The organism is Bradyrhizobium sp. 142, from assembly GCF_023074015.1.
Lineage (GTDB): Bacteria > Pseudomonadota > Alphaproteobacteria > Rhizobiales > Xanthobacteraceae > Bradyrhizobium.
The window spans coordinates 1-55,335 of record NZ_JADPKQ010000414.1; the positions used below are offsets into that span (position 1 = coordinate 1).

56 protein-coding genes and 1 pseudogene (1 of these 57 only partly in view) are annotated in these 55,335 nt (G+C 64.7%); 29 read left to right on the forward strand and 28 right to left on the reverse strand.

Going from position 1 to position 55,335, the window contains the following annotated elements; genetic code table 11:
• Positions 1–219: 219 nt before the first annotated feature.
• Together rho and hemJ are read right to left on the reverse strand one after the other, a co-directional pair.
• The gene (gene rho, locus IVA82_RS38075; RefSeq protein WP_148744193.1) at positions 220–1,485 is read right to left on the reverse strand and encodes a transcription termination factor Rho; all 1,266 of its coding nucleotides are present in this window, start codon (positions 1,483–1,485) and stop codon (positions 220–222) included.
• Between the two features lie 246 nt (positions 1,486–1,731).
• Positions 1,732–2,154, reverse strand: coding sequence for a protoporphyrinogen oxidase HemJ (hemJ, locus tag IVA82_RS38080; RefSeq protein WP_247388605.1), 423 nt, complete (start codon positions 2,152–2,154; stop codon positions 1,732–1,734).
• 522 nt (positions 2,155–2,676) lie between these two features.
• Between hemJ and IVA82_RS38085 the strand changes: the two genes are divergently transcribed.
• From IVA82_RS38085 to dnaQ, 4 genes are read left to right on the forward strand one after another with little or no spacing between them, the layout of a single operon-like run.
• Positions 2,677–3,516 carry a pyruvate, water dikinase regulatory protein gene (locus IVA82_RS38085; protein WP_148744196.1) on the forward strand — a complete coding sequence of 280 codons (840 nt, stop codon included), beginning with the start codon at positions 2,677–2,679 and terminating at the stop codon, positions 3,514–3,516.
• Between the two features lie 9 nt (positions 3,517–3,525).
• Positions 3,526–4,134, forward strand: a complete 609-nt coding sequence (locus IVA82_RS38090) for a Maf family nucleotide pyrophosphatase (protein WP_247388606.1) — start codon at positions 3,526–3,528, stop codon at positions 4,132–4,134.
• 23 nt (positions 4,135–4,157) lie between these two features.
• Entirely contained in the window at positions 4,158–4,757 is a 600-nt protein-coding gene (coaE, locus tag IVA82_RS38095) for a dephospho-CoA kinase (protein WP_247388607.1), read from the forward strand.
• Positions 4,758–4,785: 28 nt separating this feature from the next.
• A complete protein-coding gene (gene dnaQ / locus IVA82_RS38100) occupies positions 4,786–5,502 on the forward strand; it encodes a DNA polymerase III subunit epsilon (protein WP_247388608.1) in 717 nt (238 codons plus the stop codon).
• Here the strand turns inward: dnaQ and secB are convergent.
• A complete protein-coding gene (gene secB / locus IVA82_RS38105; RefSeq protein ID WP_148744199.1) occupies positions 5,499–5,981 on the reverse strand; it encodes a protein-export chaperone SecB in 483 nt (160 codons plus the stop codon). The two genes, dnaQ and secB, sit on opposite strands and share 4 nt — an antisense overlap.
• Before the next feature lie 401 nt (positions 5,982–6,382).
• Here secB and IVA82_RS38110 point away from each other — a divergent pair, with 401 nt between their 5' ends.
• From IVA82_RS38110 to IVA82_RS38120, 3 genes are read left to right on the forward strand one after another with little or no spacing between them, the layout of a single operon-like run.
• A complete protein-coding gene (locus IVA82_RS38110) occupies positions 6,383–7,084 on the forward strand; it encodes a Tim44/TimA family putative adaptor protein (protein WP_247388609.1) in 702 nt (233 codons plus the stop codon).
• Positions 7,062–8,621 carry an MltA domain-containing protein gene (locus tag IVA82_RS38115; RefSeq protein WP_247388610.1) on the forward strand — a complete coding sequence of 520 codons (1,560 nt, stop codon included), beginning with the start codon at positions 7,062–7,064 and terminating at the stop codon, positions 8,619–8,621. The genes IVA82_RS38110 and IVA82_RS38115 overlap by 23 nt, the downstream gene beginning before the upstream one ends.
• Entirely contained in the window at positions 8,618–9,208 is a 591-nt protein-coding gene (locus IVA82_RS38120) for a Smr/MutS family protein (RefSeq protein ID WP_247388611.1), read from the forward strand. The genes IVA82_RS38115 and IVA82_RS38120 overlap by 4 nt, the downstream gene beginning before the upstream one ends.
• A 188-nt stretch (positions 9,209–9,396) precedes the next feature.
• Here IVA82_RS38120 and IVA82_RS38125 read toward each other — a convergent pair whose 3' ends face one another.
• From IVA82_RS38125 to hslV, 5 genes are all read right to left on the reverse strand, one after another.
• Positions 9,397–10,521: a hypothetical protein gene (locus tag IVA82_RS38125; protein ID WP_247388612.1), complete on the reverse strand. Its 1,125-nt coding sequence runs from the start codon at positions 10,519–10,521 to the stop codon at positions 9,397–9,399.
• A 239-nt stretch (positions 10,522–10,760) separates the two neighbouring features.
• Entirely contained in the window at positions 10,761–12,065 is a 1,305-nt protein-coding gene (gene hslU / locus IVA82_RS38130; RefSeq protein WP_247388613.1) for an ATP-dependent protease ATPase subunit HslU, read from the reverse strand.
• Positions 12,066–12,117: 52 nt separating this feature from the next.
• Complete coding sequence (locus IVA82_RS38135) at positions 12,118–12,735, reverse strand: DUF2585 domain-containing protein (RefSeq protein WP_247388614.1); 618 nt, start codon at positions 12,733–12,735, stop codon at positions 12,118–12,120.
• The gene (locus tag IVA82_RS38140; protein ID WP_247388615.1) at positions 12,732–13,217 is read right to left on the reverse strand and encodes a GNAT family N-acetyltransferase; all 486 of its coding nucleotides are present in this window, start codon (positions 13,215–13,217) and stop codon (positions 12,732–12,734) included. The genes IVA82_RS38135 and IVA82_RS38140 overlap by 4 nt, the downstream gene beginning before the upstream one ends.
• Before the next feature lie 186 nt (positions 13,218–13,403).
• Complete coding sequence (gene hslV / locus IVA82_RS38145; protein ID WP_247388616.1) at positions 13,404–13,964, reverse strand: ATP-dependent protease subunit HslV; 561 nt, start codon at positions 13,962–13,964, stop codon at positions 13,404–13,406.
• 204 nt (positions 13,965–14,168) lie between these two features.
• On the opposite strand from hslV, the gene hisB reads away from it, so the two are divergent.
• The 7 genes from hisB (at position 14,169) to coaA (ending at position 19,100) form a co-directional block, all read left to right on the forward strand.
• Entirely contained in the window at positions 14,169–14,762 is a 594-nt protein-coding gene (gene hisB / locus IVA82_RS38150) for an imidazoleglycerol-phosphate dehydratase HisB (RefSeq protein WP_247388617.1), read from the forward strand.
• A gap of 64 nt (positions 14,763–14,826) precedes the next feature.
• Positions 14,827–15,357, forward strand: coding sequence for a DUF2628 domain-containing protein (locus IVA82_RS38155; protein WP_247388618.1), 531 nt, complete (start codon positions 14,827–14,829; stop codon positions 15,355–15,357).
• Positions 15,354–16,004 (forward strand): imidazole glycerol phosphate synthase subunit HisH, encoded by a 651-nt coding sequence (gene hisH, locus IVA82_RS38160; protein WP_247388619.1) that lies wholly within the window; start codon positions 15,354–15,356, stop codon positions 16,002–16,004. The genes IVA82_RS38155 and hisH overlap by 4 nt, the downstream gene beginning before the upstream one ends.
• Positions 16,005–16,194: 190 nt before the next feature.
• Entirely contained in the window at positions 16,195–16,926 is a 732-nt protein-coding gene (hisA, locus tag IVA82_RS38165; protein ID WP_247388620.1) for a 1-(5-phosphoribosyl)-5-[(5-phosphoribosylamino)methylideneamino]imidazole-4-carboxamide isomerase, read from the forward strand.
• A gap of 10 nt (positions 16,927–16,936) precedes the next feature.
• On the forward strand, positions 16,937–17,713 hold the full coding sequence (gene hisF, locus IVA82_RS38170) for an imidazole glycerol phosphate synthase subunit HisF (protein ID WP_148744211.1): 777 nt from the start codon (positions 16,937–16,939) through the stop codon (positions 17,711–17,713).
• 76 nt (positions 17,714–17,789) lie between these two features.
• On the forward strand, positions 17,790–18,116 hold the full coding sequence (locus IVA82_RS38175; RefSeq protein WP_247388621.1) for a phosphoribosyl-ATP diphosphatase: 327 nt from the start codon (positions 17,790–17,792) through the stop codon (positions 18,114–18,116).
• Between the two features lie 27 nt (positions 18,117–18,143).
• Entirely contained in the window at positions 18,144–19,100 is a 957-nt protein-coding gene (gene coaA / locus IVA82_RS38180) for a type I pantothenate kinase (protein WP_148744213.1), read from the forward strand.
• 155 nt (positions 19,101–19,255) lie between these two features.
• Here the strand turns inward: coaA and IVA82_RS38185 are convergent, their stop codons facing one another.
• The 3 genes and pseudogenes from IVA82_RS38185 to IVA82_RS38195 form a co-directional block, all read right to left on the reverse strand.
• On the reverse strand, positions 19,256–21,484 hold the full coding sequence (locus IVA82_RS38185) for a PAS domain-containing hybrid sensor histidine kinase/response regulator (RefSeq protein ID WP_247388622.1): 2,229 nt from the start codon (positions 21,482–21,484) through the stop codon (positions 19,256–19,258).
• 125 nt (positions 21,485–21,609) lie between these two features.
• A complete protein-coding gene (locus IVA82_RS38190) occupies positions 21,610–22,077 on the reverse strand; it encodes a hypothetical protein (protein WP_247388623.1) in 468 nt (155 codons plus the stop codon).
• A gap of 108 nt (positions 22,078–22,185) precedes the next feature.
• Positions 22,186–23,724, reverse strand: a pseudogene (locus IVA82_RS38195) (YifB family Mg chelatase-like AAA ATPase).
• A gap of 228 nt (positions 23,725–23,952) precedes the next feature.
• On the opposite strand from IVA82_RS38195, the gene IVA82_RS38200 reads away from it, so the two are divergent.
• Positions 23,953–24,198 carry a PilZ domain-containing protein gene (locus IVA82_RS38200; RefSeq protein ID WP_148738150.1) on the forward strand — a complete coding sequence of 82 codons (246 nt, stop codon included), beginning with the start codon at positions 23,953–23,955 and terminating at the stop codon, positions 24,196–24,198.
• A 155-nt stretch (positions 24,199–24,353) separates the two neighbouring features.
• Entirely contained in the window at positions 24,354–25,130 is a 777-nt protein-coding gene (locus IVA82_RS38205; protein ID WP_247388624.1) for a tetratricopeptide repeat protein, read from the forward strand.
• Between the two features lie 18 nt (positions 25,131–25,148).
• Here the strand turns inward: IVA82_RS38205 and IVA82_RS38210 are convergent, their stop codons facing one another.
• The 7 genes from IVA82_RS38210 to rsmI all read right to left on the reverse strand — a co-directional run bounded on the left by IVA82_RS38210 (position 25,149) and on the right by rsmI (position 32,301).
• The gene (locus IVA82_RS38210; protein WP_247388625.1) at positions 25,149–26,438 is read right to left on the reverse strand and encodes an AAA family ATPase; all 1,290 of its coding nucleotides are present in this window, start codon (positions 26,436–26,438) and stop codon (positions 25,149–25,151) included.
• Complete coding sequence (locus IVA82_RS38215; RefSeq protein ID WP_148738147.1) at positions 26,435–27,169, reverse strand: CpaD family pilus assembly protein; 735 nt, start codon at positions 27,167–27,169, stop codon at positions 26,435–26,437. The genes IVA82_RS38210 and IVA82_RS38215 overlap by 4 nt, the downstream gene beginning before the upstream one ends.
• Positions 27,170–27,225: 56 nt before the next feature.
• Positions 27,226–28,743, reverse strand: a complete 1,518-nt coding sequence (locus tag IVA82_RS38220) for a type II and III secretion system protein family protein (RefSeq protein WP_247388626.1) — start codon at positions 28,741–28,743, stop codon at positions 27,226–27,228.
• 14 nt (positions 28,744–28,757) lie between these two features.
• Entirely contained in the window at positions 28,758–29,573 is an 816-nt protein-coding gene (gene cpaB / locus IVA82_RS38225; RefSeq protein WP_247388627.1) for a Flp pilus assembly protein CpaB, read from the reverse strand.
• Between the two features lie 446 nt (positions 29,574–30,019).
• A complete protein-coding gene (gene gshB / locus IVA82_RS38230) occupies positions 30,020–30,964 on the reverse strand; it encodes a glutathione synthase (protein ID WP_247388628.1) in 945 nt (314 codons plus the stop codon).
• Between the two features lie 10 nt (positions 30,965–30,974).
• Entirely contained in the window at positions 30,975–31,364 is a 390-nt protein-coding gene (locus IVA82_RS38235; RefSeq protein ID WP_247388629.1) for a YraN family protein, read from the reverse strand.
• Positions 31,351–32,301 carry a 16S rRNA (cytidine(1402)-2'-O)-methyltransferase gene (gene rsmI / locus IVA82_RS38240; protein WP_247388630.1) on the reverse strand — a complete coding sequence of 317 codons (951 nt, stop codon included), beginning with the start codon at positions 32,299–32,301 and terminating at the stop codon, positions 31,351–31,353. The genes IVA82_RS38235 and rsmI overlap by 14 nt, the downstream gene beginning before the upstream one ends.
• Before the next feature lie 375 nt (positions 32,302–32,676).
• Between rsmI and IVA82_RS38245 the strand changes: the two genes are divergently transcribed.
• On the forward strand, positions 32,677–33,927 hold the full coding sequence (locus tag IVA82_RS38245; protein ID WP_247388631.1) for a penicillin-binding protein activator: 1,251 nt from the start codon (positions 32,677–32,679) through the stop codon (positions 33,925–33,927).
• Between the two features lie 156 nt (positions 33,928–34,083).
• Here IVA82_RS38245 and hemW read toward each other — a convergent pair whose 3' ends face one another.
• From hemW to rph, 3 genes are read right to left on the reverse strand one after another with little or no spacing between them, the layout of a single operon-like run.
• Positions 34,084–35,238, reverse strand: a complete 1,155-nt coding sequence (hemW, locus tag IVA82_RS38250; RefSeq protein ID WP_247388632.1) for a radical SAM family heme chaperone HemW — start codon at positions 35,236–35,238, stop codon at positions 34,084–34,086.
• Positions 35,225–35,860, reverse strand: a complete 636-nt coding sequence (gene rdgB / locus IVA82_RS38255; protein WP_247388633.1) for an RdgB/HAM1 family non-canonical purine NTP pyrophosphatase — start codon at positions 35,858–35,860, stop codon at positions 35,225–35,227. Before rdgB ends, hemW begins: the two co-directional genes overlap by 14 nt.
• Positions 35,861–35,870: 10 nt before the next feature.
• Positions 35,871–36,584, reverse strand: a complete 714-nt coding sequence (gene rph, locus IVA82_RS38260) for a ribonuclease PH (RefSeq protein WP_247388634.1) — start codon at positions 36,582–36,584, stop codon at positions 35,871–35,873.
• Between the two features lie 174 nt (positions 36,585–36,758).
• On the opposite strand from rph, the gene hrcA reads away from it, so the two are divergent.
• Together hrcA and grpE are read left to right on the forward strand one after the other, a co-directional pair.
• On the forward strand, positions 36,759–37,847 hold the full coding sequence (gene hrcA, locus IVA82_RS38265) for a heat-inducible transcriptional repressor HrcA (protein ID WP_247388635.1): 1,089 nt from the start codon (positions 36,759–36,761) through the stop codon (positions 37,845–37,847).
• A 96-nt stretch (positions 37,848–37,943) separates the two neighbouring features.
• Positions 37,944–38,558 (forward strand): nucleotide exchange factor GrpE, encoded by a 615-nt coding sequence (gene grpE, locus IVA82_RS38270; protein ID WP_247388636.1) that lies wholly within the window; start codon positions 37,944–37,946, stop codon positions 38,556–38,558.
• Between the two features lie 149 nt (positions 38,559–38,707).
• Here grpE and pncA read toward each other — a convergent pair whose 3' ends face one another.
• Both pncA and IVA82_RS38280 read right to left on the reverse strand, forming a co-directional pair.
• On the reverse strand, positions 38,708–39,430 hold the full coding sequence (gene pncA, locus IVA82_RS38275) for a bifunctional nicotinamidase/pyrazinamidase (protein ID WP_247388637.1): 723 nt from the start codon (positions 39,428–39,430) through the stop codon (positions 38,708–38,710).
• 294 nt (positions 39,431–39,724) lie between these two features.
• On the reverse strand, positions 39,725–40,666 hold the full coding sequence (locus IVA82_RS38280; RefSeq protein ID WP_247388638.1) for a hypothetical protein: 942 nt from the start codon (positions 40,664–40,666) through the stop codon (positions 39,725–39,727).
• Between the two features lie 394 nt (positions 40,667–41,060).
• On the opposite strand from IVA82_RS38280, the gene dnaK reads away from it, so the two are divergent.
• The 8 genes from dnaK to IVA82_RS38320 all read left to right on the forward strand — a co-directional run bounded on the left by dnaK (position 41,061) and on the right by IVA82_RS38320 (position 48,491).
• Positions 41,061–42,962, forward strand: coding sequence for a molecular chaperone DnaK (gene dnaK / locus IVA82_RS38285; RefSeq protein ID WP_247388639.1), 1,902 nt, complete (start codon positions 41,061–41,063; stop codon positions 42,960–42,962).
• A 248-nt stretch (positions 42,963–43,210) separates the two neighbouring features.
• The gene (gene dnaJ, locus IVA82_RS38290; protein WP_247388640.1) at positions 43,211–44,344 is read left to right on the forward strand and encodes a molecular chaperone DnaJ; all 1,134 of its coding nucleotides are present in this window, start codon (positions 43,211–43,213) and stop codon (positions 44,342–44,344) included.
• A gap of 95 nt (positions 44,345–44,439) precedes the next feature.
• Positions 44,440–45,039, forward strand: a complete 600-nt coding sequence (locus IVA82_RS38295; RefSeq protein ID WP_148743606.1) for an rRNA adenine N-6-methyltransferase family protein — start codon at positions 44,440–44,442, stop codon at positions 45,037–45,039.
• A 58-nt stretch (positions 45,040–45,097) separates the two neighbouring features.
• Positions 45,098–45,676, forward strand: a complete 579-nt coding sequence (locus IVA82_RS38300) for an NAD(P)H-dependent oxidoreductase (RefSeq protein WP_247388641.1) — start codon at positions 45,098–45,100, stop codon at positions 45,674–45,676.
• A gap of 6 nt (positions 45,677–45,682) precedes the next feature.
• Positions 45,683–46,396, forward strand: coding sequence for an orotidine-5'-phosphate decarboxylase (gene pyrF / locus IVA82_RS38305; RefSeq protein WP_247388642.1), 714 nt, complete (start codon positions 45,683–45,685; stop codon positions 46,394–46,396).
• Positions 46,397–46,469: 73 nt separating this feature from the next.
• A complete protein-coding gene (locus IVA82_RS38310; protein ID WP_247388643.1) occupies positions 46,470–46,781 on the forward strand; it encodes a DUF1330 domain-containing protein in 312 nt (103 codons plus the stop codon).
• A gap of 247 nt (positions 46,782–47,028) precedes the next feature.
• Complete coding sequence (dapB, locus tag IVA82_RS38315; RefSeq protein WP_148743610.1) at positions 47,029–47,844, forward strand: 4-hydroxy-tetrahydrodipicolinate reductase; 816 nt, start codon at positions 47,029–47,031, stop codon at positions 47,842–47,844.
• 23 nt (positions 47,845–47,867) lie between these two features.
• Positions 47,868–48,491 carry a 2,3-bisphosphoglycerate-dependent phosphoglycerate mutase gene (locus tag IVA82_RS38320; protein ID WP_247388644.1) on the forward strand — a complete coding sequence of 208 codons (624 nt, stop codon included), beginning with the start codon at positions 47,868–47,870 and terminating at the stop codon, positions 48,489–48,491.
• Between the two features lie 123 nt (positions 48,492–48,614).
• Here IVA82_RS38320 and IVA82_RS38325 read toward each other — a convergent pair whose 3' ends face one another.
• Together IVA82_RS38325 and IVA82_RS38330 are read right to left on the reverse strand one after the other, a co-directional pair.
• Entirely contained in the window at positions 48,615–49,511 is an 897-nt protein-coding gene (locus IVA82_RS38325; protein WP_247388645.1) for a bifunctional helix-turn-helix domain-containing protein/methylated-DNA--[protein]-cysteine S-methyltransferase, read from the reverse strand.
• A gap of 55 nt (positions 49,512–49,566) precedes the next feature.
• Positions 49,567–50,100 (reverse strand): DUF2244 domain-containing protein, encoded by a 534-nt coding sequence (locus IVA82_RS38330; protein WP_247388646.1) that lies wholly within the window; start codon positions 50,098–50,100, stop codon positions 49,567–49,569.
• 22 nt (positions 50,101–50,122) lie between these two features.
• Here IVA82_RS38330 and nth point away from each other — a divergent pair, with 22 nt between their 5' ends.
• Positions 50,123–50,875: an endonuclease III gene (gene nth, locus IVA82_RS38335; RefSeq protein WP_247388647.1), complete on the forward strand. Its 753-nt coding sequence runs from the start codon at positions 50,123–50,125 to the stop codon at positions 50,873–50,875.
• Between the two features lie 22 nt (positions 50,876–50,897).
• On the opposite strand, the gene IVA82_RS38340 is transcribed toward nth, so the two are convergent.
• Both IVA82_RS38340 and IVA82_RS38345 read right to left on the reverse strand, forming a co-directional pair.
• The gene (locus IVA82_RS38340; protein WP_247388648.1) at positions 50,898–51,638 is read right to left on the reverse strand and encodes a sulfate transporter family protein; all 741 of its coding nucleotides are present in this window, start codon (positions 51,636–51,638) and stop codon (positions 50,898–50,900) included.
• Positions 51,639–51,806: 168 nt separating this feature from the next.
• On the reverse strand, positions 51,807–54,260 hold the full coding sequence (locus tag IVA82_RS38345; protein ID WP_247388649.1) for a heavy metal translocating P-type ATPase: 2,454 nt from the start codon (positions 54,258–54,260) through the stop codon (positions 51,807–51,809).
• A 51-nt stretch (positions 54,261–54,311) separates the two neighbouring features.
• Here IVA82_RS38345 and IVA82_RS38350 point away from each other — a divergent pair, with 51 nt between their 5' ends.
• Entirely contained in the window at positions 54,312–54,587 is a 276-nt protein-coding gene (locus tag IVA82_RS38350) for a metal-sensitive transcriptional regulator (RefSeq protein WP_024338640.1), read from the forward strand.
• 187 nt (positions 54,588–54,774) lie between these two features.
• Here the strand turns inward: IVA82_RS38350 and IVA82_RS38355 are convergent, their stop codons facing one another.
• A protein-coding gene (locus IVA82_RS38355) for a YiiX/YebB-like N1pC/P60 family cysteine hydrolase (RefSeq protein WP_247388650.1) crosses the window boundary here: on the reverse strand, positions 54,775–55,335 show its 3' portion. Its footprint extends 414 nt past the window's final position; the window shows 561 of its 975 coding nt (coding positions 415–975); its start codon lies off the right edge, out of view — the gene reads right to left on this strand; the stop codon is at positions 54,775–54,777.

Sequence of the window (55,335 nt, forward strand, 5' to 3'; positions counted from 1 at the left end):
GGCTGGGTAGGCCTCGTTATCCGGTTCTTGTCCATCGGGCCGCAGGTTTGCTCCACGCTTCCTTCAAACCCCATCTCGCGATGACGCCCTTGCGCTTCGATAACCCTTCGCCGCCATCAGGCTGGGTAAAGGACTTCCACCTCCAAGCTGTCGAACATGCTCGGCACACCAATGAAAAGGGCGCCCGAAGGCGCCCTTCCGTCCAATGCTGCACCGCACTCAGGTGTTCATCGAGTCGAAGAACTCGGAATTGCTCTTGGTGCTGCGGAGCTTGTCGAGCAGGAAGTCGATTCCGTCCATCGTGCCCATCGGGTTCAGGATGCGGCGGAGCACGTACATCTTCTTCAGCAACACCGGATCGGTGATGAGCTCCTCCTTGCGGGTGCCGGAGCGCGAAATGTCGATCGCCGGGAAGGTGCGCTTGTCCGAAACCTTGCGGTCCAGGATCAGTTCCGAGTTACCGGTGCCCTTGAACTCTTCGAAGATGACTTCGTCCATGCGGCTACCGGTATCGACCAGCGCGGTCGCGATGATCGTCAGCGAGCCACCCTCCTCGATGTTGCGGGCGGCACCGAAGAAGCGCTTCGGCCGCTGCAACGCGTTGGCGTCGACGCCGCCGGTCAGCACCTTGCCGGATGACGGCACCACGGTGTTGTAGGCGCGGCCGAGGCGCGTGATAGAATCGAGCAGGATGACCACGTCGCGGCCATGCTCGACCAGGCGCTTGGCCTTCTCGATCACCATCTCGGCGACCTGGACGTGGCGCACCGCCGGCTCGTCGAAGGTCGAGGAGACGACCTCGCCCTTCACCGAGCGCTGCATGTCCGTGACTTCTTCCGGACGCTCGTCGATCAAGAGCACGATCAAATAGCACTCGGGATGATTGTGCGCGATCGAGTGCGCGATGTTCTGCATCAGCACCGTCTTGCCGGTGCGCGGCGGCGCGACGATCAGGGCGCGCTGGCCCTTGCCGATCGGCGCGACAATGTCGATCACCCTTGCGGAAAGGTCTTTCCGCGTCGGGTCATCGATTTCCATGCGGAAACGCTGATTCGGAAACAGCGGCGTGAGGTTGTCGAAATTGACCTTGTGCTTGGCCTTTTCCGGATCCTCGAAATTGAGCGTGTTGACCTTCAGCAGCGCAAAATAGCGCTCGCCCTCTTTCGGGCTGCGGATATGGCCTTCGAGAGTGTCACCGGTGCGCAGGCCGAAGCGGCGAATCTGCGAGGGCGAAACGTAGATATCGTCCGGGCCCGGCAGATAATTGGCGTCCGGCGAGCGCAGGAAGCCGAAGCCGTCGGACAGCACCTCGACGACGCCCTCGCCGACAATGTCGGTTTCCGCGAGCGCGAGCTGCTTGAGGATAGCGAACAGCAGCTCCTGCTTGCGCATGGTGCTGGCATTCTCGACCCCGTTCTCTTCCGCGAACGAGACGAGCTCGGCCGGGGTTTTCGACTTGAGGTCCTGGAGTTTAATTTCCCGCATTGGGGTGGTCCTGTGGGGTAACCTTGGGAGGGGTGCGAGGAGGCTCTGAAATGCGGACGCGAGAAGGTAAGGTCCGCAGGTCTGGCAAGGTGAGCGCCGGTGAGGCTTCAAACCCGATGCGGCGTCCGGCCTCTGGAAAGCTCGGACACGACCACATCCGCCTGCGTTGGGTGGGATATCGCCAATATAGAAAATCGCTCTTCACTCCGCAAGCCGAAGCGCTGAGCGATCGATCGCGAACGCTGCCTAGAACGGCTTCACGATCACCATGATGACGATCAAGATCATTAGGACGGTCGGCACCTCGTTGATAATTCGATAGAATTTCTGACTCCGCGGGCGCCGGTCGGCAGCGAAATCCTTCAGCCAGCGCGAAAAAAAGCCGTGGACCGCCGACATCGCCAGGACCAGTGCCAGTTTTACGTGCAACCAGGGTGAGGCGAACCAATGGCCGGACCAGGCGAGGTAGAGCCCGGCGAGCCAGGTGACGATCATCGCTGGGTTGATGATCGCCCTGAGCAACCGGCGTTCCATGACCTTGAAGGTTTCCGATTGCTTCGAGCCGACCTCCGCCTCGCAGTGATAGACGAACAGCCGCGGCAGGTAGAGCATGCCCGCCATCCAGGAGATGACGGCGATCACGTGCAGCGCTTTGATCCATTCGTACATGCCGAAAAAACCCCACTTCGTGTTTTGACGCGTTTTCTTGCCGCGAAGCGGGATCCACTTCGCTCGAAAATGCTCTGGCTCAGCAATCGTGGATAGACCGTCGTCAGTAAGAATTCATTCATAGATGCGGGCGCACACACATATCCTCGCGCTCGGCTCTTCTAAACCTAAAACTTTTAGAATCTTAAGGTTTGAGTCTGAGTGACCGTGAATTGGACTCACACAATTCCGTCCGCCACTTCACGTGCGTTTGTTCACATCCATCAACATGTCCCGCGAAGGTCCGGCGTGACCGGATAAGTCGTCCAGCCTCAAGGGCTTGCGCACGGCTGTCGGCAGCCTATCAACGGGGTTGTCCGCGCAATTCAGATTCTGCGTTGCGCGGACGCTGAACTTGTTCCGACGGGCAGGGGTGTGAACAAAATTGGCGGTTATCCCGCCCGTGGTGTCGCGCAACCCTTTCCGAGGGGTTAAGGTCCACAGAAATCCACAAACCGCCCCGCCTCCATACAAAGAGTTTTTGTGCCGACATCGAACAATTATTTCCATCTGCACCTGGTCTCCGACTCCACCGGCGAGACGCTGATCACCGTCGCGCGTGCGGTCGCCGCGCAATACGCCAATGTAACGCCCGTCGAGCATGTCTATCCGCTGGTGCGGAGCCAGAAGCAGCTCGATCGCGTGCTCGACGAGATCGAGGAGGCGCCCGGCATCGTGCTGTTCACGCTGCTGGAGAAGGATCTGGTTTCGCGGCTCGAGGACAAGTGCAAGAACATCAACGTTCCGAGCTTGTCGATCATCGGGCCGGTGATGCAGTTGTTCGAGGCTTATCTCGGCGCAGCGACGACCGGCCGGGTCGGCGCCCAGCACGTCCTCAACGCCGAATATTTCAAGCGCATCGACGCGCTGAACTACACCATGATCCATGACGACGGCCAGCATGTCGAAGGGCTCGAGGACGCCGACGTCGTGCTCGTCGGTGTCTCCCGGACCTCGAAGACGCCGACGTCGATTTATCTCGCCAATCGCGGCATCCGCACCGCCAACGTGCCGCTGGTGCCGGGCATTCCCGTGCCGGCGCAATTGGAAACGCTGATCCGGCCGCTGGTGGTGAGCCTGCACGCGACGCCGGAGCGCCTGATCCAGGTGCGGCAGAACCGCTTGCTCTCCATGGGCGCCGATTCCAGCAGCGACACTTATACCGACCGGCAGGCGGTGGCCGAAGAGGTCGCGTTCGCGCGCAAGCTGAGCGCCAAGCACGATTGGCCGCTGCTTGACGTCACGCGACGGTCGATCGAGGAAACCGCCGCGGCGATCATGAAGCTTTACAGTGATCGCCAGCGCAACCGACCCTCGGAATAAGTTTTCGCGATGGCTCTCTGGCGCGGCAAATCTCCATTGATCCTGGCCTCGCAAAGCGGAGCGCGCAAATTGCTGCTGGCCAATGCCGGGCTGGAGTTCAAGGCGATTACGGCTGACATTGACGAACGCGAAATTCAGGCGGCCTCCAAGCTTTCAAGCCCGCGCGAGATAGCTTTGCTGTTGGCCTGTGAAAAGGCCAAGGCCGTATCGGCGCATCATCCGGAAAGCTACGTGATCGGCGCCGACCAGACCCTGGCTCTCGGGAATCGTCTTTTCAACAAGCCTGCTGGCCGCGCTCAGGCCATGATGCAATTGCGCGAGCTTGCCGGCAAGAGCCACGCGTTGAATTCGGCCGTGGCCGTGGCACGCGACGGCAAAGTTGTTTTTGAGGATGTCTCGGTGGCTCGCATGACCATGCGGCAGATGTCCGAAGCCGAGCTGGAGGCCTATCTCGATGCTGCCGGTGACGCCGTGACGACAAGCGTCGGCGCCTATCAGCTCGAGAGCCTGGGAATCCATTTGTTCGAGCGAATCGAGGGCGATCACTTCACCATTCTCGGCCTGCCGTTGCTGCCGCTGCTTGCGTTCCTGCGGCACGAACGGTTAGTTGCAGTGTGAACGGCAGGGATGGCTGTGCGCTGATGCGGATCCTGGGACTGACCGGCTCGATCGGAATGGGCAAATCCACCACCGCGAAATTGTTCGCGGAGGCGGGCGTTCCCGTCTACGACGCCGATGCCGCCGTCCATCAACTCTATGAGGGCGAGGCGGCGCCGGCGATCGAGGCCGCCTTCCCCGGCACCACCGCCAACGGCAAGGTCGATCGGCAAAAACTGTCCGCGCGCGTCGTGCACGATTCCGCCGCCATCAAGCAGCTGGAGCAGATCGTCCACCCCATGCTCGGCGCATCGCGGCAAAAGTTCTTTGCCGACGCAGAAGCGGCCAAGGCGCCGGTCGTGGTTCTCGATATCCCGCTGCTGTTCGAAACCGGCGGTGAGAAGCGCGTCGATGCGGTGGTCGTGGTGTCGACCTCGCCGGAACTCCAGCGCGAGCGCGTGCTGGCGCGAGGCACAATGGACGAGGTGAAACTCGACGCCATCATTGCCAAGCAGACGCCCGACGCCGAGAAGCGCAAACGCGCCGATTTCGTAGTGGATACGTCACACGGACTTGAACCAGTGCGCGCGCAAATCAGGGACATCCTGGCCGAGGTCGTTAAGATGCCGCAGCGGCGAGCCTGATTCGCCGCCTCACACGGCTTGTCAAAACATGCGCGAAATCGTTCTCGACACCGAAACCACCGGCCTCGATCCGCTGCGCGGCGATCGCCTGGTCGAGATCGGCTGCGTCGAGATTTTCAACCGCATGCCGACCGGACAGACGTTTCACGTCTACATCAATCCGGAAAGGGATATGCCGGCGGAAGCCTTTGCGGTGCACGGGCTGTCGAGCGAATTTCTGGCGACGAAGCCGCTGTTTCACGAGGTCGTCGACGAATTCATCGCGTTCATCGGCGATGCGCCTCTGGTGATCCACAACGCCTCGTTCGATATCAGCTTCATCAATGTCGAGCTCGACCGCATCAAGAAGGCAGCTATCCCACGCGATCGGCTGGTCGATACGCTGTTGCTGGCGCGGCGCAAGCATCCCGGCGTCTCGAACCGGCTCGACGATCTCTGCTCGCGCTATGCGATCGACAATTCGCACCGCACCAAGCATGGCGCGCTGCTCGACGCCGAGTTGCTGGCTGAAGTCTATATCGATCTGATCGGGGCGCGGCAGTCGCAACTGATCCTGGCCTCGGACAGCGAAGAGATTCGCGTCAACGCGACCGGAGAAGTCACGCGGCGACAGCGGGCCGTGCCGCTTGCGCCGCGGATTTCGGACGCCGAGCGCGAGGCCCACCGGGCCTTCATCGCCACGCTCGGCGACAAGGCGATCTGGAACGAGTTCCTGCCGGCTCTGGCGGTTAATCCGGCCGGTTAGGCCTGACCGCTCGGCTGAGCGGCCATTTGCCGCTCCATGTTCTGGCGATAGAGACCGACGAAATCGACCGGGTCCAGCATCAGGGGCGGGAACCCGCCGTCGCGGACTGCGGTCGCGATGATCTCGCGCGCGAAGGGGAACAACAGCCGCGGGCATTCGATCATGACCAGCGGATGCAGATTCTCCTTCGGCACGTTGGAGATCCGGAACACGCCGGCATAGGCGAGCTCGAACGAGAACATCACCTTGCCCGCGGTTTCGGCCTTGCCTTCGACCGACAGCGTCACCTCGAACTCCTGTTCGCTGAGGTTATTGGCGCTGACGTTGATCTGGATGTTGATCTGGGGCGGCTGGCCCTGGGACTGAAGCGAGCTCGGCGCGTTCGGGTTTTCGAACGAGAGGTCCTTGGTATACTGGGCCAGCACGTTGAGCTGGGGAGCCTGGGCCGCCTCGGGAGGGGTGCCGTTACCGTTGGTCATGAAAGTCTCTCCTTACCCGATTGGGGCTGAATTTCGCGGCGGTTGGCTAACATAGGGCCGCCTCGTTCCACAAGGACGAACGATCCGGGAGGGGATCGCCGGCTCGTCGCCACAACTGTGACGTTCGAGCCGGCTTCCTGGCCGAAGGGCGCCGTAAACGATTGAAGATGCGCGATTTCCGGACAGGATCGGGTTTCCCCTTAAGCATAAAACGCGCTACACTCGCCTCTGTGCCAAAAGGCGCCATTGGCCGGGCAAGATTTCGTGCCTACATCCGGCGGACGTAACGCGCGGAGCCAAAATGGTGACGTAGACTTGCCGTTCCCGCGTGGAACGGTCTACTGGCCGGATTGATTTTCCCGGCAGTGACCTCCTGAAAAAGACCAGAAAGCGAATACGACGTGGACATCTACACCATCATCTTCCTAGCGCTGGCGGTCTTTATCTTCCTGCGGCTGCGTAGTGTGCTGGGGCAGCGGACCGGCAATGAGCGGCCGCCGTTCGACCGCACCGCCCGCAATGCGCTGGGCGCCCAGGACAAGAACGTCGTGACCATGCCGGGCAAGGTGATCGACCAGGCCCCGCTGGCGCCGACGACTGAACCGGCCCCGCCCTCCGATCGCTGGAAGGATTTGACCGAGCCGGGCACCGCGCTGGCGCAGGGCCTTGACGCCATCGTCGAGAAGGATTCCACCTTCGATCCGCGGCACTTCCTGTCCGGCGCCCGCGGCGCCTACGAGATGATCGTGCTGGCCTTCGCCAATGGCGACCGGCGGGCGCTGCGCGATCTCCTGTCGTCGGAGGTCTATGAAAGCTTCGATGCGGCGATCAAGGAGCGCGAGAAGAACGAGCGGAAGACCGAGACGCGCTTCGTCTCGATCGACAAGGCCGAGCTCGTCGGCGCCGAGCTGCGCGACCGCACCGGACAGCTCACCGTGCGCTTCGTCTCGCAGATGATCTCGGCCACCCGCGACAAGGCCGGCAACATCGTCGACGGCAGCGCCGACACGGTCGCCGACATCACCGACATCTGGACTTTCGCCCGCGACATCACCTCTCGCGATCCGAACTGGAAGCTGGTTGGCACCGGAAGCGCGAATTAAAGCTTTCTTGAAGACGAGCGCGGCGGCGCTGTGCGCCGCTGTCGTCGCGCTATCGTCGTTTTCGCTCGGCGCCGAGGCGGCGCGGCGCCACTATCGCAGCCACCATCATCATCCCGAATTGCCTGCCGTTCCCGCGCGGGCCTTGCCCTATCCGCAGCTCCCCCTGCCGTTCGAAATTCCCGGCACGCAATATTTGCCGCTGACCTGGGCCGACGTGAAGGGCTGGAGCGACGACGATCATCTCGCCGCCTACAAGACTTTCCGCGCCAGCTGCCGTTCGATCAATGCGCAGGTGGCCGCAGCTGAATCCAAGGTCGAAACCAAGATCGAGTACAAGGCTTTGGGCGCCTCGCTGAGTGAGCCCTGCCGTATCGTCAAATCGCTCGAACTCACCGACGACGCCAGGGCGAAGGCCTTTTTCGAGGAGAATTTCGCGCCGCTGCGGATCTCGCGGCTCGGCGAGCCCGATGGGTTCGTGACCGGTTACTACGAGCCGGTGCTTGACGGTTCGCGCACGCAGACCGATGTCTACAACGTTCCCGTCTATCGCCGGCCCTCCAACTTGTTCGTGCGTGGCTACAAGCAGGACTCGGTCAGCCTGCCCAACAAGGGCCCGGTCTACCGCAAGATCGGCCGCCGCAAGCTAGTGCCTTACTACGATCGCGGCGAGATCGAGGACGGCAAGATTGCCGGCCGCGGACTGGAGATCGCCTGGCTGAAGGACCCGACCGATCTTCTGTTCGCGCAGATCCAGGGCTCGGCCCGAATCAAGTTCGACGACGGCACCACGGTCCGGCTCAACTATGACGCCTATAACGGCTATCCCTACACCGCCGTGGGGCGCGTGCTGATCGAGCGCGGCATCATCCCGAAGGAGGAGATGTCGATGCAAAAGATCAGGGAGTGGATGGCGCAGAATCCCGATGGCGCCAAGGAGCTGCGCCGCCAGAACCGCTCCTACATCTTCTTCCGCGAAGTCAATTTGTCCGACAAGGACGAGGCCGTCGGCGCGCAAGGCATTCCGCTGACGGCCGGCCGCTCGATCGCCGTTGACAAATCGCTCCACGTCTATGGCACGCCGTTCTTCATCGAAGGCGAGCTGCCGATCGATTCCGAACGCGCCAAGACGCCATTCCATCGCCTGATGATCGCGCAGGACACCGGCTCGGCCATCATTGGACCTGCGCGCGCCGATCTTTATTTTGGCGCAGGCCAGGAAGCCGGCCGCGTCTCGGGCCGGCTGCGTCACGCCATGCACTTCGTGATGCTGGTGCCGAAGGGTGTCGATCCCCTCGCCCGCGGCGCGAGGCTGCCAGTGCCGGATCCGCGGCCGTCGGAGAGGATCGCAAAGCTGTTTCCGCAGACCGATCCCGCGAAGGATCCGACCAAGCCGGCCACGCCCGCTGCAGCCACGACGCAAGGCAAGAGCGAGACGGTCGCCATTGCGGGCCCGGTCCCGCTGCCGGCACCGCGCCCTGTGATCGAGCCAGTCCGCGAACCGCGCCGGCCCGCGAAAAATCGCCTCCATCAGCAATGAAGCGATCGTCGCGCCCGCCCGTGCTCGATACTCGTCCCTCGCCGCGCCGCCGCGCGCTGAGCCAGGAAGACCGCGAGCTGTGGGACCTCGTCGCCAAGCAGGTCAAGCCGCTCAGGAAGACCCGGGCGGCGAAACTGCACGCCGCGCCGCGCGCCGAACCCTTACCTCCAGTGCCGGGCGGCAAGCCCGCGCCGCCGGCAAGGCCGGTTGCTGCGGCGGCGGCACCGCGTATCGCGAGACCGTCGGTGCCGCCGCTGGCGCCGCTCGGCAAGCGCGAGCGGACAAAACTGTCGCGCGGCCGCAGCGAGATCGAGGCGCGGCTGGATCTGCACGGCATGACCCAGACGCGCGCCCATCGCGCATTGTCCGGCTTCCTCCAGCGCGCCCACCATGACGGCCTGACCTTCGTGCTCGTCATCACCGGCAAGGGACGGAGCGGCGGCGAAAGCGGCGTGCTGCGCCGCCAGGTGCCGGAATGGCTGAGCCTGCCGGAATTCCGCGCCTTCGTGGTCGGCTTCGAGGAGGCGGGTCTCGGCCATGGCGGTGAGGGCGCGCTTTATGTGCGAATCAGGCGGGCGAGATTTTAATGAGCTCGATCGGTCCGCAGGCTCCTTAACCTCTCCCGCGTGCGGGAGAGGTCGGCGCGAAGCGCCGGGTGAGGGCTGTTTCCTCACTGGGAATCTCTCTGCGGAGACACCCTCTCCCCACCCCTCTCCCGCAAGCGGGAGAGGGAGCGCACTGCCGCCGCCGCAGCTAGGTGTGTCCTTGCGAGACTCTAGAACGGCCGGATGATTCCGACGCGCGGGATCAGCGTGATGATCAAACCGGAGATGTTTGTCTTGCGATCGTCCGCCGGAATCGGCGGCACCATCCGCGCGGCCGGCAGCATCTTCACGGCATGCAGGATCAGGAACATGCAGACCGCCCAGTTCGAGATCCAGCGCGAATAGTCGAATACCATCGCGAACATCACGAGATAGGCGAGGCTGACGCCGACCAGCGCCGCGATCACCAGGCGGCGATGCATGTCGCTGGCAAGCGCGCCGATGAGGTTAGCAAAATAGCGCCACAGCGGCGTATGCAGCCAGATCAGCAGCGCGAATACGGGCACGCCGAGGATGTTGTGCGGCAGGCGGCCCCAGGTGTCGGCAATCTCCTTCGCCAGCGGCTGGTACCAGATGTAGCTGAATTGCAGCAGGTCGGTGCGCGACGGATCGGCCATCCGCGTCTTCAGATGCGCCACGAAATCCGCTTCCGGGATCGGCATCGTCCCCACAAACTGCGCCGCGAAGAACAGCGCGGAGACAAGAAGAAGTGCGACAACGCCGAACGCGACGTTGGTGCGATTGCAGCCGTGCGCGAGGTAATGCCTGATCACGACGATGGTGATGATCGTGGGCACATACATCAGCAGATGAATGTGGTGGATCAGGATCAGGACGATCGAGAACGTCGCGGCCGCCGCCACGAACAGGAGGGAGCCCGCCGGCATCAACAGCAGGATGATCGCCAGCGCGCAGCCATGGATGTCGAAATGGCCGAGCGTGTGCATGAAGTTCTTCAGGAAGAACGGCGAGCCCGCGATGAAGGTAAACAGCGGCAACGTCTTGGCAGCGAAGCCGAACGTGTTCTGGAATAGTTTGGCGAACAAAGCGAGCGTGGCCAGCCATGTCACGCCGCCGAGCCCGAACACCAGCCACACCGGCACCTTCGCGGTGAACAGCGCGACGATCGCTCCGATCAGCGCGCGCTTGATGAAGCCGAAATGATAGTCGACGAGGAGATGGATATAGGGGACGTAGGGCGGCAGCTGAATCTTGTGGACGAAGACGCCGATGATAACAGCGGCGTTGATCGCGAGCAGGATCCGCCAGGGATTTTGCAGGATGCTAGCGCGCACGTGGCACCTTCGGCGCGCAAAACTCCGCTGTCGTCCCGGACAAGCGATCCGGCAACGCGCAGCGTTGTCCGAAGCGAGCGCCGATCCGGGACTCATAACCACAGGATTTCGTTTGAGCCAACGCTGGGGCCGCTATCATTTCCAACAAGGACCGCCGGTGAGTATGGGTCCTGGCCCCCCGTGCGCAATTGCGCACTAGGCCGGGACGACGCCGGAATGAATAGCGCGGGCCTAGCGGATTACAAAATAAACCGGCTCAGATCGGCGTTCTTGGCGAGGTCGCCGACGTGCTTCTGCACGTAGTCGGCATCGATCCGGATGGTCTCGCCGTTGCGGTCGGGTGCGCTGAAGGAGATTTCGTCCAGCACCCGCTCCATCACCGTCTGGAGCCGCCGCGCGCCGATGTTCTCGACGGTCGAATTCACGGCTACCGCGACGTCGGCCAGCGCATCGATGGCGCTGTCGGTGACATCGAGCGTCACGCCTTCCGTCTGCATCAAGGCGACATATTGCTTGATCAGCGAGGCCTCGGGCTCGGTCAGGATACGCCGCAGGTCGTCGCGGGTCAGCGCCTGCAACTCGACGCGAATCGGTAGCCGTCCCTGCAATTCCGGCAACAGGTCGGACGGCTTGGCGACGTGGAAGGCGCCGGAGGCAATGAACAGGATGTGGTCGGTCTTCACCGCGCCGTGCTTGGTCGAGACCGTGGTGCCCTCGATCAGCGGCAACAGGTCGCGCTGCACGCCTTCGCGCGAGACGTCGCCGCCGACGCGGCCGTCGCGCGCGCAGATCTTGTCGATCTCGTCCAGAAACACGATGCCGTTGTTCTCGACCGCGCCGATCGCCTCTTGGGTCAACTGGTCGTTGTCCAGCAGCTTGTCGGATTCCTCGTTGACGAGGATTTCGTGCGAGCTTTCTACCGTCAGCCGCCGCGTCTTGCTGCGGCCCCCGAGCTTGCCGAAGATATCGCCGATCGAGACCGCGCCCATCTGCGCGCCCGGCATGCCGGGAATCTCGAACATCGGAAAACCGCTGCCGGAGGATTGCGTCTCGATCTCGATTTCCTTGTCGTTCATTTCGCCGGCGCGCAGCTTCTTGCGAAAGGATTCCCGCGTCGCCGCGCTGGCATTGGCCCCGACCAGCGCGTCGAGCACGCGCTCTTCGGCGGCGAGCTGGGCGCGCGCCTGCACATCCTTGCGCTTGCGTTCGCGCACCTGGGCGATCGCGACCTCGACGAGGTCGCGCACGATCTGCTCGACGTCGCGGCCGACATAGCCGACCTCGGTGAATTTGGTCGCCTCGACCTTCAGGAACGGCGCATTGGCAAGCTTGGCGAGCCGCCGCGCGATCTCGGTCTTGCCGACGCCGGTCGGACCGATCATCAGGATGTTCTTCGGTAGCACCTCCTCGCGCAGGGAACCTTCGAGCTGCTGCCGGCGCCAGCGGTTGCGCAACGCGATCGAGACCGCGCGCTTGGCTTCGGCCTGGCCGACGATGAAACGATCGAGTTCGGAAACGATTTCGCGGGGAGAGAAGTCTGTCATGGGATCTTAGCTAGGGTGAGAGGCGGGCCGGGACAAGCCGCTTTTTTGGCCGTCAGATGATCGGCGGTCCGGATTGCCAAAGTTTCACGACGTCGAGCGGATGGATCAGCATCAGAATGTTCAGCGTCAGATTGTCACGAATATGGAGCGCCATCATGACTTCGAAGGCGAGCCCGATCGCGACGGTCGCCGGGACAGGCAGCAGGCGCGCGGCGAGAAACCCCAGCACCATGAACGTCGTATCCGAGATCGAATTGACGATGCTGTCGCCGTAATAGTCCAGCGAGATGGTCCCGGCGCGGTAGCGCTCGATGATGAACGGGGAATTCTCGACGATCTCCCAGGCACCTTCGATCAGCATGGCCATGATCAGCCGTACCGGCCAGGAAAGACGCAGCAGCGGCAGCCGCGCGAACAGGATCCAGGTCAATCCGTAGAACAGGAAGCCGTGCAGCACGTGCGAGAAACTGTACCAGTCGGCGATGTGCTGGGAGTTCTCCGAAGAGTTCACCACGCCATGCCAGAGCTTAACGTAGCCGCAGGCGCAGATCGGCACCCGCCCCATGGCGAACAGGATCGAGGCTTGCAGCGCCAGCAGCAGCAGCGCGATGCCGAGCCAGGCGAGCGGCGGAAATGCGGCCTTGCCCTCGCGCGTGGTTGCCAGCGTCATGGCCCGCGCACCATCAGGAGCGCCGGGCCGTCGGGCGTCTCGACCATGCGATCGCGGACGAAGCCCGCCTTCTCGTAAGCGCGCACGGCACGCAGGTTGAGCGCATCAGGATCGGTGACGATGCGCGGCAGGCCCTGCTGCAGTTGCGCATCGGCGAACTGGCGGATGAATACCGAACCGTGGCCGCGCGCGATCATGTCGCTCTCGCCGATGAACTGGTCGATGCCACGCGTGCCCTCCGGTTGCGACCCGAATCCCGTATTCCAGGCGGTCAGCCTGTAGCATTGAAGATAGCCGAATGGCCGCATTCCGGCCAACACGATGAACTGGTCCATCGCCGGCTCGTCGAGATCGCCGCGCACGAGCGCAAACTGCTCATCCGGATCGCCCCACCATTCCCGCACATGCGCCTCGCCAAGCCACCGCCGAACCAGCGGCAGGTCGGCCGTCGTCATCGGGTGGAAGGTGTAAATGACGCTCATCTACTTACCACGGCGGTGCTGCGCTCCCTCTCCCGCTTGCGGGAGAGGGTTGGGGAGAGGGTGCTTCCGCAATGGGACAGTCCCCGTGTGGAAAGAGCCCTCACCCGCGCCTTCGGCGCGACCTCTCCCGCAAGCGGGAGAGGTTACAGCCGGTCCTGAGCTCCGCTGTTGGGTCACAGACTAGCCTTAGCCGCTCGCCAGGCTCTCGATGGTCACGTTGCGGTTGGTGTAGACGCAAATGTCGGCGGCGATGTCGAGCGAGCGGCGGACGATGGCCTCGGCGTCCTTGTCGGTGTCGAGCTGGGCCCGGGCGGCCGCCAGCGCGTAATTGCCGCCGGAGCCGATCGCCATCACCCCGGCCTCGGGCTCCAGCACGTCGCCGGTGCCGGTCAGGACCAAGGAGACATCCTTGTCGGCCACGATCATCATGGCCTCCAGCCGCCGCAAATAGCGGTCGGTGCGCCAGTCCTTGGCAAGCTCGACCGCGGCCCGGGTCAATTGCCCCGGATATTGCTCGAGTTTGGCTTCCAAACGCTCAAACAGCGTGAAAGCGTCGGCCGTGGCGCCGGCAAAGCCGCCGATGACGTCGCCCTTGCCGAGCTTGCGGACCTTTTTGGCGTTGGACTTGATCACGGTCTGGCCGATCGAGACCTGACCGTCGCCGCCGACCACGACCTTGCCGCCCTTGCGGACGGTCAAAATCGTGGTGCCGTGCCAGACCGGCGAGCTGTTCTGGGGGTTCTGCATGGAATACCTCGTTGTCCGGCCTGATCTAGGCGGTCGGGAGCCAAGGCACAACCGACGCACAACGGAACCGCTCCGGTCCCAAATTTTGCTCACCATAGACCGAACTGCCGCCCTGCCAAGGCGATCCCGCAGTAGCGAAGGCGTCATTTGGCTGTTAAAAGACCGGCGTTTTCGGCATCAAGACAGATTGGAAGCCAGCTTTCCATGCGCACCGCGACGATCAAGCGCAAGACCAAGGAGACCGACATCGAGGTGACCGTGAACCTCGATGGTACCGGCGTGTCCAAAATCGCGACCGGCATCGGCTTTTTCGACCATATGCTCGATCTCCTCGCCCGCCATTCCCGCATCGACCTGACGGTCAAGGCGGTGGGCGATCTGCACATTGATCATCACCATACCACCGAAGACACCGGCATCGCGCTCGGCCAGGCGGTCAAGCAGGCGCTCGGCACCATGGCCGGCATCACCCGCTATGCCGGCGTCCACATGCCCATGGACGAGACCCTGTCGCGCGTCGTCATCGACATCTCGGGGCGTTCGGTGCTGGTGTTCAAGGTCGATTTCCCCCGCGACAAGATCGGCGAGTTCGACACCGAGCTGGTGCGCGAGTGGTTCCAGGCCTTCGCCATGAACGCCGGCGTGACTCTCCACGTCGAGACCCTATATGGCGATAACAGCCACCATATCGCGGAGTCCTGCTTCAAGGGTCTGGCGCGGGCGCTGCGGGCGGCGGTCGCGATCGATCCGAAGGCGGCGGGCGAGGTGCCCTCCACCAAGGGCTCGCTCGGCGGCTGACATCTCGCTCCGGCGGGCGCGCGCCGCTTGCGGTTTCACTGAATTCGAAGAACGGGGCATCACTATGCCTGTCTATACGGTTCATGCTCCCACCCCCGGCGGGGATGACCTGCGCGCCACGGACAAGTTCGTCTTCGTGCGCGACGGTTTTCATTTCTGGGCGATGGTGTTCGGTCCGATCTGGCTGCTTTGGAACAGGCTCTGGCTGGCGCTGATCGGCTGGGTGATCTTCGTTGCCGCGTTCAATGCCGGGCTGTCCAGCCTCGGCGTCGGCCGCGGCTCGATCTTCTTTGCCGACATCATCGTCGCGCTGCTGATGGGTTTTGAAGCCTCGAGCTTGCGCCGCTGGACGCTGTCGCGCGGAAAATGGCGCCAGCTCGATATCGTCGTTGCCGACGACGAGGATACTGCCGAGCGCCGCTTCTTCGAGCGCTGGAGCCAGAAGCAGCGCGGCATCGTCAACGATCAGTGGGCCGTCGATCGCGGTGGCCCGCCGCCGACCCGCAACGTGCCGGGCCAGCAATTCTCCAGCCCACCGCCGCTGCCGGCGGGCGGCATAATCGGATTATTTCCAGAACCGGGAGGGTCAAGATGAGCGTCGCCATCATCGATTACGGTTCCGGTAATCTGCATTCCGCCGCCAAGGCCTTCGAGCGCGCCGCGCGCAGCTTGGAAAACCCGCAAAAGGTCTTCGTCACCAGCGATCCGGACCAGGCCTACAGCGCCGATCGTCTGGTGCTTCCCGGTGTCGGTGCCTTCGCCGATTGCCGACGCGGGTTAGACGCCGTCAACGGCATGGTCGAGGCGATCACCGAAGCGGTGCGGGTCAAGGCGCGTCCGATGTTCGGCATCTGCGTCGGCATGCAGCTGTTCGCCACGCGCGGCAAGGAGCATGTCATCACCGAGGGCCTGAACTGGATCGGCGGCGACGTCGAGAAGATCACGCCGCGCGACGAAAACCTGAAGATCCCGCACATGGGCTGGAATACGCTCGACGTGCTGCGCGAGCACCCGGTGCTGGAGCGGCTGCCGCTCGGCCCAAAGGGCCAGCACGCCTATTTCGTGCACTCCTATCACCTCAATGCCGCCAATGAAGCGGACGTGCTCGCGCGCGCCGATTACGGCGGGCCGGTCACCGCAATCGTTGGCAAGGACACCGCCATCGGCACGCAATTCCACCCCGAGAAGAGCCAGCGCTTTGGGCTGGCCCTGATCTCGAACTTTTTGCGATGGAAGCCGTGAGGACTCCAACGGTTTTCACCTCGTCATTGCGAGCGCAGCGAAGCAATCCAGAGTCTTTCCGCGGAGATAGTCTGGATTGCTTCGCTGAGCCTGTCATCGGGCCGCGCTTCGCGCGGACCCGGTGGCTCGCAATGACGGAGTGCATAGCTGATAGCCCCGTTCCCATGAGGCGAACGGGAGAAGGTGCGACATGATCCTCTTTCCCGCCATCGACCTCAAGAACGGCCAGTGCGTGCGCCTCGAGCAAGGCGACATGGCGCGCGCGACCGTGTTCAACCTCGATCCCGCCGCGCAGGCGCAGAGCTTCGCAGAGCAAGGTTTTGAATATCTCCACGTCGTCGATCTCGACGGTGCCTTCGCCGGCAAGCCGGTGAATGCGCAGAAAGTCGAGGGCATGCTGAAGAGGATCAAGATCCCGGTGCAGCTTGGCGGAGGCATTCGCGATCTCGCCACCGTCGAGGCCTGGCTTGCCAAGGGCATCACCCGCGTCATCATCGGCACCGCCGCGGTGCGCGATCCGGAGCTGGTGAAGGCTGCCGCGAAGAAATTTCCCGGCCGCGTCGCGGTCGGGTTAGACGCCCGCGACGGCAAGGTCGCGGTCGAAGGCTGGGCCGAGACCTCGCAGGTGACCGTGCTGGAAATCGCGCAGCGTTTCGAGGATGCCGGTGTCGCCGCCATCATCTTCACCGACATCGCCCGCGACGGTCTGCTCAAGGGGCTGAACCTCGATGCCACCATCGCACTGGCGGACGCGATTTCCATCCCCGTAATCGCCTCCGGCGGCCTCGCCTCGATCGAAGACGTCAAGGCGATGCTGACGCCGCGAGCGAAAAAGCTCGCCGGCGCGATTGCTGGCCGCGCGCTCTATGACGGCCGGCTCGATCCCACTGCGGCCCTCACGCTGATCCGCGCCGCGGCCTAGGAGACATCCGATGTTCAAGGTGCGCGTGATCCCCTGCCTCGACGTCAAGGACGGCCGGGTCGTCAAGGGCGTCAACTTCGTCGACCTGCGCGATGCCGGCGATCCCGTCGAAGCGGCGATCGCCTATGATGCAGCCGGCGCCGACGAACTCTGCTTTCTCGATATCACCGCGACCCATGAGAACCGCGGCATCATGCTCGACGTGGTCCGGCGCACGGCAGAGGCCTGCTTCATGCCGGTCACCGTCGGCGGCGGTGTACGTGAGGTCAACGACATCAGGACATTGCTGCGCTCCGGCGCCGACAAGGTCTCGATCAATAGCGCCGCGGTGTCGCGGCGCGAGTTCGTCAAGGAAGCCGCCGAAAAATTCGGCGGGCAATGCGTGGTGGTCGCGATCGACGCCAAGCGGGTCAAGCGTCCAGGTGGCTCCGACCGCTGGGAGATTTTTACCCATGGCGGGCGCAATTCGACCGGCATCGACGCCATCGAATATGCCCAAGAAGTAGTCTCGCTCGGCGCTGGTGAAATTTTGCTCACCTCGATGGATCGCGACGGCACCAGGCAGGGGTTCGACATTCCCCTGACCCGGGCGATCGCCGACAGCGTTCCCGTTCCCGTGATCGCCTCGGGCGGCGTCGGCAATCTCGATCACCTCGTCGACGGTATTCGCGACGGCCACGCCACGGCGGTGCTGGCCGCCTCGATCTTCCATTTCGGGGAATTCACCATCCGCGAGGCCAAGGAGCACATGACCCGGCGCGGCCTGCCCATGCGTCTCGATCCCTGACGACTCCAGTTCCAAAAAATGCTACATCGGCCGGTGAGACCGGCTGATCCAGCCCGGCGTGTTCTGAGTATTCCGTATGCCGCGTTTCACGATCCATGACCTGGCCGACACCATCGATGCCCGCGCGGCGGCCGGCGGCGAGGGCTCCTATACCCGCAAGCTCCTGGACAAGGGCGCCGAACATTGCGCCAAGAAGTTCGGTGAGGAAGCAGTCGAAACCGTAATCGCAGCAGTCGAAAACGATCGCGCGCATCTGATCGCCGAGGGCGCCGACCTGCTCTACCATTTCCTTGTGCTGCTCAAGGCCCGCGGCGTAAAGCTGGAAGAGGTCGAGGCGGCGCTGGACAAGCGAACCTCGATGTCCGGGTTGGAAGAAAAGGCGTCGCGCAAGGGCGGCAGTTAGCTGAGGTCGTAACGGAAAGGCGGCGTTATGGATATCCGCGCACCCGAGCAGCAGTACAATCCGTACCGCATCTATACGCGCGAGCAATGGGCGCGGCTGCGCGACGATACGCCGATGACGCTGGAGCCGGGCGAATTCGATCGCCTGCGCTCGCTGCATGATCGCCTGGATTTGCAGGAGGTCGAGGACATCTACCTGCCGCTGTCGCGATTGCTGTCGATCTATGTCGATGCGATGCAGCGGCTGTATTACGCGGAACGCCAGTTCCTCAACATCCGCGACCGCAAGATGCCCTACATCATCGGCGTCGCCGGCTCGGTCGCGGTCGGAAAGTCCACCACGGCCCGCGTGCTCCAGGCGCTGCTGGCGCGCTGGTCGCCGCGCCCGAAGGTCGAACTGATCACCACCGACGGTTTTCTCTATCCCAACGCCGTGCTCGAGCGGCAGGGCCTGATGCAGAAGAAGGGCTTTCCGGAGAGCTACGATCTGCCGCTGCTGCTCAGCTTCCTCTCCGACATCAAGGCCGGCCGCCGCCATGTGCGTGCGCCGGTCTATTCGCATCTGACTTACGACATCGTGCCGAACGAATGGGCCGAGATCGACCAGCCCGACATCCTGATCGTCGAGGGCGTCAACGTGCTGCAAACCGGCAAGCTGCCGCGCGACGGCAAGGCGGTGCCGGTCGTCTCCGACTTCTTCGATTTCTCGGTCTATATCGATGCCGATGAGGCGGCGCTGCGCCAGTGGTACATCCGGCGCTTCCTGTCGCTGCGCGACACCGCGTTCATCAATCCAAAATCCTACTTCAACCGTTACGCGCTGTTGTCGGACGAGGAAGCCACTGCGACCGCGATCGCGATCTGGGAGCGCACCAACCTCGCCAATCTCGAGGACAACATCCTGCCGACCCGCCCCCGCGCGACGCTGATCCTGAAGAAGGGCCCCGACCACGTGGTGGAGAGCGTGGCGCTGCGAAGGTTGTAATTTTTGGCGTCGTCGTGGCGAAGACCAGGACGACGTGGAGGATGCACGGTGTTCCAACGTGCTCGTCATTGCGAGCGCAGCGAAGCAATCCAGACTGTCACCGCGGAAAGATTCTGGATTGCTTCGCTTCGCTCGCGATGACGGTGGAGATTTCCCTACACCGCAATCTGCCGCGCCGCCGCCAGTCCGGCCAGGGCCTCTTCCAGCTTCTCGCGGTCCAGCGGCTTGATCAAAAACCCGTTCATGCCCGCCTCGAAGCAGGCATAGCGGTCCTCCGCCAGCGTATTGGCGGTCAGCGCCAGGATTGGTGTGTGACGGCCGCCTGTGGCTGCCTCGTGCGCGCGCACGCGCTTGGTTACCTCGATGCCGTCGAGCTGCGGCATCTGGATGTCCATCAGCACGAGATCGTAGGGCGTGCCGGCCGATGCGGAGGCGAGCCAGGATTCCAGCGCGGCCTCGCCATTGACCGCGATGCCGACGCGGTGGCCGAGTTTCGTCAGCAGCGACCGCATCAACAGCGCGTTGATCTCGTTGTCTTCGGCGACGAGGACCGACAGGCCTTTCGACGGCGTTGCATTGGCGGTGCTCTCAACCGGCGGCTCGGGGGCGAGATCTGGTGCGACAATTTCGGGCGCCAGCGCCAGCCGCGCGGCGAGCGAGGCGGCACGCAGCGGCTTGACCAGAAAGCCGGTGAAGGCGGCCGAAAGTTTCTCGTGGCGCGAGCTCGACGTCAGCAGAACGAGCCGCTGCGCCGCGTGTATGCGAGCCGCTTCGCCCAGGCGGTCGGCGACGTCAGGACCGAGCGCACGATCGATCAGCACCGCATGCCACGATCGTTCCGGCAGCAGCGCCTCGGCCACGGCGGCATCCGAGACCATGCAGATCTGGCCGCCCCAGCGCTCCAGCCGCCGCGCGATCAGCGAGGCCTCGATGCCGTAGGCGATCAGGAGAATCGACTTGCCGGTGAGGTCGGGGCTCGGGAATGCCGTCGGCCCCGTGCCGGCCTGCGATGCAGTCAACCGAATCGCAATCTCGAAGGTCGAGCCCTGGCCCGGCTCGCTCGTGAGCGTGATGCGGCCGCCCATGCGCTTGACGATGCGCTCGCTGATCGCAAGTCCGAGACCGGTGCCGCCATAGGTGCGGGCGACGCGCTCGTCGGCCTGCTCGAATTCGCGGAAGATGCGCGATTGCGCTTCGGGCGCGATGCCGATGCCGGTGTCGCGCACCAGAAAGCTGATCTCGCTCGGCCATATCCCGGGCTCGACGATCAGCGCGACGCCGCCGCTCGCGGTGAATTTGATGGCATTGCCGGCGAGGTTGAGCAGCACCTGGCGCAGTCGCGCCGCGTCGCCGACGAGTTCGAGCGGCAGGCGCTCGTCGACATAGGCGGCGATCTCGAGATTCTTGGCCTCCGCGCGCGGCGCCAGCAGCTCGGTGATGTCCTCGATGAGGGTCGAGAGCGCGAACGGGCGCTGCTCGAGATCGAGCTTGCCGGCTTCGATCTTTGAATAGTCGAGCAGCTCCTCGATCAGCGCCATCAGCGCCTCGCCCGAGGTCTTCACCGCCCTGGCATAGGTTGCCTGCTCGGGCGTGAGCGTGGTGTCGAGCAACAGCCCGCCCATGCCGATGATGCCGTTGAGGGGGGTGCGGATCTCGTGCGAGGCAATCGCCAGGAAGCGCGACTTGGCGCGGTTGGCGGCATCGGCCTGGTCGCGCGCCTCCGACAGCGCCCGTTCGGTTTCGGTGCGGTCGGTGACGTCGCGCCCGACGCTCTGCAATTCGGCCCCCTGGCCGGCATCGAGCCGCACAAAACCCTCGCGCCAGGCGATCCAGCGTCCGCCGGCAGGCGTCGCGATCTTCTGGTCGTGCATGCGCGTGCCGGTGCTTTCGCGCGCGCTTTCGCCCTGCTCCAGCACGTCGAAATCAAAGCGCGTGCCGATCAGTGCGTTGCGCGTTCGGCCAGCCAGCGCGCAATAGGCGTCGTTGGCAAAGGTGATGCGGCCCTGATGATCGCGCAGCACGATCAGATCGCCCTGCTGTTGGAACAGGCTGCGGGCGCGCTCTTCGGCTTCCTTCAGCTCCCAATTGCGATCGATCAGCGCTTCATTGTGGGTGGCCAGCGTGCGCAGCCGCTTGTTGACGAAGCGCAGCCGCATGCTCAGCGTGGCGAGGCCAAGGCAGGCGAGCGCGAACAGAAAACTCGCGCCGATCGCGAACGCGTTGGGATCGTAACCGGAATTCTCGGACCGGCTGCCGGTAATGAATCCGAAGGCGCCGCCAAAAGTCGCCGAGAAGATCACGAACGAGCGGATCGCGAACGCGATTCTGGGATGGCGACGCCTGAAGCGGCGCATCTGCACCTTGATCCGGAACGTCCGACCCATCGCAACCGACCCCGACTCTTGTCCGAAACCCCGCCACTGCCGTGTGCGACGATGTCTCGCCGACCTTGCGAACAGCTTGAGGCTCTGGGGCTGCTGCCAAACAGGGTTGACGAGGCGTTAACGTCTCAAAGCGAGGCGGCCTGAAGGTGGCGGGGGCCACCGTGAGCGCCGACGATCAGTGCTGCCGCGTCGCGCTGCGAGAACGTCTTCGATCGCACATAGATGCGGTAATCTGCCGGGCCTTCGCTGGAGAGATAGATCACAGGGCGGCCATCGACGGGCTGCGCGGCAATTGTGATGAGGCGCGTCGACGGATTGGCCTGGCAGGAATCCGGCTCCGAACCGATGCCGTCGTCGACGACGGCGAAATCCGCGGCATCAGGATCATCGGTGATCTGTACCCGCACCGTGGCCCGTGTCGGGTCTTCGGTGAAGGCGACGTGCACGCCGGCCGTCCAGAACAGGGATGTGAGCTCGACCGTGATCTCGCCAAGCGCGATGCAGGGATGCGAGACCGATCCGATCTCTGCGCGGGCGAATACTGCAGCCGCCAACATGGGAACAACCGAGGCCAGGATCTTGAAACGCAACATGACACTCTACTCGCCGGGCCCAGGGAAACCGGTACGGAGACTTGCGGGCCCTTATGGTTTGCAGAGAGTAAAGGAAACTCGTTACCGCCGGGTTGATGTGGCAGGCGGTCACGGCATCTGGCGTACATCCTCGGCAAGTGCGCGGTAGGACAGCGCCTCGGCAAGATGCAGCCGGCCGATCTTCTCGGTGCCATCGAGATCGGCGAGCGTGCGCGCCACCCGCAGCACGCGGTGATAGCCGGCGCGCCGATAGCCGCATGGTTTCGGCGGCATCGCGCAGCAGCTTGGCGCCTTGCGCGTCTGGCTTTGCGATCTCCTCCAGCACCGAGGCCGGCGCCTCGGCATTGGTGCGGACACGCGGCAGGCCGGCATCGGCGTAGCGCGCGAGCTGGATGTCGCGCGCCGCCGCCACGCGCGCGGCAACCTCGGCTGATCCTTCCGCTGCTGGCGGCAGGATCAAATCGGCGGCGGTGACCGCCGGCACCTCGATGCGCAGGTCGATGCGGTCCATCAGCGGGCCGGAGATCCGGGCTTGGTAGTCGCCGGTGCAGCGATCGATGCGGCCGCGCTTGCAGGCATAGCCGGGTTCGAATGCGTTGCCGCAGCGGCAGGGATTCATCGCCGCGACCAGCATGAAGCGCGCCGGATAGGTCACGCGATGATTGGCGCGGGACACCGCGACCTCGCCGTTCTCCAGCGGCTGGCGCAGCGAATCCAGCACGCGCGGATCGAATTCGGGCAGCTTGTCGAGGAACAGCACGCCCTGATGCGCCAGCGAAATTTCGCCGGGCTTTGCCCGCATGCCGCCACCGGTGAGCGCGGCCATGCTGGCGGAATGATGCGGCGAGCGGAACGGGCGCCGCGCGGTAGCGCGCCGCCTTGGATCTCGCCGGCAACGGAGGCGATCATCGAGACCTCGAGCAGTTCGCCGGGCGACAGCGGCGGCAGGATCGAGGGCAGCCGCGCCGCCAGCATCGATTTGCCGGCGCCGGGCGCACCGATCATCAGGAGGTGATGCCCGCCTGCGGCTGCGATCTCGAGCGCCCGCTTGGCGCTCTCCTGGCCCTTGATGTCGCGCAAATCGAGCGTGGAGGCGGCAGCCTCATGCACCTTCGGCGTGGGCCGCGACAGCACCTGCGTGCCCTTGAAGTGATTGGCGATCTGGATCAGCGAACTTGCGGCAACGATCTGGATGTCCGGGTTCGCCCACGCCGCCTCCGAGCCGCAAGCCGCCGGACAGATCAATCCTTCCTCGCGCGTATTGGCGCCGATCGCGGCGGGGAGAACGCCGGCCACGGGTGCGATCGAGCCGTCGAGGCCGAGCTCGCCGAGAACGGTAAAGCCCGTCAACGCATCCGGCGGAATCGCGCCGATCGCCGCCATCAGCCCGAGCGCGATCGGCAGGTCGTAATGGCTGCCTTCCTTGGGCAGGTCGGCGGGCGCCAGGTTGACGATGATGCGCCGCGCCGGCAGCGCCAGCCCTGAGGCGATCAGCGCCGCGCGGACCCGCTCGCGCGCCTCCGACACCGCCTTGTCCGGCAAGCCGACGATGGCAAAGGCCGGCAGGCCCGGCGCAACCTGCACCTGGACGTCGACCGCGCGGGCCTCGATCCCCTCAAAGGCGACGGTAGAAACCCGCTGAACCATGCCCGAAATCAAGCTGCCCTCTCGCACAATCGAGGGTAGCAGAGCGGAATGGCCGTGGCAAGAACAATACGGGAACACCCCTTGAGCGCGCCGAAGCCCTAACGAAGCGTAAGCGCGGCCTCGACACTATGTCTCGAATGCGAACGGCTGTCCTCAGCACATTCCAACGAATGTCCGCTACTCCTAGGGGTGCGGGATGGGCCGTGATCCAACAAGTGAACAATCAAAATGCTTGCAAATCGCCGGAGAAGCGAACGTCGGATGTGCACGCGGCTCGCCAAGATTCATTTTGGCGCCGGCTCGCTGCCTCGGGACTGCACGATTACCGACATCTCTGACGGGGGCGTGAAAGTGGTGGCGGAATTCCTGGAATTGCCGCCGCAATTCACTATCATCTTCGCGCCGGACTATTCCCGCCAATGCCGCCTGCGCTGGCGCATCGGCTGCGAGTTCGGCGCCGAATTCACCGACTAGACGAGCATGATCCGGACCCGAGGGGCCGCGCGAACGCAAAGGTGCAGCGGTTATCCGAAAGAGATCATGCTCAAACAAGAGACGCGCACGCGTCCTTAACGGGACTTTAGCGTTAATCGGTAAGCATCTCTGATCAGTCGCCGAGTGATCAGAGTATGTCCAAGCGTTCGCCCCTCGCCTGCCCCCCGGCGAGATTTCTGTTTCCCGCGCTCCTGGCGCTTGTCCTCGGCGGTTGCCAGACTATGAGCCTGGAGGACGTGACCGGCGCGCTCGGCGGCAAGCCGGAATCGGCGGGCAAGGCGGATGCGAAGCCGGACATGGACGCACTTCGCGAGCGCTATCGCGCCAGGCCGAGCGATCCCACCATCGCGATCGAATACGGCAAGGCGCTGCGCGATACCGGCCAGCGTGCGCAGGCGGTCGCGGTGCTGGAGCAGGCCGTGCTTGCCCATCCCAGCAACAAGGCGCTGCTCGCCGGCTATGGCCGCGCGCTCGCCGATGGCGGCAATTTCCAGCAGGCCTTCGACGTCCTAAGCCGCGCGCACACGCCCGAGGATCCTGACTGGCACATCCTGTCGGCGCAGGGCGCGGCGCTCGACCAGCTCGGCCGCAACGAGGAAGCGCAGCAATATTACGCCGCCGCGCTCAAGATCGTGCCCGACGAGCCGCAGGTTTTGTCCAACCTCGGCCTGTCCTACATGCTGCAGAACAATCTGCCGAGGGCTGAGGAGACGCTGCGCCGCGCGCATGAACGCAGCCCCGCCTCCTCGCGCGTGCGGGCCAATCTGGCCCTCGTGCTCGGACTGGAAGGAAAACTGGCCGAGGCGGAGACCATCGTGAAGGGCGATCTGCCGCCGGCCGAAGCGGCGGCGAAAGTCACGGCGCTACATCAGTTGCTGGCGAAGAAGCAGCAGCAGCGGGCCGACAAGTAGCCCGCCGCCCGTGCAGATTTACGAGGCCTTGCGATGCGGGGCGGGCCCGCGTCCCGTCCTGCCCTTCAGCTTCTTCAAGAGCGGTCCGAACAGCGAGTGCTTCGGCTTCTTTACCTCGCCGCGCCCGGCGAGGCGGTTCGCCATGTTCTGGAACAGCCCGGTGATGCGGTGGCTCTTCGAGACCTCCGCGATCATCTGGCCGTTATTGGCCGCGGCAGAGAACAGTTTCGAATCGAACGGGATCACCGCGATCGGCTGGCTTTCCATGGTCTTGACGAACGCTTTGACCTCGATCTCCGCCCGCTTGTGCATGCCGACCTGGTTGATGCAATAGAGCGGCGGACGGTCGTTCGGCCGCGCCGCCTTCAGCACGCTCAGCATGTTCTTGGTGTTGCGCAAATTCGCAAGATCCGGCTCCGCCACGATCACGATGTCGTCGGCATTGACCAGCGCGCGCCGTGTCCAAGCCGACCATTGATGGGGAATGTCGAGCACGATGCACGGCGTGGTCATGCGCAGCGTGTCGAACACCGCATCGAATGCTTCGGCGCCGAAATCGTAGACGCGGTCGAGCGTCGCAGGCGCCGCCAAGAGGCTGAGGCGCTCGGTGCATTTGGCGAGCAGGCGCTCCATCAGCGCGGTGTCCGGCCGGTCCTGCGACAGCACCGCGTTGGCGATGCCCTGCACCGGATCCTGGTTGAAGTCGAGGCTCGCGGTGCCGAAGGCGAGGTCGAGATCGATCACGACGGAATCGAGCGCGAGGTCGCGCGCGATGGTCCAGGCGACATTGTGCGCGACGGTGGAGGCACCCACGCCGCCCTTGGCGCCGACCACCGCGATGACGCGGCCGGTGATGATGGCTTCGGAAGCCGAGAACAGGCTGCAGATCGAACGCACCACGTCGATGGTCTCGACCGGCCCGACCACGTAGTCGTTGACCCCGCGCCGGACCAGTTCGCGATAGGGGGCCGTATCGTTGGGATTGCCGATCACGACCACGCGGGTGCCGGGATCGCAGACGCCGGCGAGGTCGTCGAGGCCTTCGAGGATGTCCCGGGTGCCGTCGGACTCGATGACGATCACGTTCGGCGTCGGCATCGTTTCATAGACTTCGATCGCCGCGGCGAGGCCGCCGTCCTTCGCGGTGAGATGCGCCTTGGCGAGCCGGCGGTCCTGCCCTGCCGCGGTCACCGCGGCGAGCGTCTGCTCGGTCTCGCAAAAGGCCTGCACCGAGATCCGGGGAACCGGCGCAATGTGTTCCTCGGGGTGCTGCGGATCGTCCGCTTCTTCGTCGTCGACGCTTGTCATTTGCCGGTGTCGCTGAGTTTGGCCTTGTCAGCCTCGGGATAGGTGGTCGCGGTCGTCGTGCCCTTGCGGTAGCGCTCGAACGCGATGTCGCGCCGCGCGGTATAGGCCGGCGTCTCCGCGCGCGGCTGCTCGAGGTCGGCGGGATTGTCGATCATGGCCGCGAGATTGCGCTGGCTGGCGCAGCCCAGGTTGAAATACGGCCGGTTCTCGTTGTAGCCGGGGTCGAGGATCGAGGGTCCGACGTCTTCCGGCCACAGCCCGCAGGGGCCGGCGACCGCCGCGATTTTCGAATAGCTCAGCCGGATGGTGGGCAGCAGCCCGGGATCCTCGGGACGATAGGGATGCTGGACGATGGCGCGCGACGGCACGCCGCCGGATGCGAGCACGGAGCGGATTTCGTGATAGGTCGCCGCCGCAGCGCGCGAATTCGCGGTGTCGACAGGGACATCGACGACAACGGAGCCGGTGCCTTCGCGCACCCAGTCCCGGGCAATGCCGGAGACGTCCGAGAGCTGCGCCGCCGAGAGGCCGCCGCGAGCCTTGCCGACGAAGATCACGATCGAGCGCTTGGCTTCCTGCACCGCGATCGGGTGGCGCTGGCGATAATCGGTCGGCACCGTCTGGGTGACGATCTCGCCGGTGGTGTTGCAGGCGCCGAGCATGACGGAAAGTCCCGTCAGCGCCAGCGCGACACGCAGGTTGCGACGTCGATCGGCCAAAGTCTTCGTCATCGCTTCATCCCCTCTTGCCCCGTTGATTGCCCCGTCCCCCAAGGCCGCCGTTCGTCTCAGTCGATGATGAAGCCGAAATCGCTCTCGGGGCCGTTGATGGGATCGACGCGGCGCGCGATGCCGTAGAGGCGGTTCATGCGGCCGAGCAGCGCCGTCTGCGCATCCGAGGCCGGCGCAAACCCGTCGTCGGGCCGCGACAATTCCTTCTGGGCAACCGCGCGCACCACATAGGGCGACACGATCACCATCAGCTCGGTCTCGTTGTTGACGAAGTCCTGGCTCCGGAACAGCGCCCCGAGGATCGGCACCTGATCGACGCCGGGCAGGCCATTGATCGCCTGCTTGGTTTGCTGCTGGATCAGGCCGGCCATCGCCATCGAGCCGCCGGAGGGAATTTCCAGCGTCGTCTCGGCGCGGCGGGTCTGGATCGAAGGAATGGTGATGGAGTTGGTCGAGGTCGAGGACAGCGCCTGCGTCACGGTGATGGCGCTCTGGCTCGACAGCTCCGAGACCTCGGTCATCACCCGCAGGCTGATCCGGCCTTCACTCAGCACGACCGGCGTGAAGTTCAGCGAGATGCCGAACTTCTTGTAGGTGATCTGGGTGGTGCAGACATGGGTGGTCGGATCGCAGGCGTAGCCTCCCGGGATCGGGAATTCGCCGCCGGCGATGAAGGTGGCGGATTCGCCCGAGATCGCCGTCAGGCTCGGCTCGGCCAGCGTCCGCATCACGCCCGCGCTTTCCATCGCGCGCATCGTGGCGTTGACCGTGGCGACGCCCTTGGCGAGCCCCGTAATACCAAGCCCGTTATTGCTGACGATCGGCCCGCCGCTGACCGCGAAGGGATTGGAATTGTTGAAATTCACGACCGCAGTGCCGGCGTTCAGGCTGGCGCTGAGATCGACGCCCAGCTGCTTGACGATGTCGCGGCGCACCTCGCCGACGACGACCTTGAGCATCACCTGGTCGCGGCCGCGCACGATGATGTTGTTGACGACCTTGTCCGCGCCGCCGACGAGCTTGGCCGCGACTTCGCCGGCCTGCTGGGCTTCGACCGGGCTCGACACCGAGCCGGTCAGCATCACGCTGTCACCGATGCCCTCGATCTGCACGCCCGGCAGCGACTGGCGCAGCGCGGTTCGCATGCCGTTAAGGTCGCGCTTCACCGCGATGTCGTAGGCGGCAACCTGCTGGCCGTCGGCGGTGAAGAACACCACGTTGGTCTGGCCGACCTGGCCGCCGATGATATAGGCGCGCTGCGCCGAGCGGATCACCGCATTGGCGATCTTGGGATCGGCCACCAGCACGTCCTTGACCTCGCGCGGCAGGTCGATGACGACCGACTTGCCAACGCCGAGCGACAGAAAGCGCGTCCTTGCCGGCGCGATGGTCGCGACTGGCGCCACGCCGAGATCCGCCGCCTGCAACGGCGCCTGGTCGCCGACCGGCGCATCCGCAGCGCTGACCCGGTGCGGCGCTGCGACCAGCCCCAGCATCAGCACGACCCCTGCCCAGAACGTGCGTGCGCCATCCCCCCGAATGCGCAGCGCCGTCCGATCGTCCCCATGTCTCATCTTGGGTGTCCCCATCACTTCTGTGACGTTAGTTGCCGCACCTGCACGCCGTAGCGGATCACGTTGACACCGTCGGGACGCTTGACTGCCCGATTTTCGGAAGGATCGTCCGACGCCTTGGAATCGACGATGCTCCGCAATGCGAGCTGCAGCGTGCCGCCCTGGCGCGCCGTCGCGAGCACGGCGACCTGGTCGGGCCTGAGCTCGAGCGTGACGGTCTTGCCGAGCACGGCCGTCTGGCCGTCCTTTTCCTTCGGCGCCTGGTCGATCGCGAGCACGCGGATGTTGTTCAGGATGGTCTCGGACAGGATCAGATCGTTGCCGCCGGTCGGGCTGTTGTTGCCCTCGGGATTCTTCAACCGGCGGGTCAGGACGATGTCGACGCGGTCGTTCGGCAGGATGAAGCCGCCGGCGCCGGTCTCGGCTGAAATTTCGGTGGAGACGGCCCGCATGCCGGTCGGCAGGATCGCTGCCATGAAACCGGAGCCGTCGGCCCTCACCAGCTTCTGCTCGCGGATGGGCTCACCCTGCATCAACGGCACGCGCGCGATCGAGCCTGCAATCTGGACCTGCGCCTCTGGCCGGCTGTCGCGGCGAATGAAGGCGCTGCCGGCGGTCGCAGCGGGCCAGATCTGCCATTGCAGGTCTTCGGCCTTTACATACTGGCCGAGTCCGATGTCGGTCTTGGCGACGAGAATCTCGACCGTCGACAGCATCTCGGCGACGGGTGCGGCGGGAGCCGGCTTGTTGTCATAGCCGCTCGCCAGATACGCAGCGACGCCGCCGGCGCCAAGCGCGATGACGAGAACGACAATGCGTGCGGTATTCATACGCCTCTACTCTTACGCGGGGCACACGAACCGCACCTGGCGGGTCCCCCGTATCGATGAGTAGGGAGTAAAAGTATAAGGGGTGTTGCGAGGCCGAATGTGATGCCCGCTCACGGTGGGAGTTCTGGCCGGATGGTGAATGCCGCGTTATTCGGCAGCGCGCGGTCCCGTAGTTTCACGTAAGGCGAAAGGCGCGATCGGTGACGCGCGGGTCATGGTGAATGCGAGGTTAGTGGCTTGTCCGCTTGGCGCCGTGTCGTCGTGGCAGCGAGAGGGAAGCAATGCGCCACATCACCGGCGTCGTCCTGGCGAAGGCCAGGACCCATACCGCGTGATCTCTCGATCTTAGGAGATAGAAGTACCAACTTCTTCGCCAAACAAGCAGTCGGGGTAATGGGTCCTGGCTTTCGCCAGGACGACATTGTGGATGCTGCGAAGCTTGAGCCCTACTTCGCCCGCTTCTGCTCGATCGCGTCCCAGACCTTGGCGGCGACGTCCGGTCCGCCGAGCCGCGCGATGGCGCGGATGCCGGTGGGCGAGGTTACGTTGATCTCGGTGAGGCTGCCGTTGATGACGTCGATGCCGACGAACAGCAGGCCGCGCGCGCGCAGCGCCGGGCCGATCGCGGCGCAGATCTCGCGCTCGCGCGGGGTGAGCTCGGTCTCCTGCGCTGCGCCGCCGCGCACCATGTTGGAGCGGAGATCGTCCGCAGCCGGCACGCGGTTGACGGCACCGGCGAACTCGCCGTCGACCAGGATGATGCGCTTGTCGCCGTGCTTCACCTCGGGAATAAACTGCTGGATCACCCAGGGCTCTCGGAACGTCACCGTGAACATGTCGAACAGCGAGCCGAAATTCATGTCCTGCGGCATCACGCGGAACACCGCCGCGCCGCCATGTCCGTGCAGCGGCTTCATCACCACGGCGCCATGCCGGTCGCGGAAGGCATTGATCTCGTCGAGGTCGCGCGAGATCAGCGTCGGCGGCATCAGCTGCGGAAAGTCCATCACGAACAGTTTTTCCGGCGCGTTGCGCACCGACGCCGGGTCGTTCACCACCAGCGTCTTCGGATGGATGCGCTCCAGAAAATGCGTCGAGGTGATGTAGGCGAGGTCAAACGGCGGATCCTGGCGCAGCAGCACCACGTCAAAGCCGCTCAGCGCCTCGCGCCGGGGCTCGCCGAGGGTGAAGTGATCGCCGGGCTCGTCGCGCACGGTGAGAAGCTGGACCGGCGCGACGATCTCGTCGCCGACCATCGAGAGCTTGTCGGGCGTGTAATAGGACAGGCCGTGGCCGCGCTTCTGCGCCTCCAGAAGCAGTGCAAAGGTGGAATCGCCCTTGACGTTGATGCGGGCGATGGGATCCATCTGGACGGCAACGTTCAGTTTCATGATCTGCCTTTCAGGTCGAGGCGTCGAATGCCGCCAACAGATGGCGCGGAAGCGACCGCGGCGCAATCAGCATGGCATCGAAACGCAGTTCAAATTCCGCATGCTCGGGATGCGCGGCAAGCCACCCTTGCGCAGCGTCGATGATGCGCTGCTGCTGGCGCGGCGTCACGGCGAAGGCGGCATCGTCCAGCGTCGCGCGGGCCTTGACCTCGACGAAGGCGATCAGATTGCGCCGGCGCGCCACGATGTCGATCTCGCCATGCGGCGTGCGGTAGCGTTTTGCGAGGATGCGAAAGGCGGCGGCGCGGCTCTCGGCCGAGATGCCGGTGCGGAACGCGGCGACGCGTTCGGGCGAGGCGATCTTTGGTTCCGCCGGCGTGGCGCCGTCAGTCTTCGCCATCGCCGCCCCGCAAATCCTTCGCCAGCTCGAGCGCGCGGGCATAGACCTCGCGGCGCGGCCGCCCGGACAGCTCGACCGCATGGGCCACGGCATCCTTGACGGATTGGGTGGCGAGCTGGCCTCGCAGCAGGTCGTCGAGCGCGGCCGCCGTCATCACCTCGGCATCGGCCGCGGGCGGAGCGATCACCAGCACGAACTCGCCGCGCGTCTCCAGCGTGTCTGCCTCGCGTGCCAGCTCGCTCAGCGGCGCGCGCGTAATTTCCTCATGGAGCTTGGTCAGCTCGCGGCAGATCGCGGCTTCGCGGGTCCCCATGATCCCGGCGAGCTCGGCAAGCGTGTCCTGCACGCGGTTGCCGGACTCGAACATCACCAGCGTCGCATCGATGCGGGCAAGCTCGGCAAGGCGGGTCCGGCGCGCGGCCGATTTGGCCGGCAGAAAGCCTTCGAAGAAGAAGCGGTCGGTCGGCAGCGCCGCAACCGACAGCGCCGCCAGCACCGAGGACGGGCCAGGCAGCGCGTATACGGCATGGCCGGCCGCGCAGACCTCACGCACCAGCTTGAAGCCGGGATCAGAGATCAGCGGCGTGCCGGCGTCCGACACCAGCGCGACCGAGCCGCCTTGTGCAAGCCGCTCCAGGATTTTCGGACGCGCGGCCTCGGCGTTGTGCTCGTGATAGGGCTTGAGCTGCGCGGAGATGTCGTAGCGCTCGGTCAGGCGCCGCGTGATGCGGGTGTCCTCGCAGGCGATGATGTCGACGCCGGCGAGCGTCTGCAGCGCGCGCAGCGTGATGTCGCCGAGATTGCCGATGGGGGTCGCGACCAGATGCAGCCCGGGCGCAGCCTTGGGCGCCGCCAGCCGATGGGCGTCGATGGAGAAACCGCGCGAGACGGCTTCCGTAGTCTCAGGTGTATTTATCGGGGCCGGCTTTGCGCGCATAATGAAATGAACTTAGGCATGATCCGGAGGGCTGGGAACCTGTCCTCCGAAAAAGATCGGACCGAGGCAGGGGTCGCGAGCCAGGATATCGGGAAGATACCAGCCTGGGGCGACGAGGGACGGGAATGTGATCCATCCGGCATCACATTCGAAGGGGAGTGGAGTGCCGGCGCCATATTCGCGGCGGAAACACCGCCTTGATGCTGGGTGAGTGACGGCGAACAGCTAGCCAGGACCTGAGGGGCGGCCGCATTAAGTGGTCATTATCCTTTTGTTTTGGTTAACTATTTGCCGACAATATGCCTGAATCCGCGGCTTTTGTCGCGGTAGAGTTGTGTGACGGGCTGGACTCGGCCGGTCGGAAGAAGAGTTGCAATGGTGGGCCCGCGTTATCCCAAATCCCCCTCTTCGGAGGAGCCTTCCTCTCCGGGGCCCCGATCGTCGGGGGCGACCCGGCGGAGCGCGCTTGGCTTGCTGCTCGGCGCCCCCCTGCTGTCGGCCTGCGCCGGCGTGCAGCAAAGCCTCAGCCAGTTCTCGAATCCCTTCAGCAGCTCCTCGCCCCCGGCCCAGCCGGCGGGTCCGCCGCAACAGGCCACGACCGCCGGCACCGGCGGGGTGAAGGTCGCCGTGATCCTGCCACTCTCGGCCGCGGGTAACGCCGGCCTTGCCGCGCAATCCATGCGCAGCGCCGCCGAAATGGCGCTAGCCGAGTTCCAGAATCCCAACATTCAGCTGCTGATCAAGGACGACAATGGCAGCCCGCAAGGCGCACAGGCGGGCGCGCAGCAGGCGGTCGACGAAGGCGCCGAAATCATTCTGGGGCCATTGTTCGCGCAGTCGGTACCCGCGGTGGCGCAGGTCGCGCGCACGCGCGGCATCCCGGTGATGGCGTTCTCGACCGACTCTTCCATCGCAGGCCGCGGCGTCTATCTGCTCAGCTTCCTGCCGGAGTCCGACGTCAACCGCATCGTCGAATATTCGGCCAGCGTCGGTAAGCGCTCCGTCGCCGTGCTCGTGCCCGACAATGCCTATGGCAATGTCGTCGAGGCGGCGGTGAAGGCGGCCGTGCCGCGGCGTGGCGGACGCATTGTCGCGTTCGAGAAATACGGCGCCGATCGTGCCGCGCCGGCGCGGACCGTGGCGCAGCAACTCGGCAGCGCGGATGCGCTGTTCATTGCCGATGACGGCGATGCCGTCGTCGCGGTGGCGGATGCGATGACTGCGGCGGGCGCGAACTTGCGCAACATCCAGTTGCTCGGCACCGGCCTGTGGGACAATCCGCGCGTCTACGCCAGCTCGAACTTGCAAGGTGGCCTCTATGCCGCGCCCGATCCGGCGGGTTTCCGTGCCTTCTCCGGCCGCTACCGCACCAAATACGGCGCCGAGCCGATCCGCACTGCGACGCTCGCCTACGACGCGGTTGCCCTGGTCGCCGCGCTCGCGCGCACGCAAGGCACCACGCGCTTTTCGTCCGACGTGCTCACCAACCCCTCGGGTTTTGCCGGCATCGACGGCCTGTTCCGCTTCCGTGCCGACGGCACCAACGAGCGCGGGCTGGCAGTGATGAAGGTGACGACCGGCGGCGGCGTCGCGGTCGCGGGCTCGCCGAAGAGTTTTGGGGCTTGATGGTTCACCTCTCCCGCTTGCGGGAGAGGTCGAATTGCGCAGCAAATCGGGTGGGGGCTCCCTCCGCTTCGGGATTGTCCCGTTGCGGAGAGACACCCTCTCCCCAACCCTCTCCCGCAAGCGGGCGAGGGAGCGCACCGCCGATTTGATTGAGGCTTACGCCGCCAAATCCGCGACCACCGCATCGAGCACCGGGAACCCGCTGCTGGTCACACGCAGCCGTCCCGTCGCATTCACCGTGATCGCGCCTTCCTCGCGCAGCAGCGCGATGCGTTTGGGGTCGAGCGGGCGGCCGGAGAGCGCGGTGTAGCGCTCGGGGTCGATGCCTTCTGCAAGGCGCAGTCCCATCAGCAAAAATTCGTCGGCGCGTTCCTCGCTGTTGAGGAGATCGTCGGTGACGAGGCCGTGGCCGTTGGTTTCGACCCGCATCAGCCAGGCTTCGGGGCGTTTCTCGGTCGCGGTCGCGTGGCGGATGCCATCGATATCGAGACGGCCATGCGCGCCCGGGCCGATGCCGGCATATTCGTCGCCGCGCCAATAGACCAGATTGTGCCGGCACTCGGCACCGCGCCGCGCGTGATTGGAAATCTCGTAGGCGGGCAGCCCGAGCTTATCGCAGGTCTCCTGCGTCACGTCGTAGAGGGCGCGCGCGACCGCCTCGTCCGGCGTCTTCAATTTGCCGGCCTGGTGCAGGCCGAAGAACGGCGTGCCTTCTTCGATAGTGAGCTGATAGAGCGACAGATGCTCGGCCGCTTCGCTGATCGCGAGACGCAGTTCGTCGGCCCACATCGCCGGGGTCTGCTCGGGACGGGCATAGATCAGATCGAACGAATAGCGGTCGAACGAGCGGCGCGCGATCGCGACCGCATCCAGCGCCTCACGCGCGCTGTGCAAACGGCCGAGCGCTTTCAGCGAAGCATCGTCGAGCGCCTGCACGCCGAGCGAGACGCGGTTGACGCCGGCTGCGCGATAGCCGGCAAAGCGCGTGGCTTCGACGCTGGTCGGGTTCGCCTCCAGCGTCACTTCGACGTCATCAGCGACAGGCCAATGCTTGCCGATGGCATTGAGCACCGCACCGACGGTTGCGGGCTGCATCAGCGACGGCGTACCGCCGCCGAGGAAGATCGACGTGACTTCGCGGCCAGGCGCGCGCTCGGCCGTCGTCGCGATTTCGCGGGCGAAGGCGCTCGCAAAGCGCGCCTCGTCGATCGCGACGTGGCGGACATGGCTGTTGAAATCGCAATAGGGGCACTTCGACAGGCAGAAGGGCCAGTGCACGTAGACGCCGAAGGCTTCCTTAGCGCGGCTCAAGGCAGATCTCCGCCAGTTTCACGAAGGCGCGGGCGCGGTGCGACAGGCCAAGGCCGAGCGGCGGCAGGCCGTGCTTCTCGATGCTGGTCATCTCACCGAAGGTACGGGTGTGGCCGTCGGGCAGGAACATCGGATCGTAGCCGAAGCCGGCGGTGCCGCGCGGCGGCCACACCAGGGTGCCGTCGACGCGCGCCTCGACCTGTTCGAGGTGATCGTCGGGCCAGGCGACGCACAGCGCGGAGACGAAGTGCGCACTTCGGCGGTCGGGTGTGGTCGCACCGCGCTCCTGCAACAGGCGTTCGATCCGCGTCATCGCCGCGGTGAAATCCTTGGTCGGGCCGGCCCAGCGCGCGCTGTGGATGCCGGGCGCGCCGTCGAGCGCGTCGACCACGATGCCGGAATCATCGGCGAAGGCGGGAAGCTTGGTCGCCTGCGCTGCTGCAGTCGCCTTGATCGCGGCGTTGCTGCGGAAATCGCTACCGGTCTCTTCCGGCTCGCCCAAGCCAAGCTCGCCGGCCGACACCGCCTCGATGCCGTAGGGCGCGAGCAACTCCTTCATCTCGGCGAGCTTGCCGGGATTGTGGGTCGCGATCACGAGTCGGCCTGTGATTCGGCGGTGCATGGCCTATTGACTACGCCACGGCCAGTTTCTGCAAGTCCACCAGACGCGCAATGCCCTTCTGGGCCAGCGCCATCAGCGCCAGGAACTCGTCCTGCGTGAACGGCTCACGCTCCGCGGTGCCCTGGACCTCGATGATGCGGCCGTCGCCGGTCATGACGAAATTGGCGTCGGTCTGGGCTTCCGAATCCTCGGCATAGTCGAGATCTAGCACCGGCGTGCCGTCGTAGATGCCGCAGGAGATCGCGGCGACGTTGTCGCGCATCACGTTGGCCTTGATCATGTTTCGCGTCTTCATCCAGTTGATGCAATCGGCGAGCGCGACCCAGGCGCCGGTGATCGATGCCGTGCGCGTGCCGCCGTCGGCCTGGATCACGTCGCAATCGACCGTGATCTGGCGTTCGCCGAGCGCTTCGAGATTGACGATGGTGCGAAGCGAGCGGCCGATCAGGCGCTGGATTTCCACGGTGCGGCCGCTCTGCTTTCCGGTGGAGGCCTCGCGGCGGGTGCGTTCCAGCGTGGCGCGCGGCAGCATGCCGTATTCGGCAGTGACCCAGCCGCGGCCCTGGCCTTTCAGCCACGGCGGCAGCCGCTCTTCCAGCGTGGCGGTGACCAGCACATGGGTGTCGCCGAACTTCACCAGGCACGAGCCTTCCGCATATTTGACCACGCCGCGCTCAAGCGTCACGGGACGCAATTCGTCGGGCGCACGGCGGCTTGGCCGCATGGGAGATCCTCCAAGACTCTCGGGAAAGGGCTATTCGCGGTGCTTGTAGGGGGGGTGAGGGTAGGCGGCAAGGGGGACGTTCTGACTTTTCGGTCCCCAGCCAACTGCAAAACCACGCTTGTCAGGGACCTGCCGGAGAGCCAAATTACAAGCATCTGAGAGGAGTTGCCGTCTGTGGCCCATCACGATCCGATCCATCTGATCGCGCCGCGCGCAGGCCTCGCCCAGCTCAACGAGCGATCCCGCGATATCTTTCGTCAAATTGTCGAAAGTTACCTCGCGACCGGCGAGCCGGTGGGCTCGCGCAATATCTCGCGCCTGATTGCCATGCCGCTATCGCCGGCCTCGGTCCGCAATGTCATGGCCGATTTGGAACAACTCGGCTTGATCTACGCGCCGCATACCTCTGCCGGCCGGCTCCCGACGGAACTCGGCCTGCGTTTCTTCGTCGACGCCCTGATGCAGGTCGGCGATCTCAACGACGCCGAACGCCAGGCGATCCAGAGCCAATTGACCTCGGTGGGCCATGCGCAATCGGTCGAAGCGGCGCTGGAGGAGGCGTTGACGCGGCTCTCCGGCCTGACCCGGGCCGCCGCCGTGGTGCTGACGCCGAAATCCAATGCGCGGCTGAAACACATCGAATTCGTCCGCCTGGAACCGGAAAAGGCATTGGTGATCCTGGTCGGCGAGGACGGCCAGGTCGAAAACCGGGTGCTGACGCTGCCGCCCGGAGTTCCATCCTCGGCGCTGACGGAAGCCGGCAATTTCCTCAATGCACGAATCCGGGGCCGGACCCTGGCCGAGGCGCGGCTGGAACTCGAGACCGCGCTCGGAGAGGCGCGCACCGAGCTTGATCTGCTGACGCAGAAGGTGATCTCGGCCGGCATCGCCAGCTGGTCGGGCGGCGAAAACGAGGACCGCCAGCTCATCGTCCGCGGCCACGCCAATCTGCTCGAAGACCTGCATGCGCTGGAGGATCTGGAGCGGGTGCGCCTGCTGTTCGACGACCTCGAGACCAAGCGCGGCGTCATCGACCTGCTCGGCCGCGCGGAGACCGCGGAGGGTGTACGGATCTTCATCGGGTCCGAGAACAAGCTGTTCTCGCTGTCCGGCTCCTCCACCATCATCTCGCCCTATCGGGATGCCGAGGGCCGTATCGTCGGCGTTTTGGGCGTGATCGGGCCGACGCGGCTGAATTATGCCCGTGTGATCCCGACCGTGGACTACGCCGCCCGCATCATCAGTCGCCTCTTGGGCGGCTGACCGGGGTCCGGGCCGATCACGGGCGCTTGATTTTCGCCGTCCGAAGCACGATATCCGGGCAAGAAAAACTCCCTTAGACCTTTGAGAAGAGAGCTGATGACCGATCGAGACCGGCAACCCGAAGACACGGCCGCAGCGACCGGCGAGCCCGTAGTGTCGAAGCCCTATGTGATGCCCGACGATCCCGAGCCCGGCTCGGTCGAGCTGTTGCAGAAGGAGGCCTCCGAGGCACGCGACCGCATGCTGCGGACGCTGGCCGAGATGGAGAACCTGCGCAAGCGCACCACCAAGGAAGTCGCCGACGCCCGCCTCTACGGCATCACCGGATTTGCCCGTGACGTGCTCGACATCGCCGACAATCTTCAGCGCGCGCTGGATGCCGTTCCGGCCGAGGCCCGTGCCGCTGCCGATCCCGGCCTGATCTCGCTGATCGAGGGCGTTGAACTTACCGAGCGCTCGCTGCTCAACGCGCTGGAAAAGCACGGCGTGAAGAAGTTCGACCCCTCGGGCCAGAAGTTCGACCCGAACTTCCAGCAGGCGATGTTCGAAGTGCCTGATGCGTCGGTGCCGTCGGGCACCGTGGTGCAGGTCATGCAGGCCGGCTACACCATCGGCGAGCGCGTGCTGCGCCCGGCATTGGTCGGTGTCGCCAAGGGCGGCGCGAAGGTCGCGCCCGCCGCCAACACCAACGAGCCGAACAGCGCGGCGTGAGCCCTCGATCCCATGGTGAGGAGCCGCGCCCTTTGCGCGGCGTCTCGAACCATGAAGGCCAAGATGTAACAGCGGGGGCCTCCATCCTTCGAGACGCGCGCGAAGAAGCGGGCTCCTCACGGAGGAGGGGCTGGCAGTTTTCGCGTCGCTTACGCGCTCACCGCGATATCCGCGGACTGAATCCGCTTCACCCCGGCCTTGGCCATGTCGGCCCAGGCTTTCGCCAGCGAGCCCTGGGTGTCGATGCCGCGGCAGGCGTCTTCCACTACATAGACCTCGAAGCCGGCCTTGCGCGCGTCGAGCGCGGTCCAGGCGACGCAGAAATCCGTCGCCAGCCCCGCGACGAAGACGCGCTTGATCTTGCGCGCCTTCAGATAGCCGGCGAGGCCGGTCGAGGTCTTGCCGTCGGCCTCGAGAAAGGCCGAGTAGCTGTCGACGTCCTTGTGGAAGCCCTTGCGGATGACGAGTTCGGCCTGCGGAATCGAAAGGTCCTTTGACAGCGCGGCGCCGTCGGTGCCCTGCACGCAATGGTCGGGCCACAGCACCTGCTTGCCGTAGGGCAGGTCGACGGTCTCGAACGGCTTCTTCCCGGAATGTACCGAGGCAAAGGAGATGTGGCCGGGCGTGTGCCAGTCCTGCGTCATCACCACGTTGGCGAACGCCTTGGCCATCTTGTTGATGACCGGCACCACCTGCTCGCCTTCCTTCACCGCGAGGCTGCCCCCGGGCAGGAAACAGTTTTGCACGTCGATCACGAGCAGCGCGGATGCATCATCCGGCTTGATCGATGCGGCTGCAAAGAGTGCGGTTGGAGCGAGCGCCGCGAGTGCCGTCGTCCCAAGTGCGGCCAAGATTTGTCGCCGATGCAGCATGGTTCGCCTCCCTCCGGGATGATCCAACGGGAGGAAAGCCTAGTTCCATTCGTATGCGAACAGAAGCCCGAAAATGCAGCCGATGTTGGTTAGTGGCTGAGCGCTTGCCGCGAGCTCGGTGCACCTCTCCCGCATGCGGGAGAGGTCGGCGCGAAGCGCCGGGTGAGGGTTCTCTCCTCTGGGGGAGTCTTCCTTCCCTCTGGGGAGTCTTCGTTGTTGAGACACCCTCTCCCCAGTCCTCCCCCGCAAGCGACCGCAAGCGGGGAAGGGAGCGCATTTCGCTCGCGGATGCAGCTAGCCCTTGGGCTGGATGCCGTCGCGCACGGCGCGGAAGCGGTTGAAGGCGTTGGGCCACTGGTCGCGCGGAGCGCTGGCGACAATACGCAGCGAGGCGCCGCCGCTGCTGAAGCGGATCCACTGCACCACCGTCACGGCGGTCTTGTCCTTGCCGCTGATGCCGTCGATCCGGGTTTCAAACCCCTGCTGGCCGTTGATGCGGATCGGCTCGGACATGGTGACGCGCGATTCGCGCACGCCGGGGATCTGGAGCGCCGCTTCCTGGGCGAAGCGGGCGCGGTCCTCGGCCTGTTGCGGCGTCGCGCCGATCAGGCCGAGGATCATGAACGGTTTTGGCTCGAAGCCGGTGCTCTCGTCGCCATCGGCCAGGATGATGCTGGTGCCCGGCGCCAGCGTGCGCACGTTCTTGAAGTCGGCGAGGTCGGTGACCTTGAACGGCATCCGCGAAAGCTGCTCCTCGACCGGTACCTCCTTGCGCGTCACGGCGCTCGCGAACATCTGCCGCACCGCCTCGTCGGTATAGATCTTGGTGGCGTTCTCGGGAATCTGGACCGCGACATAGCCGGAGAAGCCGGTGCCCTGCACGATCATCGAATAACGCTTCACCAGTGCATCGCCGGCCTTGCCGGTCTCGGTGGTGAAATAGGCAAGGCCCGCGGGGGTCTCGACCTTGTCCGGCTTGACCCCGCCGGCGCCGGCCGGGCTGGCCTTGAAGGCATTGGCGACCTCGCCATAGGCGTCCGGCGGCAACTCGGTGATCAGCACCTTGACGCTGCCGTCCTCGCTCTCGAACCCCGGAAAGGTTTTGGCCGCGTTGAGGCCGATCAGCGGCACCATGCCGAGGCGCAGTCCCGGCGGAAATTCAGGATCGATCGCAAAAGCCGGAAGTGCCGTGGCGACGAGAAGGGCGAGCGCGGAGAGGGGGCGGATCAGCTTCATGGGCATTCTAGTTGGTTCACATTGAGGCCGTTCGATGGTCGGCCATCGGGCCGCTTTGTCGCGCGAAGCAGCCTCGACGAGGCGGCCCGGCCGCCCGCCTTTTAGCGGGTTTGGCCTTGCCGTAACAGGGCGGGCAGATCAGCGTGGCGGGTGCCGGCCCAGGCCTGAACCTGTTAATATTTCCTCACCTGCAAGGGCGGTTCAGCCCGGATATGATCTTCCAAAACCCAATGTTTTCACGGCCGAAACTTGCGTTCGGTCCTTGCGGGCCCCTCCCCCCCTCCTATATGAGCGTCAACCATCGCAATATCGCGGATGTTTGATCTTAGGGGGTTTCGGTTCGGGTGCCTTCTGGGCCCAGCCAGCCTGCCGCAAAAACAAGGATATCAGGACCATGGGAAAGGTCATTGGGATCGACCTCGGCACCACGAATTCGTGCGTCGCCGTAATGGACGGCAAAAACGCCAAAGTCATCGAGAATTCCGAAGGCATGCGCACGACGCCTTCGATCGTCGCGATCACGGACGACGGTGAGCGCCTCATCGGCCAGCCGGCCAAGCGCCAGGCCGTTACCAATCCCGAGCGTACCTTCTTCGCAGTGAAGCGCCTCATCGGCCGCCGCTACGACGACCCGATGGTCGAGAAGGACAAGAAGCTCGTTCCCTACAAGATCGTGAAGGCTTCCAACGGTGACGCCTGGGTCGAGGCCGACGGCCAGACCTACTCGCCCTCGCAGGTCTCGGCGTTCATCTTGCAGAAGATGAAGGAGACCGCGGAAGCCCATCTCGGCCAGAAGGTCGAGCAGGCCGTCATCACCGTTCCCGCCTACTTCAACGACGCCCAGCGCCAGGCGACCAAGGACGCCGGCAAGATCGCGGGCCTTGAAGTGCTGCGCATCATCAACGAGCCGACCGCGGCTGCACTCGCCTATGGTCTCGACAAGACCAAGGCCGGCACGATCGCCGTGTACGACCTCGGCGGCGGCACGTTCGATATTTCCATTCTCGAAATCGGCGACGGCGTGTTCGAGGTGAAGTCGACCAACGGCGACACCTTCCTCGGCGGCGAAGATTTCGACATGCGCCTGGTCGGCTACCTCGCCGACGAGTTCCAGAAGGAGCAGGGCATCAACCTGCGCAACGACAAGCTCGCCTTGCAGCGCCTGAAAGAGGCCGCTGAAAAGGCCAAGATCGAGCTGTCCTCGACGACGCAGACCGAGATCAACCTGCCCTTCATCACCGCGGACCAGACCGGCCCGAAGCATCTGACGATGAAGCTCACCCGCGCCAAGTTCGAAGCGTTGGTCGATGACCTCGTCCAGAAGACCGTCGAGCCCTGCCGCAAGGCGCTCAAGGATGCCGGCGTCACCGCCGGTGAGATCGGCGAAGTGGTGCTGGTCGGCGGCATGTCCCGCATGCCGAAGGTCCAGGAAGTCGTGAAGCAGCTGTTCGGCAAGGAGCCGCACAAGGGCGTCAACCCGGACGAAGTCGTGGCGATCGGCGCCGCGATCCAGGCCGGCGTGCTCCAGGGCGACGTCAAGGACGTGCTGCTGCTCGACGTGACCCCGCTGTCGCTGGGCATCGAGACGCTGGGCGGCGTGTTCACCCGCATCATCGACCGCAACACCACGATCCCGACCAAGAAGAGCCAGGTGTTCTCGACCGCCGAGGACAGCCAGAACGCGGTCACCATCCGCGTCTTCCAGGGCGAGCGTGAAATGGCGGCCGACAACAAGATGCTTGGCCAGTTCGACCTGATGGGCATTCCGCCGGCCCCGCGCGGCATGCCGCAGATCGAGGTGACCTTCGACATCGACGCCAACGGCATCGTCAACGTCTCGGCGAGGGACAAGGCGACCGGCAAGGAGCAGCAGATCCGCATCCAGGCCTCCGGCGGCCTGACGGAAGCCGACATCGACAAGATGGTCAAGGAGGCCGAAGCCAACGCCGCGGCCGACAAGAAGCGCCGCGAGGCAGTCGATGCCAAGAACCATGCCGACGCGCTGGTGCACTCGACCGAAAAGGCGCTGGCCGAGCACGGTTCGAAGGTTGCCGAGAACGAGCGCCGTGCCATCGAGGATGCCGTCAGCGACCTCAAGGAAGCGCTGAAGGGCGACGATGCCGAGGCGATCAAGGCCAAGACCAACACGCTGGCCCAGGCTTCGATGAAGCTCGGCGAGGCCATGTACAAGCAGCAGGCCGAGGCCGACGCCAAGAAGGATGCGGCCAAGGACGACGTGGTCGACGCGGAATTCACCGAAGTCGACGACGACAAGAACAACAAGAAGTCTGCATAAGCCCTCAGAGGCTGATGATGCGGACGGATTGCACCCCACACGCAGCTTCGGCCTCCCCCTTCAAGGGGGAGGCTTTCGTGTCGGACCGGGCGGGGCACCGCGCCGTTACCATCGATCAATTTCCAGCCGTTATCCTGAACGCCGCCGCCGTGCTGCCCTCTGCCGCAAGGCGGAGGGGCACTTATATCGTCGCGTGGCGAGGTTGTTTCGCTCCGACTTGAATCGCGATTGGATAGACCGAGTTCAACATGTCCACGTCCACCAAGCGCTGCTACTACGAAACCCTGGAAGTCGACCGCGACGCCGACGAATCCAAGCTGAAGTCGTCGTTCCGCAAGCTTGCGATGAAGTTTCACCCCGACCGCAATCCTGGGGATGACACCAGCGAAATCCGTTTCAAGGAAATCAACGAGGCCTACGAGGTTCTCAAGGACAGGGACAAGCGCGCCGCCTACGACCGCTATGGCCATGCCGCCTTCGAGCAGGGCGGTCCTGGCGGGGGCGCCGGGTTCGGCGCGGGCTTTGCGTCTTCCTTTTCCGACATTTTCGAAGACCTGTTCGGCATGGCCGGACAGCGCGGCCGCGGTGGCCGCGAGCGCGGCGCCGACCTGCGCTACAACATGGAAATCACGCTCGAGGAAGCCTTCGGCGGCAAGACCGCGCAGATCGAGATTCCGGTCTCGGTCACCTGCGAGGCCTGCTCGGGCATCGGCGCCAAGGCCGGCACCAAGCCGAAGACCTGCTCGACCTGCGGCGGCGCCGGCCGTGTACGGCAGTCACAGGGCTTCTTCACGCTGGAGCGGACCTGTCCCGGCTGCCAGGGACGCGGCCAGATGATCGAGGACGCCTGCCCGTCCTGCTTGGGACAGGGCCGGGTCACCCGCGAGCGCACGCTGTCGGTCAACATTCCCCCGGGAGTCGAGGACGGCACACGGATCAGGCTCGCCGGCGAAGGCGAGGCCGGTGTCCGCGGTGGCCCGCCCGGCGACCTCTACATCTTCCTGTCGCTCGCCCAGCACCAGTTCTTCCAGCGCGACGGCGCCGATTTGCATTGCCGCGTGCCGATCTCGATGGTGACGGCTGCACTTGGCGGCGAATTCGAGGTGCCGACCATCGACAAGGGCAAGGCCAAGGTGAAAGTGCCTGCCGGAACCCAGTCCAGCCGCCGCTTCCGCATTGTATCAAAGGGTATGCCGGTGCTGCGCTCGCGCCAGATGGGCGACATGTATGTCCAAGTCGTAGTCGAGACCCCGCAAAACCTCACCAAGAAGCAGCAGGAATTGCTGGCCGAGTTCGAAAAGCTCTCCTCCGGCAACACCCAGCCGGAATCCGAGGGGTTCTTCGCCAAGGTCAAGGATTTCTTCGGTAATCGGGCGAGTTGACTCGTCTTGACCGTACCGCCTCCGGCCTATACGTCTTTATGACCATTTTCTGACACGCCGCGGTGACGCGGGGTCCCGTCCCGTCCGGTCCTGACATGCCATTGCCATCGTCCGCGCGTGCGTTGAAGAAGCCTCGTCTTGACGACGAGGTGCGTTTTCTCCGGTCATGGATCGAAAAGCCCCTGCATATGGGCGCAGTCATGCCGTCGGGTAAGCTCCTAGCCCGGACCATGGCGCATTACGTCGACATCAATTCGGACGCACCCGTGGTCGAGCTCGGACCCGGCACCGGCGCCATCACCTCGGCCCTGGTCGAGCGCGGCGTCGACCAGAAGCGTCTTGTCCTAGTCGAGTACAATCCCGGCTTCTGCGCGCTGCTGCGCGACCGTTATCCGCAGGCCAAGGTGGTGCAGGGCGATGCCTATCGCCTGCGCGACACGCTCTGGAACGTGCTGAGCGCGCCGGCGTCTGCCGTGGTCTCCGGCCTGCCGCTGGTGACCAAACCGATGCTGACGCGGCTGCGGCTCATTCGCGATGCCTTCACGGCGCTGGCGCCTGGCGCGCCGTTCGTGCAGTTCACGTATGCGGTGGTGCCGCCGATCCCGAAATCGCTGCCCGGCGTGTCCACAGAAGCCTCGGAACGGATCTGGATGAACCTTCCGCCGGCCCGCGTCTGGGTGTATCGCAAGGACTAATTCCGCCGGCTTCCCTCTTTGCGCGGCGGTCTCGTTTCGCCGAACGCAATTGGATTGGATGTCCGCACCCAAGATCCTGATCATTCCCGGCTCGCTGCGCACCGGCTCGCATAATGCGAAGCTGGCGGCGGTGGCTGCTTATGAGTTCGTTCAGGCCGGCGTCGACATCACCCGGATCTCGCTCGCCGATTTTCCGCTGCCGATCTATGACGGCGACCTCCAGGCAAAGTCCGGTGTGCCGAAGCACGCCATAAATCTCAAGCGCATGATCGACGCGCATCATGGCGTGTTGATCGTCTCGCCCGAATACAACGCCTCGGTGCCGCCGCTGCTGAAGAATGCGATCGACTGGGTCAGCCGCGTGCATGAGCTGCACGAGGCGCGCGGCGAGGTGTTCCGCAACCGCGTCTTCGCGCTCGCCGGCGCTTCGCAGAGCCGGCTCGGCGCTGCCCGCGCGCTGCAGGCGTTGCGGCTGATCCTGACCTCCTGCCACGCCAATGTGATCGCCAGCCAGCTCACGCTCGCCTTTGCCGACCAGGCCTATGACGATATGGACAGGCTGAAGAACCAGGGCGATATCGACGCGCTGAAGACCATGGTGCGGCAGTTGATCGACATTTCTCAACGCATGATGTGAGGTGACATGACGCCAGCCGAAATCGCCGCGAAAGACCGCCTGATCGTCGCGCTCGATCTGCCGAGCCTTGATGCTGCGGAGGCGATGATCGCAAGGCTTGGCGACAGCGTCTCCTTCTACAAGATCGGCTATCAGCTCGCTTATGCAGGCGGCCTGCCGTTGATCGGCAAACTCGCCGACAAGGGCAAGAAGGTGTTTGCCGATCTCAAGCTGCATGACATCGGCAATACCGTGATGCGCGGCGTCGAAAGTGTCGCCAAGCTCGGCGCGACCTTTCTCACCGTGCACGCCTATCCGCAAACCATGAAGGGCGCCGTCGAAGGCCGCGGCAACGCGAGCCTGAAGATCCTCGCCGTTACCGTGCTGACCTCCTACAACGACGATGATCTGCATGCGGCCGGTTATCGCCTCGGGGTCTCCGAGCTGGTCGAAGCACGGGCGCAGCAGGCGCAGGTGCTCGGCGTGGATGGCCTCGTCTGCTCGCCGGAGGAAGTGGGTGCCTTGCGCAAGGTCGTCGGCCACCAGATGAACCTCGTCACGCCCGGCATCCGTCCGGCGGGCGCGGCAAGCGGTGATCAGAAGCGCATCATGACACCGGGCCGCGCGATTGCGGCCGGCGCCGACTATCTCGTCGTCGGGCGGCCGGTGGTGGAGGCCGCCGACCCGAAGGCTGTCGCCGAAGCCATCCAGACCGAGATCGCACAGGCGCTCGGAGCATGATCCGGAAAAGTGCGCAGCGGTTTTCCGATCAGGTCATGCTCAAATAAAGATCAACAACACAGGGAGAACAACCATGGCAAAAGGCTACTGGATCGGACGCGTCGACGTCAGCAATGACGAGGGCTACAAGCCCTACGCCGTCGCAAATGGTCCGATCTTCAAGAAATGGGGTGGCCGCTTCGTCGTCCGCGCCGGCAAGTTCACCACCGTCGAGGGCCAGAGCCGCACCCGCAATGTCGTGATCGAATTTCCGGACTACGAGACCGCGATCGCCTGCTACAACTCGCCGGAATACCAGGCCAACATCAAGGTGCGCCAGCCGCACTCGATTGCCGACCTCATCATCATCGAGGGCTATGACGGCCCGCAGCCGTCGGAGAGCTGAAGCGCCGCGCTCTCTCTTACCCTCCCCTGGAGGGGAGAGGGTCGATCGCGCGGAGCGCGAGCGGGGCGGGGTGATCTCTCCACTCGGACACTGTTGGTTGTCGAGGGACCGTCAACCCACCCCGCTGTGCATTTCGCTTCGCTGCATGCCCAGCGACCCTCCCCCTCCAGGGGAGGGTAAAAGCGCTCATCCCCTCGGTTGCCGGAACTGCGTCCCGCCGCTACAACGCACCTGAGAGGATCACATCATGTCCGACATGCGCTTGATTGTTGCTGGAGCCGGCGGCCGGATGGGCCGGGCACTGACACGGGCAATCGCCGAAAGCGAAGGCGCGGTGCTGGCGGGCGCGCTGGAGGCGCCAGGTTCCGAGCTGCTCGGCAAGGATGCCGGCGTGCTCGCAGGTCTGCCTGCCAACGGGATCACACTCTCGGCCGATCTCTGGGCGTTGTCGAAGGACGCCGACGGCATTCTGGATTTCACCGTGCCGGCGGCGACCATCGCCAATGTCGCGATCGCGGCCCAACGCGGTCTCGTCCACGTCATCGGCACGACAGGCCTGTCGGGCTCTGATGATGCCGTGATCAAGAGCGTCACCAACCGCGCGGTGGTGGTGCAGTCGGGCAATATGAGCCTGGGCGTCAACCTGCTCGCCGCCGTGGTCAAGCGCGTCGCCAAGGCGCTCGACCAAAGCTTCGATATCGAGATCGTCGAAACCCATCACCGCATGAAAATCGACGCCCCGTCGGGCACCGCGCTGATGCTGGGCCAGGCCGCCGCCGCCGGTCGCGGCGTCGCGCTGGACGAGCATTGCGTGCGCGGCCGCGACGGCATCACCGGCGCGCGCCAGCCCGGCGATATCGGTTTTGCTTCCTTGCGCGGCGGCACCGCGGCCGGCGATCACAGCGTGAGCTTTCTCGGCCCGTTCGAGCGTCTGACGCTGTCGCACCATGCCGAGGATCGCATGCTGTTCGCCCATGGTGCGCTCAAGGCAGCCCTGTGGGCGCATGGCAAGAAGCCCGGGCTCTACTCGATGGCCGATGTGCTCGGCCTTGCCGACATCTGAACGAAAGTAACGGAAAGGTCTCAATGAGCGAACGTCTTCTCGTGCTCGTGCGCCACGGCCAGAGCGAATGGAATCTCAAGAACCTGTTCACGGGCTGGAAGGATCCGGATCTCACCGAGCTCGGCGTGACGGAAGCTAGGGAAGCCGGCCGCAAGCTGAAGGTGCAGGGCCTGGTGTTCGACGTCGCCTACACCTCGGTTTTGACGCGCGCGCAGCACACGCTCGATCTCATTCTCGGCGAGCTCGGCCAGGAAGGCCTGCCGACGTCGAAGGACCTGGCGCTGAACGAGCGCGACTATGGCGATCTCTCAGGTCTGAACAAGGACGACGCCCGCAAGAAATGGGGCGAGGACCAGGTGCTGATCTGGCGCCGCTCCTACGACGTGCCGCCGCCTGGCGGCGAAAGCCTGAAGGACACGCTGGCGCGTGCGCTGCCCTACTACGTGCAGGAGATTCTGCCCGCCGTGCTCAACGGCAAGAGGACGCTCGTCGCCGCCCACGGCAACTCGCTGCGGGCGCTGATCATGGTGCTGGAAAAGCTGTCGCCCGAAGGCATTCTGAAGCGCGAACTCGCCACCGGCGTGCCGATCATCTACCGGCTCAACGCTGATTCGACGGTCGCCTCGAAGCTGGATCTGGCGGGTTAATCGATCGCGAAGTTTGCAGGAGATTTGTAGGGTGGGTTAGCGCCAGCGTAACCCACCTCTTTTGTTTCCGCGGTGGCAGAAGTGGTGGGTTACACTGACGCTAACCCACCCTACGCAGCGCAACTACTGCAGTCCCAACTGCCCGGCTTCCCAGCCCAGCATCGCCTGCTTGCGGGTGATGCCCCAGTGATAGCCGGTGAGCGCGCCGCTTTTGCCGAGTGCGCGGTGGCAGGGCACGACGAAGGAGACCGGGTTCTTGCCGACGGCAGCACCGACGGCGCGCGAGGCCTTCGGGCTCTTGATGTTGCAGGCGATGTCCGAATAGGAAACCGCGCGGCCCATCGGGATCTTCAACAGCGTCTCCCACACCCGCACCTCGAAATCGGTGCCGATCATGACCACGCGGAGCGGCTGGTCCGGCCGCCAGAGCTTGGTGTCGAAGATGCGCTGGGCGAGCGGCGCAGTGCCTTCGTGGTCCTCGACGTAAGTTGCATTCGGCCAGCGCCGCATCATGTCGGCCAGCGCGATCTTCTCCTCGCCGTGATCGGCGAAGGCAAGGCCCGACAAGCCGCGATCGGTCGCGATCACGATTGCGGTGCCGAACGGCGAGTGATGGAAGCCGTAGCGCAGGGTGAGGCCGGCGCCGCCGTTCTTCCATTCGCCGGGCGACATCGCCTCATGGGTGACGAAAAGATCGTGCAGCCGGCCGGGACCTGACAGGCCGGAGTCGAGCGCGGCGTCGAGCACGCTGGCGGAATCCCGCAGCAGGCCCTTGGCATGGTCGAGCGTCAGCGCCTGCATGAACGCTTTCGGCGTGATCGAGGCCCAGCGGCGGAACAGATGGTGCAGCTCGTCCGGCGTGACGCCGGCCGCACTCGCCATCGCTTCGATGGTCGGCTGCGCGCGCCAGTTTTCCGAGATGAAGGCGATCGCCCGGCGCACGGAATCATAGTCGCGCATCGCGGCGTGCTGGGGGCCCGGCTTTGCCAGGCGCTGGTCATGTATGGCAAGTGTCATCATGACCGGAAATGTAGGGGAGGGGGCGCCTCGAAACCACCCGTTTTCCGACCCGGGCTCAGCTGAGCGGATTGTAGATCGGGCCGTGTCGGGCGGCGTTCAGCGCCCCGACCAAGGCATTGTAAAAACTAGATTTTTCCTCTGGGCCCAAAAATCCGGCAATCAGCAGCCGGTGGCCGCGCGAGATCAGAAAGAGGTGTTCGATGCCGTATTCCTCGTCGACCTCCTGATCAAGGCGGACCCAGAGCGGGTTGAATGTCCATTCGGCGACCTGACCGCGGTGGCTGACGCGCCGGACGCGCAATTCGGACGGCGTGACCACGATCTCCTCGCGCGCGCGAGCGGTGCGGAAATTGACCTTGAAGGCCCACCAGATCACCAGCACGTCGAGGCCGAAGAAGCAGAACACCGGCCATGCTCCCATCATCAGGAACGCGATGCCGGTGGCGAAGCTGACCACGCTCAAAAACATCATCAAGGCAAGGAAACCGGTGCGATTCAGCGAGCGGTGCGGCGTCAGGCGTGCGGAGAAGATCTGCACCTCGCTTTCGCTTGCAGATCGCTCGCGCTCAATTTCGTTGCCTGTGCTCATCGTCCCTCAGTATATCCCGATCATGGCAAAAATCACCCGCAAGGCGGTCCCGCGCAAAACAGCCGTGCCGAAGAAAAAGGCAAAGCCGGCCGTAGCAAAGCCGAGAGCGGCCGCGAAGAAATCGCTCAAGGCTACAAAGCTTTGGACCCCGTCCGAGATCCACGAAGCCTTCAGCCGTTTCCGCAAAGCCAATCCGGAGCCAAAGGGAGAGCTCGAGCATCTCAATCCTTTTACGCTGCTCGTCGCCGTCGTGCTGTCGGCGCAGGCGACCGACGCCGGTGTCAACAAGGCGACGCGCGAATTGTTTGAGGTCGCCGACACGCCGCAAAAGATGCTCGATCTCGGCGAGGAGCGGCTTCGCGATTACATTAGGACCATCGGACTCTACCGCACCAAGGCGAAGAACGTCATCGCCCTGTCGGCCAAGCTGCTCAGCGAGTTCGGCGGCGAGGTGCCGCGCACGCGTGCCGAGATCGAGTCGTTACCCGGCGCGGGGCGCAAGACCGCTAACGTCGTGCTCAACATGGCCTTTGGCGAGCACACCATGGCGGTCGACACGCACGTCTTCCGCGTCGGCAACCGCACCGGACTTGCGCCCGGCAAGACGCCGCTCGAGGTCGAGCTCGGTCTCGAAAAGGTGATCCCAGCGGAGTTCATGCTGCATGCGCATCATTGGCTGATCCTGCACGGCCGCTATACTTGCCTCGCGCGCAGGCCGCGCTGCGAAGTATGCCTGATCAACGATCTCTGCCGGTGGCCGGAGAAGACGGTCTGAGTTGATCCCGCACCGGCTGCCATCACCACATCTGCCGTGCCGGCTCGATCAGCTCGGGCCGCGATCCGGACAGGCGCTTGTGCATATGGACCATGAAGGCCATGCCGAAGATCGGCGTCGCCAGATTGACGATCGGGATCGAGACGAAGGCCGCGATGATCAGGCCGGCGGTGAAGATGGTTGCCGCATTGTCGCGCCGCATCGCCTTGGCTTCCTCCGGCGAGCGGAAGCGCATGGCGGCGAGCTCGAAATATTCGCGGCCCAGCAGCCAGGCGGTCGCGAGGAAGAAGATCAGGAAGCCCGCGCCGGCCAGCAACACGAAGGGCAGCGCGATCAGGTAGACCAGGATGGTCAGCAATGCGGTCTTGACGCCCTCGGTGATCGCCTGGCTGAAAGGCAACGCGACGCCGGGACGTTCGGCGGGATAGTGTTCGCGCTCGACATGGTCGGCGACATCGTCGACGAACAGGCTCGCCACCAGCGAGGTGATCGCCGGCATCAGGAACACCGCGCCGAACACGACGCCGAGGCCTGCCGCGATCGAGACGATCCAGGCGAGCACTTCCAGCGATGTGTGCCAGCCGGGACCAAGCAGCCCCTCGAGCCAAACCTCGCCATAAGTCGCAAACCAGCTCAATAGCCGCTGTAACCCGATCGCCATCACGACGATCAGCACCAGGGCGACGCCGATCGATCGCCACAGGATCGAGCGCATCGGCGGTGAGATCATTTGCGACAGCGCCTTGACGGCGGCATCCAGCATGGCAGCACCTCTCACGAAACCACCCGCGAGAGGTAGACACCCCAGGCCGCTTCGGCAAGGGATTCCGGCCTGATGGCTGCGGCGCAAAAGCCGTATCCCGGAGCGGCGACGGGGGACATGTCCGCTCGCGCGGTGCGCTCTTGCCATTCTACACGGATTCCACCGCGCTCACAGCCGCGTCGCGCGCAGCCGCAGCGCATTCCCGACAACGCTGACCGATGATAGCGCCATCGCGGCCGCCGCGATGATCGGCGAGAGCAGCACGCCGAATGTCGGATAGAGGATGCCGGCGGCGATCGGAATTCCGGCGGCATTGTAGATGAAGGCAAAGAACAGGTTTTGCCGGATGTTGCTCATGGTCGCCTGCGACAGTTTTCGCGCACGCACGATGCCGGTGAGGTCGCCCTTGAGCAGGGTGACGCCGGCGCTTTCCATGGCGACGTCCGTGCCGGTGCCCATGGCGATGCCGACTTCGGCCGCTGCCAGCGCCGGAGCGTCGTTGACGCCGTCGCCGGCCATCGCGACGCTGCGGCCAGCCTTTTGCAGTTTCGTCACCACCGCGCTCTTCTGGTCGGGCAGCACCTCGGCCTCGACGTCGGCAATGCCGAGCCGGCGCGCGACGGCTTGCGCCGTGGTGCGATTGTCACCGGTCAGCATGATCACCTTGATGCCTTCGACGACGAGCGCTTTCAGCGCCTCCGGCGTCGAAGCCTTGACCGGATCGGCGATCGCGAACAGGCCTGCGATCGCGCCGTCAACGGCCATGTTGATCACGGTCGCGCCGTCGCCGCGCAGGCGCTCGGCCTCGGCGTCGAGCACCCTGGTGTCGATACCGATCGAGCTCAAATATTTCGCATTGCCAAGCACGATGGTTCTGCCGTCCACCTTGCCGGTGGCGCCCATGCCGGTCGGCGAATCGAACTGCTCGACGCTACCGAGTGCAAGCTGCTTCTCCTTCGCCGCGCGCACGACGGCGTCGGCCAAGGGATGCTCGCTGGCGCGCTCGACGCTGGCTGCGAGGCGAAGGATGTCGTCTTGCGTAAAGCCGGCTGCCGGCACGATCGCGACCACCTTGGGCTTGCCCTCGGTGAGCGTGCCCGTCTTGTCGACCACGAGCGTGTCGATCTTCTCCATCCGCTCCAGCGCCTCGGCGTTCTTGATCAGCACGCCTCCTTGCGCACCGCGGCCGACGCCGACCATGATCGACATCGGGGTGGCGAGCCCGAGCGCGCAGGGGCAGGCGATGATCAGCACGCTGACAGCCGCGACGAGACCGAAAGCCAACCGCGGCTCAGGTCCGAACCAGGCCCACGCTGCAAATGCAGCGACGGCAACGATGATGACGGCCGGCACGAACCAGCTGGCGACCTGATCGGCGAGCCGCTGGATCGGCGCGCGCGAGCGCTGTGCGTCGGCGACCATCTGCACGATCTGCGAGAGCAGCGTCTCACGCCCGACCTTGTCGGCGCGCATGATGAAGCTGCCCGACTGGTTGAGCGTGCCGGCGATGACTTTTGCGTCGGCCTCCTTGGTGACGGGCATGGATTCGCCGGTGACGAGGGATTCGTCGAGCGACGAGCGGCCCTCCAGAATGACTCCGTCGACCGGCACTTTTTCGCCCGGCCGCACGCGCAGGCGGTCGCCGGCATGAAGGGCGTCGATCTCGACCTCGTGCTCGCCGCCATCGGCATCGATGCGGCGCGCAGTCTTCGGGGCGAGCTGCAACAGCGCCTTGATCGCGCCGGACGTCGCATCGCGGGCGCGCAGCTCCAGCACCTGGCCGAGCAGGACCAGCACGGTGATGACTGCGGCGGCCTCGAAATAGACGGCGACCGCGCCCTCGTGGCCACGGAAGGTCGCGGGGAATATCTGCGGCGCGAGCGTGCCGATGACGCTGTAGACATAGGCGACGCCCGTACCCATCGCGATCAGCGTGAACATGTTCAGATTGCGCGTGAGCAGCGACCGCCAGCCGCGCACGAAGAACGGCCAGCCAGCCCACAGCACGACGGGCGTGGCGAAGACGAGCTGGATCCAGTTCGACAGTGCCCCGTCGATCCAATTGTGCGGACCGGCGACATGACCGCCCATCTCCAGCACCACCGGCGGCAGCGCCAATGCGCCGCCGATCCAGAACCGCCGCGTCATGTCGGCAAGCTCCGGATTGGGCCCTGTCTCCAGGCTCGCGACCTCGGGCTCCAGCGCCATGCCGCAGATCGGGCAGCTTCCCGGCCCGACCTGGCGGATCTGCGGATGCATCGGGCAGGTGTAGATCGTGCCCGCCGGCATCTCCGGCTCGGGCGTCTTCTCCTTGGCGAGGTATTTGGCCGGGTCGGCCGCGAACTTGGCGCGGCAGCCGGCCGAGCAGAAATGAAAAGTCTCGCCGTGATGGTCGAAGCGGTGTTTGGAGGTCGCGGGATCGACCGTCATGCCGCAGACGGGATCGCGGGTCGTCGTTGCCGTGCCCCCATGGTCATGCACGTGGGCATGGCCGGCGTGATCGCCGTGCCCGCCGCAGCATGAGGAGGTCGCGGGCTTGGCCGGCGCCGCCGCCTTGGCGGAACAGCCGCATCCGGAATCGGTTTTCGGCTTGAGATGGTGCCCGTGTTTGGTGTCGTTCATTGCCAACGCTCCGGCCTTGCAATAGATACCCTAGGGGGGTATATAGACGGCATGCGCAAGGACATCAAGGCATCCGTCGGAAAACGTCTCGGCCGGATCGAGGGCCAGGTGCGTGGCCTCTCGAAAATGGTTGAGGAGGATCGCTACTGCATCGACATCGTCACGCAGATCTCGGCGGTGCGCGCCGCGTTGCGCCGGGTCGAGGAGGAGATTTTGAAAGACCACGTCGCCCATTGCGTCGAGCACGCGATCGCAAGCGGCGACAAGGCCGACCAGCGCGAGAAGATCGCGGAGCTGATGGCGGTGATCGGACGGGCGGAGCGGTAGGTCCTGCATTCTCCGTCACGGCGAAGTGACGTGATGCCTCTCCACGTCGTCCTGGCGAAAGCCAGGACCCATACCGCGGAATCCATCGATTGTGGATGGTAGAAGTCCCAGACTGCGAGTCTTCGCCAAACTGCGCCCTGGGGTAATGGGTCCTGGCTTTCGCCAGGACGACACGAATATTATTGCTCTACGCCGCCATCCCTCTCACACGTGCCCGCCGCCGCGGGCGGTACATCGCGATCTTCTTCAGCAGCAGGAAATGCTCCGAGACTGTGACGCGCTCCACCATCTGCGCAGGCGCGATCATTTCTTCAGCCGGAACCGGCGTCTCTTCGTCAATCGTCTCAGGAACGAGCGGCGGCGCACGGAACGTTTCTGGAAACACACCGAAGGTGCCGGCTACCTCCTCGAGCGGCTTCTGCTTGTCGGCCCAGTGCAGGGCGGTGTAGTCGAAGCCGTGCACGATGGTGGGTTTGACGACTTCGAAATAGGGCGAGATGTCGAAGTCGCGGGGCATGTAGAGCGAGGAATCGCGGATGTGCAGGATCTCGCGGCGGGCAGCGCGGCTGCCGGCCTTGGTGATCTTCGGAAGGATCGGATAGCGCACCGCGTCGAAGGCCTGCGCGATCAGCGCCGAGCAGATGATCTTGGTGGGATCGCCCGAGCCGATCGCGATCATGCGGCGGCGCCAGCGCTGCGGTATCGGCAGCGGAAACAGGAAGCGCATCAGGTCGACGATGTTCTTGGT

Bases quoted from the DNA above. Each gene is read 5' to 3' on its own strand.
- rho (WP_148744193.1), bottom strand. From the start codon at position 1,485: ATGCGGGAAATTAAACTCCAGGACCTCAAGTCGAAAACCCCGGCCGAG.
- hemJ (WP_247388605.1), bottom strand. From the start codon at position 2,154: ATGTACGAATGGATCAAAGCGCTGCACGTGATCGCCGTCATCTCCTGG.
- IVA82_RS38090 (WP_247388606.1), top strand. From the start codon at position 3,526: ATGGCTCTCTGGCGCGGCAAATCTCCATTGATCCTGGCCTCGCAAAGC.
- coaE (WP_247388607.1), top strand. From the start codon at position 4,158: ATGCGGATCCTGGGACTGACCGGCTCGATCGGAATGGGCAAATCCACC.
- dnaQ (WP_247388608.1), top strand. From the start codon at position 4,786: ATGCGCGAAATCGTTCTCGACACCGAAACCACCGGCCTCGATCCGCTG.
- secB (WP_148744199.1), bottom strand. From the start codon at position 5,981: ATGACCAACGGTAACGGCACCCCTCCCGAGGCGGCCCAGGCTCCCCAG.
- IVA82_RS38120 (WP_247388611.1), top strand. From the start codon at position 8,618: ATGAAGCGATCGTCGCGCCCGCCCGTGCTCGATACTCGTCCCTCGCCG.
- hslU (WP_247388613.1), bottom strand. From the start codon at position 12,065: ATGACAGACTTCTCTCCCCGCGAAATCGTTTCCGAACTCGATCGTTTC.
- IVA82_RS38135 (WP_247388614.1), bottom strand. From the start codon at position 12,735: ATGACGCTGGCAACCACGCGCGAGGGCAAGGCCGCATTTCCGCCGCTC.
- IVA82_RS38140 (WP_247388615.1), bottom strand. From the start codon at position 13,217: ATGAGCGTCATTTACACCTTCCACCCGATGACGACGGCCGACCTGCCG.
- hslV (WP_247388616.1), bottom strand. From the start codon at position 13,964: ATGCAGAACCCCCAGAACAGCTCGCCGGTCTGGCACGGCACCACGATT.
- hisB (WP_247388617.1), top strand. From the start codon at position 14,169: ATGCGCACCGCGACGATCAAGCGCAAGACCAAGGAGACCGACATCGAG.
- IVA82_RS38155 (WP_247388618.1), top strand. From the start codon at position 14,827: ATGCCTGTCTATACGGTTCATGCTCCCACCCCCGGCGGGGATGACCTG.
- hisH (WP_247388619.1), top strand. From the start codon at position 15,354: ATGAGCGTCGCCATCATCGATTACGGTTCCGGTAATCTGCATTCCGCC.
- hisA (WP_247388620.1), top strand. From the start codon at position 16,195: ATGATCCTCTTTCCCGCCATCGACCTCAAGAACGGCCAGTGCGTGCGC.
- hisF (WP_148744211.1), top strand. From the start codon at position 16,937: ATGTTCAAGGTGCGCGTGATCCCCTGCCTCGACGTCAAGGACGGCCGG.
- IVA82_RS38175 (WP_247388621.1), top strand. From the start codon at position 17,790: ATGCCGCGTTTCACGATCCATGACCTGGCCGACACCATCGATGCCCGC.
- coaA (WP_148744213.1), top strand. From the start codon at position 18,144: ATGGATATCCGCGCACCCGAGCAGCAGTACAATCCGTACCGCATCTAT.
- IVA82_RS38185 (WP_247388622.1), bottom strand. From the start codon at position 21,484: ATGGGTCGGACGTTCCGGATCAAGGTGCAGATGCGCCGCTTCAGGCGT.
- IVA82_RS38190 (WP_247388623.1), bottom strand. From the start codon at position 22,077: ATGTTGCGTTTCAAGATCCTGGCCTCGGTTGTTCCCATGTTGGCGGCT.
- IVA82_RS38200 (WP_148738150.1), top strand. From the start codon at position 23,953: ATGCTTGCAAATCGCCGGAGAAGCGAACGTCGGATGTGCACGCGGCTC.
- IVA82_RS38205 (WP_247388624.1), top strand. From the start codon at position 24,354: ATGTCCAAGCGTTCGCCCCTCGCCTGCCCCCCGGCGAGATTTCTGTTT.
- IVA82_RS38210 (WP_247388625.1), bottom strand. From the start codon at position 26,438: ATGACAAGCGTCGACGACGAAGAAGCGGACGATCCGCAGCACCCCGAG.
- IVA82_RS38215 (WP_148738147.1), bottom strand. From the start codon at position 27,169: ATGACGAAGACTTTGGCCGATCGACGTCGCAACCTGCGTGTCGCGCTG.
- IVA82_RS38220 (WP_247388626.1), bottom strand. From the start codon at position 28,743: ATGAGACATGGGGACGATCGGACGGCGCTGCGCATTCGGGGGGATGGC.
- cpaB (WP_247388627.1), bottom strand. From the start codon at position 29,573: ATGAATACCGCACGCATTGTCGTTCTCGTCATCGCGCTTGGCGCCGGC.
- gshB (WP_247388628.1), bottom strand. From the start codon at position 30,964: ATGAAACTGAACGTTGCCGTCCAGATGGATCCCATCGCCCGCATCAAC.
- IVA82_RS38235 (WP_247388629.1), bottom strand. From the start codon at position 31,364: ATGGCGAAGACTGACGGCGCCACGCCGGCGGAACCAAAGATCGCCTCG.
- rsmI (WP_247388630.1), bottom strand. From the start codon at position 32,301: ATGCGCGCAAAGCCGGCCCCGATAAATACACCTGAGACTACGGAAGCC.
- IVA82_RS38245 (WP_247388631.1), top strand. From the start codon at position 32,677: ATGGTGGGCCCGCGTTATCCCAAATCCCCCTCTTCGGAGGAGCCTTCC.
- rdgB (WP_247388633.1), bottom strand. From the start codon at position 35,860: ATGCACCGCCGAATCACAGGCCGACTCGTGATCGCGACCCACAATCCC.
- rph (WP_247388634.1), bottom strand. From the start codon at position 36,584: ATGCGGCCAAGCCGCCGTGCGCCCGACGAATTGCGTCCCGTGACGCTT.
- grpE (WP_247388636.1), top strand. From the start codon at position 37,944: ATGACCGATCGAGACCGGCAACCCGAAGACACGGCCGCAGCGACCGGC.
- pncA (WP_247388637.1), bottom strand. From the start codon at position 39,430: ATGCTGCATCGGCGACAAATCTTGGCCGCACTTGGGACGACGGCACTC.
- IVA82_RS38280 (WP_247388638.1), bottom strand. From the start codon at position 40,666: ATGAAGCTGATCCGCCCCCTCTCCGCGCTCGCCCTTCTCGTCGCCACG.
- dnaK (WP_247388639.1), top strand. From the start codon at position 41,061: ATGGGAAAGGTCATTGGGATCGACCTCGGCACCACGAATTCGTGCGTC.
- dnaJ (WP_247388640.1), top strand. From the start codon at position 43,211: ATGTCCACGTCCACCAAGCGCTGCTACTACGAAACCCTGGAAGTCGAC.
- IVA82_RS38295 (WP_148743606.1), top strand. From the start codon at position 44,440: ATGCCATTGCCATCGTCCGCGCGTGCGTTGAAGAAGCCTCGTCTTGAC.
- IVA82_RS38300 (WP_247388641.1), top strand. From the start codon at position 45,098: ATGTCCGCACCCAAGATCCTGATCATTCCCGGCTCGCTGCGCACCGGC.
- pyrF (WP_247388642.1), top strand. From the start codon at position 45,683: ATGACGCCAGCCGAAATCGCCGCGAAAGACCGCCTGATCGTCGCGCTC.
- IVA82_RS38310 (WP_247388643.1), top strand. From the start codon at position 46,470: ATGGCAAAAGGCTACTGGATCGGACGCGTCGACGTCAGCAATGACGAG.
- dapB (WP_148743610.1), top strand. From the start codon at position 47,029: ATGTCCGACATGCGCTTGATTGTTGCTGGAGCCGGCGGCCGGATGGGC.
- IVA82_RS38320 (WP_247388644.1), top strand. From the start codon at position 47,868: ATGAGCGAACGTCTTCTCGTGCTCGTGCGCCACGGCCAGAGCGAATGG.
- IVA82_RS38325 (WP_247388645.1), bottom strand. From the start codon at position 49,511: ATGATGACACTTGCCATACATGACCAGCGCCTGGCAAAGCCGGGCCCC.
- IVA82_RS38330 (WP_247388646.1), bottom strand. From the start codon at position 50,100: ATGAGCACAGGCAACGAAATTGAGCGCGAGCGATCTGCAAGCGAAAGC.
- nth (WP_247388647.1), top strand. From the start codon at position 50,123: ATGGCAAAAATCACCCGCAAGGCGGTCCCGCGCAAAACAGCCGTGCCG.
- IVA82_RS38340 (WP_247388648.1), bottom strand. From the start codon at position 51,638: ATGCTGGATGCCGCCGTCAAGGCGCTGTCGCAAATGATCTCACCGCCG.
- IVA82_RS38345 (WP_247388649.1), bottom strand. From the start codon at position 54,260: ATGAACGACACCAAACACGGGCACCATCTCAAGCCGAAAACCGATTCC.
- IVA82_RS38350 (WP_024338640.1), top strand. From the start codon at position 54,312: ATGCGCAAGGACATCAAGGCATCCGTCGGAAAACGTCTCGGCCGGATC.